This window comes from Streptomyces sp. NPDC057136 (genome assembly GCF_042670885.1).
GTDB lineage: Bacteria > Actinomycetota > Actinomycetes > Streptomycetales > Streptomycetaceae > Streptomyces.
The window spans coordinates 54,772-103,826 of the sequence record NZ_JBHUUV010000028.1 but is presented as its reverse complement, the minus strand read 5'-3'; the positions used below and the strand labels follow the sequence as shown (position 1 = coordinate 103,826).

Annotated in this window: 46 protein-coding genes and 1 pseudogene; 19 read left to right on the top strand and 28 right to left on the bottom strand. The window is 68.9% G+C overall.

The features are described 5' to 3' along the window. Positions 1–89: 89 nt before the first annotated feature. The 5 genes from yjfF to ACFT7S_RS28070 form a co-directional block, all read right to left on the bottom strand. Positions 90–1,112, bottom strand: coding sequence for a galactofuranose ABC transporter, permease protein YjfF (gene yjfF, locus ACFT7S_RS28090; RefSeq protein WP_382736554.1), 1,023 nt, complete (start codon positions 1,110–1,112; stop codon positions 90–92). Next, complete coding sequence (locus tag ACFT7S_RS28085; protein ID WP_382736552.1) at positions 1,109–2,194, bottom strand: ABC transporter permease; 1,086 nt, start codon at positions 2,192–2,194, stop codon at positions 1,109–1,111. The genes yjfF and ACFT7S_RS28085 overlap by 4 nt, the downstream gene beginning before the upstream one ends. Beyond that, positions 2,191–3,729 (bottom strand): sugar ABC transporter ATP-binding protein, encoded by a 1,539-nt coding sequence (locus ACFT7S_RS28080; RefSeq protein ID WP_382736550.1) that lies wholly within the window; start codon positions 3,727–3,729, stop codon positions 2,191–2,193. The genes ACFT7S_RS28085 and ACFT7S_RS28080 overlap by 4 nt, the downstream gene beginning before the upstream one ends. 106 nt (positions 3,730–3,835) lie before the next feature. Next, positions 3,836–4,852: an ABC transporter substrate-binding protein gene (locus ACFT7S_RS28075; RefSeq protein ID WP_382736548.1), complete on the bottom strand. Its 1,017-nt coding sequence runs from the start codon at positions 4,850–4,852 to the stop codon at positions 3,836–3,838. Positions 4,853–4,970: 118 nt separating this feature from the next. Continuing rightward, entirely contained in the window at positions 4,971–6,008 is a 1,038-nt protein-coding gene (locus tag ACFT7S_RS28070; protein WP_382736546.1) for a LacI family DNA-binding transcriptional regulator, read from the bottom strand. A gap of 26 nt (positions 6,009–6,034) precedes the next feature. On the opposite strand from ACFT7S_RS28070, the gene ACFT7S_RS28065 reads away from it, so the two are divergent. Next, complete coding sequence (locus ACFT7S_RS28065) at positions 6,035–7,012, top strand: NAD(P)-dependent oxidoreductase (RefSeq protein ID WP_382736544.1); 978 nt, start codon at positions 6,035–6,037, stop codon at positions 7,010–7,012. Between the two features lie 388 nt (positions 7,013–7,400). Here the strand turns inward: ACFT7S_RS28065 and ACFT7S_RS28060 are convergent, their stop codons facing one another. Further along, positions 7,401–8,033, bottom strand: a complete 633-nt coding sequence (locus ACFT7S_RS28060) for a TetR/AcrR family transcriptional regulator (protein ID WP_382736542.1) — start codon at positions 8,031–8,033, stop codon at positions 7,401–7,403. A 53-nt stretch (positions 8,034–8,086) separates the two neighbouring features. On the opposite strand from ACFT7S_RS28060, the gene ACFT7S_RS28055 reads away from it, so the two are divergent. Beyond that, entirely contained in the window at positions 8,087–9,034 is a 948-nt protein-coding gene (locus ACFT7S_RS28055) for a GNAT family N-acetyltransferase (protein WP_382736541.1), read from the top strand. 164 nt (positions 9,035–9,198) lie between these two features. Here the strand turns inward: ACFT7S_RS28055 and ACFT7S_RS28050 are convergent, their stop codons facing one another. The 3 genes from ACFT7S_RS28050 to ACFT7S_RS28040 all read right to left on the bottom strand — a co-directional run bounded on the left by ACFT7S_RS28050 (position 9,199) and on the right by ACFT7S_RS28040 (position 12,739). Next, positions 9,199–9,816 carry a TOPRIM nucleotidyl transferase/hydrolase domain-containing protein gene (locus tag ACFT7S_RS28050; RefSeq protein WP_382736539.1) on the bottom strand — a complete coding sequence of 206 codons (618 nt, stop codon included), beginning with the start codon at positions 9,814–9,816 and terminating at the stop codon, positions 9,199–9,201. Between the two features lie 303 nt (positions 9,817–10,119). Then, positions 10,120–12,093 (bottom strand): protein kinase, encoded by a 1,974-nt coding sequence (locus tag ACFT7S_RS28045; RefSeq protein ID WP_382736537.1) that lies wholly within the window; start codon positions 12,091–12,093, stop codon positions 10,120–10,122. Between the two features lie 283 nt (positions 12,094–12,376). Next, complete coding sequence (locus tag ACFT7S_RS28040; protein ID WP_382736536.1) at positions 12,377–12,739, bottom strand: DUF1304 domain-containing protein; 363 nt, start codon at positions 12,737–12,739, stop codon at positions 12,377–12,379. A gap of 74 nt (positions 12,740–12,813) precedes the next feature. Here ACFT7S_RS28040 and ACFT7S_RS28035 point away from each other — a divergent pair, with 74 nt between their 5' ends. Both ACFT7S_RS28035 and ACFT7S_RS28030 read left to right on the top strand, forming a co-directional pair. Next, positions 12,814–13,266: an MMPL family transporter gene (locus tag ACFT7S_RS28035; RefSeq protein WP_382736534.1), complete on the top strand. Its 453-nt coding sequence runs from the start codon at positions 12,814–12,816 to the stop codon at positions 13,264–13,266. 418 nt (positions 13,267–13,684) lie between these two features. Beyond that, entirely contained in the window at positions 13,685–14,809 is a 1,125-nt protein-coding gene (locus ACFT7S_RS28030; RefSeq protein ID WP_382736532.1) for an endonuclease/exonuclease/phosphatase family protein, read from the top strand. 75 nt (positions 14,810–14,884) lie between these two features. Here the strand turns inward: ACFT7S_RS28030 and ACFT7S_RS28025 are convergent, their stop codons facing one another. Then, positions 14,885–15,283, bottom strand: a complete 399-nt coding sequence (locus ACFT7S_RS28025) for a TetR family transcriptional regulator C-terminal domain-containing protein (RefSeq protein ID WP_382736530.1) — start codon at positions 15,281–15,283, stop codon at positions 14,885–14,887. A gap of 151 nt (positions 15,284–15,434) precedes the next feature. Here ACFT7S_RS28025 and ACFT7S_RS28020 point away from each other — a divergent pair, with 151 nt between their 5' ends. Next, the gene (locus ACFT7S_RS28020) at positions 15,435–15,680 is read left to right on the top strand and encodes a DUF3237 family protein (RefSeq protein WP_382736528.1); all 246 of its coding nucleotides are present in this window, start codon (positions 15,435–15,437) and stop codon (positions 15,678–15,680) included. A 112-nt stretch (positions 15,681–15,792) separates the two neighbouring features. Here ACFT7S_RS28020 and ACFT7S_RS28015 read toward each other — a convergent pair whose 3' ends face one another. Continuing rightward, positions 15,793–16,380, bottom strand: coding sequence for a TetR/AcrR family transcriptional regulator (locus ACFT7S_RS28015; RefSeq protein WP_382736526.1), 588 nt, complete (start codon positions 16,378–16,380; stop codon positions 15,793–15,795). A gap of 100 nt (positions 16,381–16,480) precedes the next feature. On the opposite strand from ACFT7S_RS28015, the gene ACFT7S_RS28010 reads away from it, so the two are divergent. Next, entirely contained in the window at positions 16,481–17,101 is a 621-nt protein-coding gene (locus tag ACFT7S_RS28010; RefSeq protein ID WP_382736524.1) for a DUF2867 domain-containing protein, read from the top strand. 80 nt (positions 17,102–17,181) lie between these two features. On the opposite strand, the gene ACFT7S_RS28005 is transcribed toward ACFT7S_RS28010, so the two are convergent. After that, positions 17,182–17,838 (bottom strand): hypothetical protein, encoded by a 657-nt coding sequence (locus ACFT7S_RS28005; protein WP_382736522.1) that lies wholly within the window; start codon positions 17,836–17,838, stop codon positions 17,182–17,184. 366 nt (positions 17,839–18,204) lie between these two features. Between ACFT7S_RS28005 and ACFT7S_RS28000 the strand changes: the two genes are divergently transcribed. Together ACFT7S_RS28000 and ACFT7S_RS27995 are read left to right on the top strand one after the other, a co-directional pair. Continuing rightward, positions 18,205–19,398 carry a serine hydrolase domain-containing protein gene (locus ACFT7S_RS28000; RefSeq protein ID WP_382736520.1) on the top strand — a complete coding sequence of 398 codons (1,194 nt, stop codon included), beginning with the start codon at positions 18,205–18,207 and terminating at the stop codon, positions 19,396–19,398. A 166-nt stretch (positions 19,399–19,564) separates the two neighbouring features. Beyond that, complete coding sequence (locus ACFT7S_RS27995) at positions 19,565–20,713, top strand: serine hydrolase domain-containing protein (protein ID WP_382736518.1); 1,149 nt, start codon at positions 19,565–19,567, stop codon at positions 20,711–20,713. Between the two features lie 37 nt (positions 20,714–20,750). Here the strand turns inward: ACFT7S_RS27995 and ACFT7S_RS27990 are convergent, their stop codons facing one another. Continuing rightward, complete coding sequence (locus ACFT7S_RS27990; protein ID WP_382736516.1) at positions 20,751–21,971, bottom strand: MFS transporter; 1,221 nt, start codon at positions 21,969–21,971, stop codon at positions 20,751–20,753. Between the two features lie 5 nt (positions 21,972–21,976). Then, positions 21,977–23,329 (bottom strand): FAD-dependent oxidoreductase, encoded by a 1,353-nt coding sequence (locus ACFT7S_RS27985; RefSeq protein ID WP_382736514.1) that lies wholly within the window; start codon positions 23,327–23,329, stop codon positions 21,977–21,979. A 165-nt stretch (positions 23,330–23,494) separates the two neighbouring features. On the opposite strand from ACFT7S_RS27985, the gene ACFT7S_RS27980 reads away from it, so the two are divergent. The 4 genes from ACFT7S_RS27980 (at position 23,495) to ACFT7S_RS27965 (ending at position 27,052) form a co-directional block, all read left to right on the top strand. Next, positions 23,495–23,872 (top strand): ArsR/SmtB family transcription factor, encoded by a 378-nt coding sequence (locus ACFT7S_RS27980; protein WP_382736512.1) that lies wholly within the window; start codon positions 23,495–23,497, stop codon positions 23,870–23,872. A gap of 1,100 nt (positions 23,873–24,972) precedes the next feature. Continuing rightward, complete coding sequence (locus ACFT7S_RS27975) at positions 24,973–25,380, top strand: DUF5133 domain-containing protein (protein ID WP_382736510.1); 408 nt, start codon at positions 24,973–24,975, stop codon at positions 25,378–25,380. 245 nt (positions 25,381–25,625) lie between these two features. Continuing rightward, a complete protein-coding gene (locus tag ACFT7S_RS27970; protein WP_382736508.1) occupies positions 25,626–26,072 on the top strand; it encodes a Crp/Fnr family transcriptional regulator in 447 nt (148 codons plus the stop codon). Positions 26,073–26,140: 68 nt separating this feature from the next. Beyond that, on the top strand, positions 26,141–27,052 hold the full coding sequence (locus tag ACFT7S_RS27965) for a hypothetical protein (RefSeq protein ID WP_382736506.1): 912 nt from the start codon (positions 26,141–26,143) through the stop codon (positions 27,050–27,052). Between the two features lie 19 nt (positions 27,053–27,071). On the opposite strand, the gene ACFT7S_RS27960 is transcribed toward ACFT7S_RS27965, so the two are convergent. After that, complete coding sequence (locus ACFT7S_RS27960) at positions 27,072–27,719, bottom strand: peptidoglycan recognition family protein (RefSeq protein ID WP_382736504.1); 648 nt, start codon at positions 27,717–27,719, stop codon at positions 27,072–27,074. 156 nt (positions 27,720–27,875) lie between these two features. After that, positions 27,876–28,757 (bottom strand): lysozyme, encoded by an 882-nt coding sequence (locus ACFT7S_RS27955; protein ID WP_382736502.1) that lies wholly within the window; start codon positions 28,755–28,757, stop codon positions 27,876–27,878. 471 nt (positions 28,758–29,228) lie between these two features. On the opposite strand from ACFT7S_RS27955, the gene ACFT7S_RS27950 reads away from it, so the two are divergent. Next, positions 29,229–31,088, top strand: a complete 1,860-nt coding sequence (locus ACFT7S_RS27950; RefSeq protein ID WP_382736500.1) for a protein kinase — start codon at positions 29,229–29,231, stop codon at positions 31,086–31,088. Positions 31,089–31,099: 11 nt separating this feature from the next. Here the strand turns inward: ACFT7S_RS27950 and ACFT7S_RS27945 are convergent, their stop codons facing one another. The 4 genes from ACFT7S_RS27945 to ACFT7S_RS27930 form a co-directional block, all read right to left on the bottom strand. Continuing rightward, a complete protein-coding gene (locus ACFT7S_RS27945) occupies positions 31,100–31,627 on the bottom strand; it encodes a GNAT family N-acetyltransferase (RefSeq protein WP_382736498.1) in 528 nt (175 codons plus the stop codon). Between the two features lie 202 nt (positions 31,628–31,829). Beyond that, the gene (locus ACFT7S_RS27940; RefSeq protein ID WP_382736496.1) at positions 31,830–32,597 is read right to left on the bottom strand and encodes an NPP1 family protein; all 768 of its coding nucleotides are present in this window, start codon (positions 32,595–32,597) and stop codon (positions 31,830–31,832) included. A 179-nt stretch (positions 32,598–32,776) separates the two neighbouring features. Beyond that, positions 32,777–33,916: a winged helix DNA-binding domain-containing protein gene (locus ACFT7S_RS27935; protein WP_382736494.1), complete on the bottom strand. Its 1,140-nt coding sequence runs from the start codon at positions 33,914–33,916 to the stop codon at positions 32,777–32,779. Between the two features lie 111 nt (positions 33,917–34,027). Further along, entirely contained in the window at positions 34,028–34,570 is a 543-nt protein-coding gene (locus tag ACFT7S_RS27930) for an MOSC domain-containing protein (RefSeq protein WP_382736492.1), read from the bottom strand. Positions 34,571–34,735: 165 nt separating this feature from the next. On the opposite strand from ACFT7S_RS27930, the gene cpt reads away from it, so the two are divergent. Continuing rightward, the gene (gene cpt / locus ACFT7S_RS27925; protein WP_382736560.1) at positions 34,736–35,257 is read left to right on the top strand and encodes a chloramphenicol phosphotransferase CPT; all 522 of its coding nucleotides are present in this window, start codon (positions 34,736–34,738) and stop codon (positions 35,255–35,257) included. Positions 35,258–35,273: 16 nt separating this feature from the next. On the opposite strand, the gene ACFT7S_RS27920 is transcribed toward cpt, so the two are convergent. Both ACFT7S_RS27920 and ACFT7S_RS27915 read right to left on the bottom strand, forming a co-directional pair. Beyond that, entirely contained in the window at positions 35,274–35,834 is a 561-nt protein-coding gene (locus ACFT7S_RS27920) for a GNAT family N-acetyltransferase (protein WP_382736490.1), read from the bottom strand. A gap of 150 nt (positions 35,835–35,984) precedes the next feature. Then, the gene (locus ACFT7S_RS27915) at positions 35,985–36,479 is read right to left on the bottom strand and encodes a hypothetical protein (protein ID WP_382736488.1); all 495 of its coding nucleotides are present in this window, start codon (positions 36,477–36,479) and stop codon (positions 35,985–35,987) included. Between the two features lie 94 nt (positions 36,480–36,573). Between ACFT7S_RS27915 and ACFT7S_RS27910 the strand changes: the two genes are divergently transcribed. Beyond that, a complete protein-coding gene (locus ACFT7S_RS27910) occupies positions 36,574–37,431 on the top strand; it encodes a GNAT family N-acetyltransferase (protein ID WP_382736486.1) in 858 nt (285 codons plus the stop codon). A 141-nt stretch (positions 37,432–37,572) separates the two neighbouring features. Here the strand turns inward: ACFT7S_RS27910 and ACFT7S_RS27905 are convergent. Further along, positions 37,573–38,193, bottom strand: a pseudogene (locus tag ACFT7S_RS27905) (hypothetical protein); the annotation flags it as partial. A 201-nt stretch (positions 38,194–38,394) separates the two neighbouring features. Here ACFT7S_RS27905 and ACFT7S_RS27900 point away from each other — a divergent pair. Next, a complete protein-coding gene (locus ACFT7S_RS27900; protein WP_382736484.1) occupies positions 38,395–38,766 on the top strand; it encodes a VOC family protein in 372 nt (123 codons plus the stop codon). Positions 38,767–38,945: 179 nt separating this feature from the next. On the opposite strand, the gene ACFT7S_RS27895 is transcribed toward ACFT7S_RS27900, so the two are convergent. The 3 genes from ACFT7S_RS27895 to ACFT7S_RS27885 all read right to left on the bottom strand — a co-directional run bounded on the left by ACFT7S_RS27895 (position 38,946) and on the right by ACFT7S_RS27885 (position 40,983). Beyond that, positions 38,946–39,293, bottom strand: a complete 348-nt coding sequence (locus ACFT7S_RS27895) for a hypothetical protein (protein WP_382736482.1) — start codon at positions 39,291–39,293, stop codon at positions 38,946–38,948. Positions 39,294–39,424: 131 nt separating this feature from the next. Continuing rightward, complete coding sequence (locus tag ACFT7S_RS27890; protein WP_382736480.1) at positions 39,425–40,543, bottom strand: AI-2E family transporter; 1,119 nt, start codon at positions 40,541–40,543, stop codon at positions 39,425–39,427. Between the two features lie 137 nt (positions 40,544–40,680). Next, positions 40,681–40,983: a DUF6355 family natural product biosynthesis protein gene (locus ACFT7S_RS27885; protein WP_382736479.1), complete on the bottom strand. Its 303-nt coding sequence runs from the start codon at positions 40,981–40,983 to the stop codon at positions 40,681–40,683. Positions 40,984–41,307: 324 nt separating this feature from the next. Here ACFT7S_RS27885 and ACFT7S_RS27880 point away from each other — a divergent pair, with 324 nt between their 5' ends. Both ACFT7S_RS27880 and ACFT7S_RS27875 read left to right on the top strand, forming a co-directional pair. After that, positions 41,308–42,060 (top strand): DUF4232 domain-containing protein, encoded by a 753-nt coding sequence (locus tag ACFT7S_RS27880; RefSeq protein WP_382736477.1) that lies wholly within the window; start codon positions 41,308–41,310, stop codon positions 42,058–42,060. Between the two features lie 296 nt (positions 42,061–42,356). Continuing rightward, positions 42,357–43,160: an endonuclease I family protein gene (locus ACFT7S_RS27875; RefSeq protein WP_382736476.1), complete on the top strand. Its 804-nt coding sequence runs from the start codon at positions 42,357–42,359 to the stop codon at positions 43,158–43,160. Between the two features lie 72 nt (positions 43,161–43,232). On the opposite strand, the gene ACFT7S_RS27870 is transcribed toward ACFT7S_RS27875, so the two are convergent. After that, on the bottom strand, positions 43,233–46,220 hold the full coding sequence (locus tag ACFT7S_RS27870) for a tetratricopeptide repeat protein (protein ID WP_382736475.1): 2,988 nt from the start codon (positions 46,218–46,220) through the stop codon (positions 43,233–43,235). Further along, positions 46,217–48,070 (bottom strand): HSP90 family protein, encoded by a 1,854-nt coding sequence (locus ACFT7S_RS27865; protein ID WP_382736473.1) that lies wholly within the window; start codon positions 48,068–48,070, stop codon positions 46,217–46,219. The genes ACFT7S_RS27870 and ACFT7S_RS27865 overlap by 4 nt, the downstream gene beginning before the upstream one ends. 190 nt (positions 48,071–48,260) lie before the next feature. On the opposite strand from ACFT7S_RS27865, the gene ACFT7S_RS27860 reads away from it, so the two are divergent. Beyond that, positions 48,261–48,701: a DUF6086 family protein gene (locus ACFT7S_RS27860; RefSeq protein WP_382736471.1), complete on the top strand. Its 441-nt coding sequence runs from the start codon at positions 48,261–48,263 to the stop codon at positions 48,699–48,701. The last annotated feature ends 354 nt before the right edge of the window (positions 48,702–49,055 follow it).

Below are 49,055 nucleotides of genomic sequence, written 5' to 3'. Positions count from 1 at the left end.
CTCGGGGGCTGGTTTTTGTGTATAACCCCCAGCGGGGGGCCTGCTCGACATGCGCGTCGAGCAGGCCACAGTCGCTCCCTCCCGGACCGTCAGGTCTTCCCGCGCGCCGTCATCGCGCGTTGGATCAGGATGAAGGCGCAGAGCAGCACGCCCGTGGCGATCTTCGTCCACCAGGAGCTGAGCGTGCCCTCGAACTGGATGATGCTCTTGATCAGGCCGAGGACGAGCACGCCGAACAGGGTGCCCACCACATAGCCGGAGCCGCCCGTGAGCAGCGTGCCGCCGATGACGACCGCGGCGATCGCGTCGAGCTCCATGCCGGTGGCGTGCAGGGGGTCGCCGGACTGGATGTACAGGGTGAAGAGGAGGCCGGCCAGCGCCGAGCAGAAGCCGCTCACCGTGTAGACGGCGATCTTCGTGCCGCCCTGGGGAAGGCCCATCAGCATGGCCGACTGCTCGTTGCCGCCGATGGCGTACACCCGGCGTCCGAAGCGGGTGTAGTGCAGGACGTAGAAGGCCACGGCCAGGACGACCAGCGCGACGACCGCTCCGACCGACAGGAAGGCGCCGCCCAGTGACACATGGGTCTGCGCCATGCTGCTGACCGAGGCGTCGCTGATGGAGATCGACTCCTTGCTGATGACCAGGCAGAGGCCCCGGAAGAGGAAGAGCCCTGCGAGGGTCACGATGAAGGGCTGGATCTCGAAGTTGTGGATCACATAGCCCATCAGGAAGCCGCCGAAGGCGCCCACGGCCAGGGCCAGGGGGATCACGACCAGGATCGGCAGCCCCTGCCGCTCCACCATCCATGCCGTGAACATCGTCGTGAAGCCGATCACGGAGCCGACGGAGAGGTCGATGCCACCGGAGAGGATGACGAAGGTGGCTCCGGCGGCGGCGACCAGCAGGTAGCCGTTGTCGATGAACAGGTTGAGGAAGACCTGCGTTTCGGCGAAGCCGTAGTTCTGGTACCGGCTCAGACCGGTGACGTACATCGCGAGGAAGAGCACGGCCGTGACCAGGACGGGCAGCCGCCGGTCGCCGAGCAGACGCGCGGTCTTGGACACGGTACGACTGTCCGGGGCCGTACGGGCTTGGGTGGTCGCGCTCATCGCGACACCTCCATCTTGGGAGCGGCCTCGGTCACCGTGGCGGTCTCCGCCGGGCTCGCCGCCCGCGCGCGGCCCTTCGTGCCGAACACCTTGGCGCGGAACTTCGGGGACTGCAGCAGGCAGACGACGATGACGACGGCGGCCTTGAAGACCAGGTTGGTCTGGGTAGGTACGCCGATGGTGTAGATCGTGGTGGTCAGGGTCTGGATGACGAGCGCGCCGACCACCGTGCCGCCGATGGAGAACCGGCCGCCGAGGAGCGAGGTGCCGCCGATCACCACGGCGAGGATCGCGTCCAGCTCGATCCACAGACCGGCGTTGTTGCCGTCGGCGGCCGAGGTGTTGGAGCTGATCATCAGCCCCGCGATGCCCGCGCAGACCGCGCAGAACACATAGACCATGATCTTGATACGCCGGGACCTGATGCCCACGAGACGGCTTGCCTCCGCGTTGCCGCCGACCGACTCGACGAGCAGCCCGAGGGCCGTGCAGCGGGTCAGCGCGACAGTGACGGCCACGACGGCGGCCACCACGAAGATGGAGAAGGGGAGCGTCAGCCAGTAGCCGCCGCCGATCAGTTTGTACGGCTCGCTGTTGACGGTGATGATCTGGCCGTCGGCGATCAGCTGGGCGACACCGCGCCCGGCGACCATGATGATCAGCGTGGCGATGATCGGCTGGATGCCCATCCGGGCGACCAGGAAGCCGTTCCAGAGCCCGCAGACGACCGCGGCCACCAGGCCCAGGGCCAGGGCGAGCAGGACGCCGGAGAGTGCGCTCTGGTCGGCCTGGCCGCTTATGTACGAACAGGCCAGCGCGCCGCTGATCGCGACGACGGCCCCCACGGAGAGGTCGATGCCGCCGGTGGCGATGACCAGGGTCATACCGACCGCGACCAGGATGAGGGGCGAGCCGAAGAGCACGATCGAGACGAGGCTGCCGTAGAGATGGCCGTCCGTCATCCTGATCGAGAAGAAGTCCGGGGTGAAGGGGACGTTGACGAGCAGCAGGACGACCAGGGCCGTGACCGGCCAGAAGAGGTGATGGTGCGTCAGCGCCCGCCGTCGGGCAGGGGTGGTCACTGGTGTTCTCCGCTCGCGATGGTCTCCAGGATGCGACTGGGGGTGATCTCGGGCCCGTTGGCGAACCGCGCCACGAGCTTGCGGTCGCGCAGCACTCCGATGGTGTGACTGATCCGGAGCACCTCCTCCAGTTCGGCCGCGATGTACAGCACGGACATGCCTTCCTCGGAGAGCGAGACCACGAGTTTCTGGATCTCCGCTTTCGCGCCGATGTCGATGCCGCGGGTCGGTTCGTCGAGGATCAGCAGTTTCGGCTGGGTGATGAGCCAGCGCGCGAGCAGCACCTTCTGCTGGTTTCCGCCGCTGAGCCGGCCGACGCGTGCCTCCGGATCGGCGGGGCGGATGTCCAGCGCCTTGATGTATTTGGCGACGAGTTCGTCGCGCTGGGCGGCCGGGACGGGCCGGGCCCAGCCGCGCGAAGCCTGCAGGGCGAGGATGATGTTCTCCCGCACCGTCAGATCCGGTACGAGTCCCTCGGCCTTGCGGTTCTCCGAGCAGAACGCGACGCCGGCGCCGATCGCGTCGTTCGGCGCGCTCATCGGGACCGGCTTCCCGCCGATGGTGACCTTGCCGCTGTCGGGCCGGTCGGCGCCGAAGAGCAGCCGGGCGAGTTCCGTACGGCCCGAGCCGAGCAGTCCGGCGAGACCGACGACCTCGCCCTTCTTGATCTCCAGGTCGAAGGGGGCGATGGCGCCGGTCCTGCCGAGGCCGTCGGCCCGGAGCAGCGGCTCGCCCACCTCCGCGTGGAGTTGGTGGTCGTGGAGCTGCTCCAGCTGTTCCACGTCCTTGCCGATCATCAGCTGGACGAGCCCGACCTGGTCGAGGTCCCGGACCAGGTGCTCGCCGACCAGGGTGCCGTTGCGCAGCACGGTCATCCTGTCGCAGACCTCGTAGATCTGGTCGAGGAAGTGCGAGACGAAGAGAATCGCGACGCCGTGGTCCTTCAACCGCCGCATCAGGCCGAAGAGTTCGAGGACCTCGTCGCGGTCGAGGCTGGAGGTCGGCTCGTCCAGGATCAGCACCTTGGCGCCGGATCCCTCGCCGTCACTGTCGCCGGTTCCCACCGACCGTACGATCGCGACCAGTTGCTGCACGGCGAGCGGGTACGAGGACAGGGGCGCGGTCACGTCGATGTCGAGGCCGAGCCGGTCGACGAGCTCCGCAGCCTCCCGGCGCAGCCGCTTCCACTGGATGCGGCCGCCGCGGGTGGGTTCGCGTCCGATGAAGATGTTCTCCGCCACCGAGAGGTTGGGGCAGAGGTTGACCTCCTGGTAGACCGTGCTGATGCCGGCCTGCTGCGCCTGCAGCGGGCTGGCGAACTGTACCGACGTGCCATCGAGGGTGATCGTGCCGCCGTCGAGGGAGTGGACCCCGGTCAGCACCTTGATGAGCGTGGACTTCCCGGCACCGTTCTCGCCGAGCAGGGCGTGGATCTCGCCGGGGAAGAGCCGGAAGTCGACACCCGACAGAGCCCGTACCCCCGGAAACTCTTTGACTATGCCCGTCATCTCCAGGACGGGCAGCGGCTCTGCCATGGCAGCGCTCCTCATGGATCTCGTTCAGTCCCGCGGGGAGCCCCCTGGACCCCGGACCGAGAAGTTCGGTCGGTCGGGGGGGCTCCCTGCCGGTGGGGGCGGTCGGTCAGTACTTGCGGTTCGGGAGCGCGTCCTTGGCCTGGTCCTGCGTGTAGTCGCTCTCCTCGGTCTTGATCCAGCGGTCGACCTTCTCGCCGGCGTGGACCTTCTTCACGACGTCCATCAGCTGGGGGCCGAGGAGCGGGTTGCACTCGACGATGGCGTTGATCTTGCCCTCGGACATCGCGACGAAGCCGTCCTTCACGCCGTCGATCGAGACGATGAGGATGTCCTTGCCGGGCTTCTTGCCGGCCGCCTCGATCGCCTGGATGGCACCGATGGCCATGTCGTCGTTGTGCGCGAAGAGCACGTTGATGTCGGGGTCGGACTGGAGGAAGGCGGCCATGACCTGCTTGCCGCCGGCCCGGGTGAAGTCACCGGTCTGGCTGACGACGATCTTCCAGTCGTCCTTGTGCTGCCGGTCCATGACGGTCTTGAAGCCCTTGGCGCGCTCGATGGCCGGGGCGGCGCCGGTGGTTCCCTCCAGCTGGGCGATCTTCACCTCGCCCTTGTGACCGGCCTTGGCGAGCACCTTCTCCAGGATCACGGCCGCGCGCTCCCCCTCGGCGGTGAAGTCGGAGCCGACCAGTGTGACGTACAGGGACTCGTCGGAGGTCTCCACCGAGCGGTCGGTGAGGACGACCGGGATCTTCGCGGCCTTGGCCTCCTTCAGCACCGCGTCCCATCCGGTGACGACGACCGGCGAGAAGGCGATGACGTCGACCTTCTGGGCGATGTAGCTGCGGATCGCGGAGATCTGGTTCTCCTGCTTCTGCTGCGCGTCGGAGAACTTGAGGGTGTAACCCGCCTCCTTGCCCGCCTCCTTGACCGAGTCGCTGTTGGCGGTGCGCCAGCCGCTCTCCGAACCGACCTGGGAGAAGCCGAGGCTGATCGCCTTGCCGCCGCTGTCTCCGCTGCCGCCGGAGGAGGCGGACGACCCCGCGTCGTTCTTGGCGCAGGCTGTCAGGGCGCCCGCGGCCGCCACGCCGACTGCGGCGGTGAGGAAGTTACGTCTGTTGAGCATGTTCTTCTCCTTGTACTCAAGCGGACAGGCGATGAACGTCCAGCCTGCCGATCATTGTTCGAAATCTCGGACATACGGGGGTACGGGATGGGCAAGTACGGTGAGGGCGCCGCCCTCGTCAGGGTGGGTACGGGGAACTGCTGGCGCGGACGACGAGTTGGGGCTCGATGACGATCCGGGTCGCCCCGGAGGGAGCCCGACCCTCGATCAGGTCCAGCAGCAGGGTGATGCTGCGGGTGCCCACCGCCGAGAAGTCCTGGCGGACGGTGGTGAGCGGTGGGGCGAAGAACTCCGACTCCGGGATGTCGTCGAAGCCGACGACCGCCACGTCCTGAGGAGTTCGTATCCCGGCTTCGCGCAGCGCCCGCAACACCCCCAGCGCCATCTGGTCGTTGGCCACGAAGACCGCGGTCAGCCCCCTGCCCACCAGGCCGGCCAGCTCCTGGCCGGCCCGGTAGCCCGACAGCGGGCTCCAGTCCCCGCTCAGCGGGGGCGGCGCCTCGACGCCCGCCGCTTCCAGGGTCGCCCGCCACCCGGCGACCCGGTCGACCGCCTCCTGCCAGTCCCCCGGCCCGGCCAGGTGCCAGACATTGCGGTGGCCGGCGGCCAGCAGATGCCCGGTGACCAGCCGTGCGCCCAGACGCTGGTCCACGTTGACGCCGGGAATCCCCAGACCGTGTTCGCTCCCGACGGTCACCACCGGGAAGGGGTGGCGGAGTTCGGCGAGGGCGGCGACCGCCGGCTGCCCCGGGGCGATGGCGACCACCCCCTCGACCCCGCCGTCCCTGAGGTGGTCGAGGGCCTCGGAGAACGTACCGACGGTCATCTCGCGCAGACTCACGGTCGAGACGAGGTACCCCTCTGCCCGCGCCGCCTCCTCCAGCGCGAACAACGTGCTCGCCGGGCCGTAGAGCGTCGTGTTGGAGGCGATCACACCCAGCGTGCGGGTGCGCCGGGTGGCCAGCGCCCGTGCGGAGGAGTTGCGGCGGTAGCCCATCTCCTCGATCGCCCGCAGCACCTTCGCCCGCGTCTCGTCCCGCACGTTGGGGTGGCCCCCCAGCACCCGCGAAACGGTCTGGTGCGACACGCCCGCCCGTCGGGCGACATCGGCCATGGTGGGCGGCCGAACCGGGGACTGCACCTGCATCTGCACCATGGCCGCACCTCCTTGGACATCGATATGTGAACGCGGAGGTCATTGTGAGCGCTAACAATTCATGGCGGTCAAGGGGTCCTACCGAAGTGAGGGCGTCACGTTTGGGTAACGTGACGGAAGCGTGGCGGCATCTTCCGTCCTCCTCGACACGGATCCGGGCGAAGGTATTGACGCGCCCGGGGCGCGGCCCTAATTTCAGCACCGACACTTCGAACTGCGTACGAAATACCGGACGTAGGAGACGACCGACCCCAATCCCCGCCCGGGCTCGCCCCGCGTCCGGCCCACCGGTGTCAGAGACCGCCTGTGTCGCCCGCCGCTTCGATCAGCCCGTGGCGCAGCACGGCGAGCGCGAGGTTGGCCGGCGCTCCCCGACGCGTCGCCGGATAAAGGGTGTTGAGGGGCGAAACCTCGGGCCGGTGGAGCTGGACTCCGGACACCACACCACCGCTTACGTCCGGACCCCCGCCAAACTCGCCCTCGCCGACGAGAACCTGACCGTGGCCACCGGCCGGCTCTACGACAACAAGGCGATCCGCAAGGCCGTGGCAGGCGCGGACGCGGTGATCAGCGCGCTCGGACCGTCGTTGAAGCGGTCCGTGAAAGGCACCGCCATCACGGACGGCACCCGCACCATCGTCGAGGCGATGCAGGCCGAGGGCGTCACGAGGTTCATCGGCCTGGCCACTCCTTCCCTGGCCGACCCGCACGACAGGCCGCACTGGAAGCCCAAGGTCCTGCCCGTCATGGCCAAGCTCGCCTTCCCCAACGCGCTGGCCGAGCTGAAGGGCATGACCGAGGCGGTCACCTCCTCCCCGCTCGACTACACCATCGCCCGGATCACCAACCCGCTCGACAAGCCCGCCACCGGCCGCATCAAGTGCGGCTTCCTGGGCCACGACAAGGTCGGCTCGGCGATGACCCGCGCCGACATCGCCGCCTTCCTCGTCTCCCAGCTCATCGACACCCGCTACAGCCGGGCCATGCCCGCCATCAGCAACTGAAGCTGGGTTCTCAGAAACGACCCTTTCCCGGAGCGCGATCAAGAACGGTCGGCGGGAGCGGTCCGGATCGCGGATTCACTGTCACAACTTGTTCTCACTCAAAAGTGGAACCGGGCGCGTTCTGGGAAATGGTTGTGACAGTCCGGGGTCGTGACGGTCCCTCAAACCGCACTCGCGTCCGAAGCGGACGACGTCGAGCGCCACCCCTGCCCACGCTGTAACGCATCGCCAGGTTCACCCGGGCCGCTCGCGCTCCGGCGCGGTCGCCTGGACTTACCACACCGGCGCCGCCCGTGCCACCAGCGCGACCTGGTCGGTGCGAACAAGCCCTGCGGCCGCCCTCGGGCGCTGCCGCGCACCGATCCACCAGGCAAGCCCCACGCCGGGCCTACTTGCCAGGGACCGGCTTGGCGACACCGGCGTCAGGCACGGTCAAGGCGATCGAGGAGAGGAAGCCGTCGAGCATGGCGGTCTGTACGTCCTCCGGGAACCGGCCGGGGTCGAAGAGGGCCTGGACGACGAGTCCGTGGGTGAACGCGACTGCGGTGGCGGCGAGTTGTTCCGGGTCGGCGGTTGCGGGCAACTCGCCAAGCCTGCGGGCGCTTTCGAGGTGCGGGCGGATCGCGGAACGCAATCGGGTGTAGCGGTCGGCTTGTTCCGCGCCCAGCCCGTCGTCGGCGAGGGCCAGGTCCCAGGAACTGACCCAGATGCGGTTGCGGGCGGTGTCGTCCGCGGTCAGCGGCAGGATGTCCAGCAGCATGACCCGTACGGTGGCAAGGCCCTCGGTGGGGCGTTCACGGCGGGGACGTTCCGCGGTGTGCTTCTCCAGCAGGTCCAGGGCATGCGTGACCAAGGCCCGCTTGGTCGGGAAGTAGTGCATGACCATCCCGGTCGAGACGCCCATCGCGGCGGCGACGGCACGCAGAGTCAGCCCGCCGAACCCCTTGTCGGCGAGTACGTGCCACACCGCCTGGGACACGTCCTCGCGGCGGGCTTCACGGTCTCCACGTGCTGGGGGCATGCTGTTACCTTACATACCGAACGCTCGTTACGTACTGGGGATTTGAGGTATCCGTGTTCACACTGCCGCTCGGCGACCATGCTCAGCTCCGCCCCCTGGAGCCCTGGCGCGCGCAGGAGTTCCTTGCTCATATCGACCGCGCACGGCCCTACGTGGACCCTTGGATACCCTGGGCGACGTTCAGCACCGACCTCATCTCCGCAACGGCTGTCCTTCAGCGGTATGCCGACAAGCAGGCCAAGGACGCCGCTCGGATCTATGGGATCTGGCTGGAGGGCGCGCTGGTCGGCGGCGTCATGTTCACGAAGTTCGACGCCACTTCCGGGGTGTGCGAGATCGGCTGCTGGCTGGAGGCGGACGGGGAAGGACGCGGGCTGGTGACCCGGGCATGCCGGGCGCTGATCGACTGGGCCTTCAAGGAACGCGGGATGAGTCGGGTCGAATGGGTGGTCGCGGCGGGCAACACCCGCAGCATCCACGTCGCGCGCCGACTCGGGATGACCCGCGATGGTGTGCTGCGGCAGAGCTCTGTGTACCGGGGCAAGCGGCACGACAGCGAGATCTGGTCGATCCTCTCCGAGGAGTGGGGAGTACCCGTATCCGACGTCAAGGCCGAACTCGACCAGCTGATGCACACCTTCCTCGGTGCGTTCACCAACACCGGCGGCAGCAGGCCGAACGTCGGTGTTGTCCGTGACGTATTCATTCCTCACGGAATGATCATCGCGAACGTCGGGGACGAGCCCGTGATCTACGACCTCGACGCGTTCGTCGAGCCCCGGGAGAAAATCCTCACCGCCGGGACGCTGACGGAGTTCTCCGAATGGGAGGTCGCCGAGCGGACCGAAATTGCCGGGTCGATCGCGCAACGGTTCAGCGAATACCGCAAGTCCGGTTTCCTCGACGGCGAGTGGTTCGAGAGCTCCGGCCGCAAGACCACCCAGTTCGTCCGGACGCCTGCCGGCTGGAAGATGAGCTCGATGGCCTGGAATGACGTGTAAGAGGCTCCCGAACCCGCCCCGACGACCGGGCCCGCGTTGCCCGCCATTGCCCGGTCGGCCGCGCGGATCAGGACCGCCGTCATGCCGACCATGTCGCGTGTCACAGCCGGAGCTACGCACCCACAACGCTCTCACCGACCGACGTGGGCATCGCCCCCCAGCTGTCAGAGGCTGGTGAGCAGGCCGTCGAGTGGGGCTGGTACGCGGATGGGGTCGAGGGCCTCGACGAGGACGCGGCCGTAGCGGATCTTGCGCCCTTTCTTCGTGCCGAGGAAGCGCCGCAACTGCTGCTGTGATGTGCGGCCCCGCTGTGCGGGCTGACGCAGGAAGGTCTGCAGGGCGCGCAGGTCGCCCTCTGCCCGGACCAACTCCTCCACCCGTGTCACGCCCAGTGCGCGGATGAGCTCGTCCTCCAGATCCGACGCGCAGACGAAGAACGCTTGTTCTGCTGCACTGGCCCGCTCCAGGCCACGGGCGTAGAAGCGACGCTCCGCCTCGTCGCACAGTCCCGTGAGGCGGAGGCCCAGGCCGGGTGGCCCGAGGAGGCGGGCGAAACGCCCGACGCTCATCGCACCGCCCATCGGCAGGACGCAGACTCCTTCGGCCGCCAGGTTCCGGCCGCGGCTCGCGGCCAGCGCGCTGACCGCTGCGACGTCGCTCGGCCCTTCGAGCAGGACGGCTGCCCGGACGGGCAGCCGCGCGGCCAGCTCGCGCGCGGGCTCACCGGGGCCGCCGGCCGCCCACGCGGTGACCGCTTCCCGGAACGACTCCATGTCAGTCATGAGACGAGTCTCCGCCCTTCCCGCCCAGCACGGTAGGGAATTTCCGCCGTCGCACCGACGGCGGTGAGCAGTCGGGCCCGACGGTCCGAACGGGAGGAAGCTCGATCATCGCGAACGCTTGAGTGACGTCGTCCCTGCCTCTGCCGTGGACGAACGCACAAGTGTGGGGTCGCCGTGACCTGTCAGCCGATAGTCGTAGGTGCCTGTGGGCGCCGGGCACACGCCCCTGCTGTCGTAGCGAGGCTGCGCGCCGGTGGTGCGGAGCAGTCCGTCCTCGGTCCAGGCGGTGGTGGTGGCTCCGGGTCAGCCGCTCACCGGGTCCACCGCGTTACGCCAGACCCGGACGTCCACCGTGATGTAGTCGGTCGCGTCGGGTGAGGGCGCCGTACCGCGGAAGGTGACGAGACCGACGTGGCCGGTTCCGCTGATCACGCAGAGCCGGTCGCCGACGGCGAGGTCCCTGACCCATACGTACTTCTCACTGCCGGTCTGCGCCAGGCACGAATCCAGTGTCCCGGCCGCACGGGGAGCCAGGCGGGTCAGCTGGCTCCGGCTGGTGGAGCCGGGGGCCACGACGGCGCCGGAGGAGTACACGGCGTACGTGAGGTCCTCGTCGCTGGAGCCCGTGTCGGCCTTGGGCCCTACGGGGCTGTCACCCAGGTAGAGGTCGTGACTGGCCGTCATACGAAGGCCCGAGTAGCCGACGGGCACCGGCTGAGCGGGGGCGGTCGCGGTCGGCTTGCGGGAGGTGGCCGACGGCTGCGGCGCGGCAGGCTCGGCGGAGGCGGGAGGGGTGCTGCGGGACGGCGATGCGGAGGGGTGCGGCTTCCTCTCCGCCGCAGGCTTCTTCGACGCCGATGCCGAGGGCTGATCGGAGCCCGTCGGGTGCTGCTCCGCCGTCGGGCTCGCGTCAGGGCCCGGCTGTCCGCTCGCGGTGTCCTGCCCGCCGGGGCGCAGGACACCGGAGAGATAGAGGGCCCCGGTCACCGTGGCCGCCGTGAGGACGACCGCTCCACCTGCGATCAGTCCTGTACGCCTGGCGCGGCGCCGCGTCGCGGTCACGACGGGACCGGTCGGTGCGGAGTGCGCCGCGACGCCGGCACCAGAGGTGGCCGCGTACGGAGCCGACGTCGGTGCGTACTCGCCGGGGGCCCCGTACGCACCGCCGGGGAAGCCGGTCGAACCCGGTGCCGCGGGACCGGGCACTGCCGGTGTGCCGTACATGCCGCCGGGGAAGCCGCCGGCGGCCGGGGGGCCGAACACGCCGCCGGTGGCGCCTTGCCGTGGCGGTGCGACCCCCTGCCCCAAGGCACCGGGCGGGGTGACGCGCAGGGCCATCGTGTCCGGCCGGGGTGGTTCCGGCTCGCCCGCCGCGTGCTGCGCGAGCTGTCCCGCCACCGATGCCGGCAGCCAGCTGTCCGCGCGGCGCAGATCCCCCTCGGGATCGGCGGCGGCGCACAGCCGAACGACCTCGGCGGGGGTCAGTCGCCGCTGCGGCTCCTTGTGCAGGCACCCGGCAACCAACTCGGCCAGATAGTCGGGCAGTTCACCCAGCTGCGGGTCCTCGTGCACGATGCGGTACAGCACCCCGTGCGAGGGCCCGTCACCGAAGGCGCCCGAGCCCGTCGCGGCAAATGCGGCAATCTGGCCGAGCGCGAACACATCGGTCGCCCCGGTGATCTCCCCGCCGAGAGCCTGCTCAGGAGCCATGAACGCGGGAGTCCCAATGGCGGACCCACTGCGGGTGAGAGAGGTCGCGTCCACTGCGCGCGCCACCCCGAAATCGATGACACGGGGCCCGTCGACAGCGAGCAGCACGTTCGACGGCTTGAGGTCGCGGTGCACGACCCCCGCGCGGTGGATGTCCTGGAGCGCCTCGGCCACGCCCGCCGTCAGCAGCAGCACCGTCTCCCTGGGCAGCGGGCCGTGCTGCTTGACCGCGTCCGCGAGGGAGGGACCCGAAACGTATGCGGTGGCGAGCCAGGGCACGAGCCCTTCGGTGTCACTGTCGAGGACGGGTGCCGTGCACACGCCCTGCACTCGGCGCGCATTGGCGACCTCCTGCCGGAACCGGTCGCGGAAGTCGGCGTCATCGGCGAGTTCGGGACGGATCACCTTCACCGCGACGGGGCGTCCGCCGGGGGTGTGGGAGAGATAGACCCGCCCCATGCCCCCGGAGCCGAGCCGCGCCATCAGACGGTACGGCCCCACCGTGCGCGGATCGTCGTCCTGTAGCGGCTCGAACGTTCCCGAACCCGTCCCCGTACCCGTCTGCACGTTCCCGACTCCCCGTAGTGCTCTGCTTTCGTCCCACAACTCGGCAAAACACTATCGGTGTTCGCGTCGCTCGGTCTCCCCGGGCCGCCCCTGCGCGGTACAGCCAGGGAAGGCCGTTACGGCGTGATCGTGTACGCCTCACCGCATATGCAGCCGTCGCCCGCCTCGTCGGCGTTCGTCGGGTCGAGACCGGCCGTGCTCCTGCTCATGCTCCCTGAGCAAGCAGCCTTCCGGCAGCCGCCAGAATCCCATCCGAGTCGCCTGCGTGAGCGTCCTCGACGTTTCAGCGGGCCAGGAGTACCAACGTCAGCACAGCCAGGGCCGGGATCGTCTGGACGAAGAGAATCTTGCGGGACGCCGTCGCGGCACCGTACAGCCCGGCGATTGCTACGCAGGCCACGAAGAAGACTCGCACCTGGAAACCAACCGGGTCGGAGGCGAAGGCGCCCCAGAGGAGCCCAGCCGCCAGAAAGCCGTTGTACAGGCCCTGGTTGGCGGCGAGCGCCTTGGTCGAAACCGCGAACTCCTCCGTCGTGCCGAAGGCTGCTCGTGCGCGCGGGCTGGTCCACAGGAACATCTCCAGGACCAGGATGTAGACGTGCAGCAGGGCGAGCGTGACGACAGCGACCACGGCGAAGGCGTTCATGACGGCACAGTACGTCACGTCATCACCGACCAACGCTCATGCCGTAACCAGCAGATCAGCGCGCAAACCCGAAGGTGGCGGCGAGTGGCGACCGACGGGCTGCACGAGCCCTGGAGGCCCTGCGCGAACAGGCTCTCCCCTCCACTCTCGGCACGGTGGAGGGCGTGGACTACGCGGTCGCGGGCAAAAGCGCCATGCCCTACGACTCCACGGAGCAGGTGAACAGCCGGACTCCGATCGTCTTCGCGTTCGTCCTTGGCCTCGCATTTCTCCTGCTCGCAGTGACGTTCCGTTCGTGGACCATCCCGCTGGTTCCATCGTGCTCAATGGTCTTCATGACGCTGTCCGCCATCGAATACAAGATGCTGGGCCTCGGAATGGCATGCGCCATCCTCATCGAAGCCACCGTCGTGCGCGGTGTGTTGCTCCCGGCCGCGATGAACTTGCTCGGAGACCCGGGCGTGCACACTGCCGGGTCGGCGCCAACGACTCCCGGGCGCGTCTGCTTCCCCACGATCGGGCCCTGACGCCGTCACCGATCCTGTCGCTCGCGGCTCGGGCGGCGACGTCTCGAACTGATCACTCTCCTCGTCCCGGATACATATGCCAATGCCTATGCCCTGGTGCTCGTTTTGCAGTTCGTCGCGAGGCTGTCGAACCGGCAGGCCGCCGATGCGGTGCGGGTGGCGGATCGTCTGGAGACGTGCCCTCAACCTGGAGCTGACCGGTCCCAAGTTCGGCCAGGACCAAGCCGGTCAGACGCCACCGCTCTCCTGGAACACCCATAAAGGTGCACCAAAAAAGCGCATGGCCCAGACGTGTGTTTGGCTACCGGTGTGCCCCTGGCACCGATGTGGCGACCCGCTCGGCCGCCCGACAGCATGTCCAACCCGCAGCGCCCCAATGCGGGCTGTCGCCTCCCCCGACCGAGAGGTTTGCCTTGCCATGCGCGCAACCACCCTGCCCGGCGGGCCGGCGTCCCGCCGCTCCCGGCGCAGTCCGAGCCGCACCTGGCTTACCTCACTCCTGGTCATCCTCTTCCTGGTGACACCCGGGTCGCTCACGGCGGCCCAGGCCGCTCAGCCGCCGACCACCCTCAAGGTCATGACCCGCAATCTGTACTGGGGAGCCGATCTCACGCCCGTCTTCACCGCCCCCTCCCAGGGGGAGCTGCTCACCCGCGTGGACGCGGCGTTCAAGAACGTCCAGGCCACGAACTTTCCCGAGCGGGCGGAGGCACTGGCGGACGAGATCGCCGGCACCGATCCCCACCTCGTGGGTCTGCAGGAGGTCGCACTGTGGCGCAGCGGGGCTTTCGACATGAGTACTACGCCGAACGCCGACCACGTCGAGTACGACTTTCTGCAGATCCTGCTCCGTGAGCTGGCCGAGCGGGGCACGCACTACGAGGCCGTGGTTTCCCTCACCACGGGGGACTACGAGGCCCCGCGGGTCACATCCAGCGGCTTGCAGGACATCCGCCTCACCGACCGTGAGGTACTCCTGGCCCGCACCGACCTGCCCGCGAACGTCTTCTCCGTCACCCACGCGGACAAGGCTCTGTTCGACGCCCATGTGAGCGTCCCCAACCCGGTGAATTCTCAGTTGCCCGGCATCAATGTTCTGCACGGCTGGGTCTCCGTCGATGCCACCGTGCGCGGCCGCACCACCCACGTGGTCAGCACGCACCTGGAAAACCTCAGCGTCGGCGTGCAGCAAGCGCAGGCGCGGGAACTGCTCGAAGGCCCGCTCGACACCGGACTGCCCAGCGTGCTGCTGGGCGACCTCAACGCGGCTCCCGACAGCAGCACCTACCGCATTCTGGTGCCCCCCTTCACCGACGCCTGGGCCGCCACACGTCGCAACAATCCCGGCCATACCTGCTGCCAGGACGCAAACCTGCGCAACACCGAGTCCCGTCTCACGCAGCGCCTCGACTACGTGCTCTTCCGCGGCGGGTTCACCGCCTCGGTGGCCAACCGGGTCGGGGAGGACCCGGCCGACCGCATTCCGTCGGGCCTGTGGCCCTCCGACCACGCCGGCGTCTGGAGCACGCTCCACCTGCGCTGAACGAGGCTCGGTGCCCACGAGTTCAACCTCAGCAGCTGCGGCGACCAGGGTGTAGGCGTGGACCGCTGCCGGCGGTCAATCCTTCGGCATGTCGATGGAGGCGGGCGGCGCCCTGACCAGCCACTCGACGACGCGGCGGACCTTGGAGGCGGCATCGACGTCACCCAGGCGCAGTGCGGTGTTGGCGGACATGAGCACCGCATCGATCTGAAAGGCCACCAGGTCCGGATCCAGCTCGGCGGTCTGCTCGGCGGCGACGGCGTGGCGCAACTCGTCGGTGAGCAGGGTGAGCCAGGTCCTGCGGTGTTCCGCCAGCGCGTCCCGGACCGCTCCGGGGCGGCTGTCGAAGTCGGGTAGCCCGGCGGCCCAGAAGCATCCGCCCGCGAAGAGCGGGGTCTGTGTGTAGGTGAGCCAATGTTCGGTCAGCGCCCACAGCCGGGGTGCGCCCGGCGCGGCGGCTCGGGCCGGGCGCACGACCGCCTCGGTGAACTCCTCGCGCGCTGTCTCGGCTGCGGCCAGTTGCAGGTTCTCCTTGGTCCCGAACAGCGTCTGGATTCCGCTCTTGCTCAGTCCCAGGTCGGTGGCGAGGCGGCCGATAGTGAGTCCTTCCAGGCCCTTACTTTACGTGCTGGTCAGGGCCACGGGCGGCACGTTCCACGGTCCGGGGCTGCACAGCGAGGTGCTGCCCGGTGGTGCCCTGTCCGACCCCGCCGAGCGGCTCCGGATCGACCCGGCCCGCTACTACTTCCGTACGACGCCCGTCTTCGAGACGGGGGCCGAGACGTACGCATGGCTCAACGGCATCATCTGCATCGGGTCCGGCTACCTGGTCGAGGGCGGGATCGCCTACAAGGTCTCACGGGTATTGTGAGCGCCGGCCCAACCCCGGTCCTGGACCTCAGCAAGCGCCGGATGAGCGCGGTGGCAGGGCCGGTGATGGACGTGGTGCGGGGCAGGGGGACAGAGGCGAACGCAGCCCGGATCTAGGGCCTCTCGCTTGGATCATGCAGGGCTCGCGGCTGGGGTCGCAGGAGAAATTCTCCGGCGAGGTGGATTGCTTCGCGTGTGGTGCGTCCGGCGTGGTCCGCCGCGATGAAGTGGCGGCCGATCGCGAGCGCGAAGGCGAGCGTGCTTCGCGCCTCGACCTCGTCGGGGTCCGTGAGGAAGCTCCCGTACATGGCACGGAGGAAGTCCATCCGGGCGTTGTCGATCCGCCGCAGCCGTGCCGCGACCGATGGGTCGTGCCGAGCCCACTCACGGACCGCGAGATCAATCCGGTGCAGATCGTCCGAGAAGGTCAGCTGACCGGCGCGCCGGACCCTCTCCGCAGGGTCCCCGCCCTCGGACTCGACCTGCTCGAGGATGGCATGGGTGCAGCGGTCTTCCCACGCGTCGAGTATCTCGGCGAGCAGCGCGGGACGGCCGTCGAAGTACCCGTAGAAGCCGCCCTTCGTCACTCCGATTTCGGCGGCCAGAGCCTCTACTCGGACAGCATCGGGGCCGCCCCGGGCGAGGGCGTCGAGTCCCGCTTCGATCCAGCGGCCACGTGGCGTACGAGCGATGGGAGGCACCTGCTCACCTGCTCTCAGGGGTGTCGTGTCGAGCGTCTGTACGGTACCGTACAGACGCAATATATACGGTGCCGTACAGAACGAATCGAGAGGTCGAGACGTGGCACGCATCGCGAAGTCCGCCCACACCGAGCGCCCATGGCGCATCCACGAACTCACTCCTGATTTCGGAGTCGAGGACGTCTGGGCGTTCCGCACGCCCGGAGCGGGGCCCGACGACTTCCCCGCCATGCTCAAAGCGATGCAGACGTCCGGCGGGTTCGCGAGACAGACCCGGCCGGTACGGTTCTTGTTCGCCGTTCGATGGAAGCTCGGCGCACTCCTCGGCTGGGACAAACCGACGGCGGGTGTCGGTGCGCGGATCACCTCGCTCCGCGATCGCCTGCCCAGTGACCTCCGCGATGCCCGCCGGGGCCAGGACACCGACGCCATGCCCCTCAAAGCGGTCTACGAGATCGGCACGGAGTCCGCTCGCGAACTGGCGAACAAGACCGTGCACACCGTGATGCACCTCGGTTGGGTGCGGGGAGCGAACGGTGACTACGAGCTACGGATGGCCGTCCTCGTCAAGCACAACGGATGGTTCGGGCGGCTCTACATGGCCGCCATCGCGCCCTTCCGGCACCTCATCATCTATCCGGCCCTGGCCCGGCAGTGGGAGCAAGCCTGGCGTGACCGCAACGACCTTGCGGAGCAACAAGGCGAACAGAGCCGACGATGATCGCCCCGTAGGCAACTGCCGCGCCGGGCAAGCGTCCACGACGTAGCCGCTTCCCTGCCCTCCCGGTCACAGCACGAGCATCACGACGAGGGTGTCGACGACGGTGCGGACGCGTCGTGAGTCCGCAGTCCGTCTTCCATCAGCTCCGCCGCTTTCTCCACGATCTGACCCAGCGTCTCCTGGACCTCGTGCTCCTTGCTGCCGTACGGCCCATACGCAGACACGGTGAGCAGCAGATTGCCGTCCCGCATCAACAAGGTGCGACCCGGCAGTCCGCCGTCCTCGGCCGCGATCCAGTACGTCGAGTCGTCGAGCTGGGACTGCTTGTGGTTGCGGACCCGGTCCAGATCCTCCTTGACCCGGAACGCATGGAGGGCCGGCTCGACCTCCTCGTACACCCAGGCCGTCGTGCTGAGCTTCCAGTGCCGCCCGTCGGGATCGGTCACAGCGGTGAGGCAGCCCGCGTCCTGGTAGCGGGGGCGGGCCCCGTTCTCGCCGACGTCCTCCTTCGCGTCGGACTCGGCGGAGTCGGTGGTGCTCCCCACCTCGAAACCCTCGGCCAGCGGCTTCCGCTTGAGGAGATCGCAGGGCTCGCTGGTCCACTGATGAACGCCATGGACGCGACCTTCGGCCTTGCCCTTGTCTTTACCGTCTTCGTCTCCGGCGCCGGAACATCCGACGGCCCCCGCCACCAGCAGCGCCACTGCCACCGGCCCCCACCCCTGCGATCTGCCCATCGCACACCCCTTCGGTCACGGCGGGCTCATTATCGCGTGGTCGGAACCAGCGGGTAAAGATACGGCAGCAGTCAGAGCAGATCCGGAGGCATCGCCCGTGCAGTCCTCGACCCCCGCAACTGGCCCTGATGTTCCTCGCGTTGACAGTCGACGGCACACCCCTCCCCGAGTCCTGACCGACCGGGTGGGCGAAGCCCGGTGACGCGGGGCGCATGGGCAAGGGGGGCCAGGCTCCCTCGGTGGGGCGGGGGTTGTCCCTACGGTGCATGGGCGTGCTGCCGGGCTGGCTCGGCTGATCTTGAACGAGCAGGCTGGACTCATCCGGTTCGCCGGTGCAACCAGCAGGTTCTTCGAGGGAGTTCAGCCATGTCGGATCGTTCTCAGCAGCGCGCTCGTGCTCTTTCGCCGTCCGGGCGACGGCGAGGGATCGCGGCGGTGGCGGTGATCGCGGCCGCGCTGGCGGTCGGCGGCACACTGCCCTCGTCGGCGGCGCAGCCTCACGGCCCGCGTGATTCCGTACGCCAGGGGATGGAGCGGCTGGTGACCGACGGCAAGTTCCCCGCCGCACTGGCCGCCACGGTGGACCGCGAGGGGCGCACCCGCAACTACACCGCCGGAGTCGCCGACTTGACGACCAAGGCGAAGGTACCGGTCGACGGGCAAGTAAGGGCGGGCAGCAACACCAAGACCTTCACCGCCACAGTCGTCCTGCAACTGGTCGGCGAAGGCAAAATCGACCTCGACTCCCCCATCGAGACCTACCTCCCCCACCTGATACGAGGCGAAGGCATCGACGGCCGCACCATCACCGTCCGCCAACTGCTCCAGCACACAAGTGGGCTGCCCAATTACACCGACTCCATTGTCGACGCCGTCTTCGGCAAGGACCGTCACACGTACTACCAGCCCCGCACCTTGCTCGACCTGGCACAGGCCCAGAAGGCCCAGTTCGCTCCCGGCACCAGCGTGGCGTACAGCAACACCAACTACCTTGTTGCCGGGCTGCTCATCGAGAGGGTCACCGGCCGACCGCTGGCCGAACAGATCACCGAGCGCGTCATCAACCGCATCGGACTGCGCCACACCTACTTCCCCGAAGTCGGCGACGAGGGCATCCGTGAAGCCCACCCCCGCGGCTACCACGCGACGAAGCCCGGCGCACCGCTGGACGACATCACCGAGGTAGACCCCTCCTGGGGATGGGCCGCAGGGCAGCTGATCTCCACCCCCAGCGACCTGAACCGCTTCTTCTCCGCTCTCATCGACGGCAAGCTCCTCGAGCCCGCCCAACTCGCCGAGATGCGCACCACCGTCAAGGTCCCCGACGGACTGGGCTACGACCCGGGTACCCGGTTCGGACTGGGGCTGAACAGCATTCCGCTGAGCTGCGGCGGCCTCATGTGGGGCCACGGCGGTGACACCCCCGGCTACCACACGTCTCCCGGCGTCACCGATGACGGCCGCGCCGCCACGATTGCCGTCACCGCCGACCTGCCGCCGACCGAGCAGGGCTTCGCCCTTGCCGATGCCCTGCTCGACACCGCCCTCTGCAAGAAGTGACGGCCCGGCACACCGTAGCGACAGCAGACCAGTGATCTCGCACTATCCATGCGGCCGACAGGTCGCACCAGAAGGGTTTCCCATGTCCGATCGCCTTGATCAGCGCACTCGCATCACATCATCATCCAGGCCGCGGCGGGGGCGGTCGATCGCGACGGTGGCCTTCATGGCCGGCGTCCTGGCCGTGGGCAGCACGCTGCCCGCGTCCTCTGCTGCATCCGCGTCCACATCCGCTTCCGAGTCCACGTCTGCGGCGCAGGCACACGGCTCCGGTGCCGAGGCCATACGCAAGGGGATGAAGCGGCTGGTGACAGACGACAAGTACCCCGCCGCGCTGGCCGCCACGGTGGACCGCGAGGGACGCACCCGCAACTACACCGCCGGGGTCGCCGACCTCAAGACCAAGTCGAAGGTGCCGGTCGACGGACAGGTCCGGGCAGGCAGCAACACCAAACCCTTCACCGCCACAGTCGTCCTGCAACTGGTCGGCGAAGGCAAAATCGACCTCGACTCCCCCATCGAGACCTACCTCCCCCACCTCGTACGAGGCGAAGGCATCAACGGCCGCGACATCACCGTCCGCCAACTGCTCCAGCACACCAGCGGACTGCCCGAGTACAGCGACAGCATCGGCGACCTCACAGGCGAGAAGGAGCGCCACGTCTACCACCAGCCCCGCACCTTGCTCGACGTGGCGCTGACGCACAAGGCGAACTTCGCCCCCGGGACCAGTTGGTCGTACAGCAACACCAACTACGTACTGGCCGGGCTGCTCATCGAGAAGGTCACCGGCCGCCCACTGGCCGAACAGATCACCGAGCGCATCATCAACCGCATCGGACTGCGCCACACCTACTTCCCCGAAGTCGGCGACGAGGGCATCCGTGAAGCCCACCCCCGCGGCTACCACGCGACGAAGCCCGGCGCACCGCTGGACGACATCACGGAGATAGACCCCTCCTGGGCATGGGCCGCAGGGCAGCTGATCTCCACCCCCAGCGACCTGAACCGCTTCTTCTCCGCCCTGATCGACGGCAAGCTCCTCGAGCCCGCCCAGCTCACACAGATGCGCACGACCGTGCCCGCCGACCTGCTCGGGTCCGGCGTCCGGTACGGACTCGGCGTGACCAGCACCCCGTTGAGCTGCGGCGGCCTCATGTGGGGCCACGGCGGTGACATCCCCGGCTACAAGACCCGCCCCGCTGTCACCGACGACGGCAGGGCCGCCACGATCGCCGTGACGGCCAACCGGGCACCCACCCAGCAGGGTCCGGCCGACGTGCAGGCTCTCCTCGACACCGCCTTGTGCGGGTGACGACCGGTAACTGACGGGTCGCACGAGGCGCCGCCGGTCAGAGCGGCGGCCGAGGTGACCGTACTCCCGTAGCCGTCGCCAGGGCGGCGGCTGCCAGGGAGCTTCCCGCCAGCGCCAGGAAGAGTGCGTCGTACCCGCCGAGGGGGCCGGAGAGGACGGCGCCGGCCCACGGAGCGAGCGCGGCGGCGAGGGAGGCGGGGGCGGTGAGGATGGCCGAGAGACGGCCGTAGTGCGTCGTGCCCCAGCGGTCCGTGACGGCAGTGGCCTGGAGGAGGGTGAGGTTGCCGCGTACGACTCCGGCGACAACAGAGAGCGCCACGAGCAGAGGTACCGGTCCGGGGACGAGGGCGAAGCCGGCCGTCGTGGCGCCGCCGAGGGTGATGAGGGTGGCGGTACGGGTCGTCACGGAGGTGCGGGCGGCGAAGCTCGCGTAGAGGGTACGGCCGAGGGTCTGACCCGCACCGCCGAGGCCGAGGGCCCAGGCTGCCGCGGTGGTGCTCGCACCGCGTTCGTGAAGGAGGGGGACGAGACTGATGACGACCGCGTACATGGCGAAGCCGGACAGTGTGAAGACGGCGGCCAGCAGAAGGAACGGGCGGCTGCGGACCACCGGCGTACCATCCGTGACGGCCGGTACCGGCTCTGCCGGGGGCCATGGTGCGCGCAGGGCGAGTGCGTGGGCCGGGATCGTGACGGCGGCGAGGATCATGGCGAGAACAAGATAGGTGGCGCGCCAGCTGAGGTGTTCGGCGAGGGCGGCGGTCAGCGGGGCGAAGACGGTGCTGGCAAGACCGCCGGCGAGAGTGACGACGGTCAGGGCGCGGACGCGGTCGGGTCCCCACCAGCGGGTCAGGGCGGCGAACGCGGGCGGGTAGAAAGTGGTGGCCATCGCGACCCCTGCGAGCAGCCAGCCAGCCGTGAAGCACGCCAGGTTGGGAGCTGCGGCAAGGAGCAGGAGTGCCAGGGTTGCGAGCACCGAACCCGTGGTCATCACGGCGCGCGGACCTCGGCGGTCCAGGATGCGTCCGACGGGAATACCGAACGCCGCGGAGACGAGCAGAGCGGCGGAGAAGGCCGCGGTGGTGGCGGCCGGGGACCAGCCGGTGTCGGCGGTGATACGGGAGTTGAGGACGGGGAAGGCGTAATAGATGACGCCCCAGCTGGTGACCTGAGTGGCACAGAGGGCAGGAAGGGCGCCGCGCGGCCGCGACCGGACCCCCGTGCTGGTCGCGGCCGCACCGGCCCGGGTCTGTGTCATGTACGTCAGCAGCCACCGGAGGAGACGGGAGCGCCGCCGATGCCGATCTGGATCGTGGCAGGGCTGGCGCAGCAGCCGCCGCCGCTCGGGGCGGCCTCGGGCTCGTCGAAGAGGCCGGCACCGCCGCAGACTCCCGTCTCGGGCAGGACGAGTTCGACGCGCTCGGCGGCCTCCTGATCTCCGGCGAGTGCCGCGGCGACGGAACGGACCTGCTCGTAGCCGGTCATGGCCAGGAACGTCGGCGCGCGGCCGTAGGACTTCATGCCGACCAGATAGACGTCCTCCTCCGGATGGGAGAGCTCGTTGACGCCGTGCGGGTAGACGGTGCCGCACGAGTGCTGGTTCGGGTCGATCAGTGGGGCGAGCTCGGTGGGCGCCTGGAGGCGCTCGTCGAGGCCGAGGCGCAGTTCGGAGAGGAACGAGAGGTCGGGGCGAAGGCCCGTGAGGACGATGATCTCGTCGACCGGGTCCAGGCGGCGGCCGTCCTCGGCGACCAGGACCAGCTGCTCGCCCGCCTTCTCCACGGCGCCGCTACGGAAGCCGGTGACGGCATCGGCGTAGCCGTCGTCGACAGCCGCCTTGGCGGCGAGACCGAGGGCGCCGCGTGCGGGCAGCTGGTCGGCGGTGCCGCCGCCGAACGTGGAACCGGTGACGCCGCGGCGCAGAATCCACACCGCGTGTGTGTCACCCTCCTTCTTGGCGAGGTCGGCCAGGGCGGCGAGGGCGGTGAAGGCCGAGGCGCCGGAGCCGATGACCGCGGTGCGCCTGCCTGCGTAACGAGCGCGGACGGCCGGGTCCTTGAGGTCCGGGACCCTGTACGAGATCCGGTCGGCCGCCGGCTTCTCGCCGAGTGCCGGGAGGCCGTCGCCGCCGATGGGACTGGGGGTCGACCAGGTGCCGGACGCGTCGATGACGGCGCGGGCGGTGATCCGCTCCTCGGAGCCGTCAGCCAGTTCGACGTGCACGGTGAAGGGCTGCTGCTCGCGGTCGGCGTCCACGACCCGGTCGCGGCCGAGTCGGGAGACACCGGTCACGGTGGCGCCGTAGCGGACCTTGTCGCCCAGGACGTCGGCGAGCGGCTGGAGGTACTGCTCGGCCCAGTCCGCCCCGGAGGGGTAGGTCGTACCGTCGGGAGCGGACCATCCGGTGGGCGCCAGCAGCTTCTCGGCGGCCGGGTCCACCACCTCGGACCAGGTGGAGAACAGCCGCACATGCCCCCACTCACGCACCGCACTGCCGGCGGCGGGCCCGGCTTCCAGGACCAGCGGCTCGATGCCGCGCTCGGTGAGGTGCGCGGCGGCGGCAAGGCCGACCGGGCCGGCACCGATGACCACAACAGGAAGCTGCTTCTCGCCCATGGCGGGTGTTCTCCTCGACGCGGGGTGTTGTCAGGCGGAATGGAACGAAGCCGGATCGGCAGGTACGTGACCGTGCCGGAGCACACCAACCCTGCTTCGACGTTTGTCGATATCTCTCAATGCCTGGAGCATGCCACTTACATCGACGAGTGTCAACATAGACGTATGTCGAATTCAAGGGTGGTGGAACTCCCGGTCCTGCCGACCGAACCAGTCACCCCGTGCTGCCCGCCGATCACCTCGGCCGAGCTCTCGCCGACGGACGCGGAGAAGATGGCTGCCATGTTCAAGGCGCTCTCGGACCCCGTGCGGCTGCGACTGTTCCCCAAGGTCGCCTCCCACCCCGCCGGGGAGGCATGCGTATGCGACATCGCCGAATGCGGCGTCTCGCAGCCCACCGTCTCGCATCATCCGAGGAAGCTGCGCGAAGCCGGCCTGCTCACCTCGGAACGGCGCGGCACCTGGGTCTACTACCGGGGCGAGCCGTCGGTGGTGGCTGCGATGTCGCCCCTGCTCGGCACGTCCGCACCAGGCGCCTTCTGAGCGCGTGGAATTCCGGGCTCGCGACGTAGTGGCGGAAGCCGCTCGTGGCGTCCCTGGGCTTGACCCCTCTCCGAGACGCGACCCGGACTGTCACAGTAAAGATCAAGCGTGCCGATCGGGATGCCCGCACCGATCGGCAGCGAGAACACCGCCAGGACACCCAGTTCCACGGCTTGCCGAGCAAAGACGGGCCAGTGCCGCGGGTCCGGTCCCGACGTCAGATCGGCGGCCAGAACTGGCGATGCCAGGGCCGTCGCCGCCTGACACGGGCCGCCTCCGAGGGTGTACTGGGCCTCGGCCAGCCGTCCGGCGACCGGATCACTCGACCACCAATGGCGCGCGCGCCTCCATCGCCGTGCAGGGAGATCGAGGCGCCCGACAGGTCGAGGAGGTCGACACAGGCCTGGACCCGGTCCGGCTGAAGCCACGTGCCGGACCCCGTCCAGGAGCCGGTGGTTCGCCGAAGCCTCGCAGCGACGGACCCAGGCTGTTCCATCTCCTCCAGCCTCCGACACGAACGTCCGGCGGTGTGGGGGTGAATGCGTGGCAGCGGGGTCGTACGACGGCTCCACCCCGCCCGACCGGCCCGATCGGCGCCAATAGCACTGATCGGGTACGAAGTCCCGGATTGTTGATATCGCATGCAGAGCCGATCATCACAGTAATAAGTTCCATTCACTCGCTGCACTCCCGTTCCGCGCACTCCTCATGGCAGGGAACTCCCATTCTCCGGATCTACCGATCTCCGGATCAGCACATTATGCGCGCCGTGATCGTGCCGCCCGGAAGAGGGATCAAGGAATGGGAAATCCGTCGAACCGGCGCGGTTGATTCGTTGTCCGCTCGGACGGGCAATAATCCAATGGCCCAGAGGGAGTTGCGCGAGGGTGAGCCGACCTTCCGTACGGCGGGCATGATTTCCACACTGCTCACAGAAGCACCATTACCCGCCGCTCGAAGGGATGGCCTCCACTATGTCCACGTACGCCGAAGAGCGTTCCGAATCCGGTCCCTCCCCTTCACCGAGAGCAACGGAGCCCGCATGGAAGCCGCTCCTGGATGAGCCCCCCACACCATGGGCGGTCGGAATGATCATGGCAATGACACCGTGTTCGAGACGGGACGCGAAGCGGGTCCTGGCCATGGCTGCCGAGACCGCGCACCTCACTCCTGCGGCCATGGCCGCCGCGATGGTGGCCGGCTCGCGCGGCGTACCGATTCCGGCGCACGTGGAACGGGCGCTCCGGGGAGCGATGGAGACGGCCCGCACTCCTGCGCCACCCCCCGAAGCCGTGCGGGGCGTGGCCCTGCTGCCCAGCCGCCCACGGACCGAGCAGGTGCTGTCCGAGTTCCGGAAGCGCCAGGCACTGCTGGCGGCTTCCCCCTCCGACAGGAGCGCGAGACAAGCATTGGACGACGCGGCCTACACCCTGTGCGTACTGCTCGGCCGAACGACTGTGCACGATGCGGTGGACGCCGCAGAACAGCACCTCGCCGCGTCGACGTAGCGGCTGACACCGGGTGCACGAGCAGGCGAGATCCGCCGCGGTGAGGGACCGGCGCCGCGGCGGATGCCGCACCCTGGGCGACATCTCACCCGAGCACCGTCTCGCCTCCGCCTCACATCTCCGATTCGTCGCGTACTTCTGTCGCGTACTTCTTGCGTGGCGGGGAAGAACGTTTCTACGAGAGGTCGGCAGAATCTTGTGTTCCCCGCCCTCCATAGAGCGCCGCTCCTCGGAGGAGTACTCCGATGACCACCACAATGAAGATCACTTCCCTGCCCGCCCTGCACCGTGAACATCTTCTGAGCCTTGGGAAGGATGTCCGGTTCCCAGCAGCTCAACGGCTTTTCGAGGAACACACCGTCGCCGACCGCTTCTGGATTCTGAAGACCGGCGCAGTGACTCTCGACGCACGGCTCCCTCAGCGGCGTCACACGGAAATAGAGACCCTGGGGTCCGGAGAGCTGATCGGCCTGTCCTGGCTCTTCCCGCCCTTCGAGTGGGAACTGGGCGCCGAAACGCTCAGCCCGGTCCGCGCCTATGAATTCGACGCGTCCCAGGTGCGGTCACTGTGCCAGTCCGATCCCGAGTTCGGATTCGCGATCAGCCAATGGGTGGGCATGGTGCTCACCCGGCGACTGCACGCGACGCGTGGCCGACTGCTCGATCTCTACGAATTCGCCGCACGGGCCTGAGCCGGCTCGCGAGCCCGGGGGCAGCACACGCCTGCCCGCTTTTGCCCGGTATGCAGCACTGTGAACGTATGGATGAAGCAGACCTGCCCGCCTACGACGTCCAGCGCCTGGCGGATGCGGTGGAACAGCTGTACCGCCGGGACCCGGATGAAGACCCGCTGCGCTCTGCCGTCCTGCTCCGGTACACCGGCGAGCAGAGCGATGCCGTACGCCAGGCGCTGGGGGTGCTCGTCCCTCGGATGGGCGTACCGACCCTGTACGGCGGAGACTCCCGCGGGCCGAACATCCGTTGGCGGGATGGTGCGCGCTGCCTGCTGCTGGACAGCAACGAGAGCGACAGCAGAGAAAGCTCCTTGCGCATGACGAGTCACACCACAGCCGCACTGGAGCAGCGCGAGCGGGCGTTCTTCGAGCGCGGGGTGGGCGACAGGGACGGACAGGTCCACACCTATGCCGACCTTCCACTCCTGTGGCAACTGCACCGTGACGGAGCAGCCGGCCCTCCGCCACTGCCACCGTGCGTGGCACCCGACTGGGAGCGGCTGGAGGAGTCGCTGCGCAGCCTGATGCTGGCGTGGGCCACCCAGCTGCCGTCCCAGATCGGCGACGGCTCGGCGGCATTCGACCTCGTCAATCACGCCGACGGCGACCGTCCCCTGACCTTCCTCTTCGGCCCCGAGGACGGCCTGGTCGTGATGGTCGACGACGAGGACGCCGCCATGGACGACACGGTGCACGAGCAGGCGATGACCACCAGGGGTTGGCACGATCGTGCGATCCCTGTCGCGCAGTGGTGGGTGAGCAGCTTCGACCCCGACGCGTCGGGCGCTGCGGCTACAGCCCGTCTGGCCGTGGCGGAGCTACGAGCGCGCGGCGCCCGCCGGCCCTCGGATCTCGGGGTGGCCGACGTCACCTGCACCGACGCAGCCGGTGAGGACATTGGCCGGCTGACCCTGCCCGGGCTCGGCCTGAGCAGCTGAACCGGCCCCGCGGTGGCGCTCAGCCCATACTCGCCGCCACCTCGCTGCGCAGTCGAGGCAGCATGTCGTGCAGCACGCCGGGGCAGAGCGTGGTGCCGAAATCCATGTGCCCGTAGATGCGGCTCGGCGCTATGCCGTACTGCTGGCAGGTGTACGCGCAGAGCACCACCAGGACGTCCCACTGCGCCTGCGGCGGCTGAGCACCATCGTGGTAGGCACCCTCGTTGGCGATGCCGATCGCCTGGTCGTTCTGTCCGGACGTATGGGCGGCCAGTACGAAGTTGCTGCCGCCCTGCAACGTACTGAGGCTGCGGTGCCGCCCCTCGGTGATCCAGCCGCCCCGGCTGACGAGGAAGTGGTAGCCGCTGTCGATCCACCCGTTCTTGTCCATGTGCAGGTCCTGGACCCAGTGGGCATGAGCGTGGGCCTGGGCGCGGGAGAAGTCGGTGGTGTTGGCGCTGACGGTGTGATGCACGATGATCTTGTTCGGCCGCTTCCCTACCAGGCTCACCGGGCTCCGGGGCGGGCGTGCGTTCCACTGCAGGGTGCTGTCGATATCCGGTTCGATGGCACTCGATGCGTGGGCGGCACTCGGTAACGCGGCGGCGGCCAGTCCGCCGGTGCCGGCGAGCAGGATGCGGCGACGGGTCAGCTTCGGACGATTCACGGCGGACTCCTGGTCTGCGGTCGTTCCGGCCGGCTGTTCAGCGGCAGCGGCCAGTGGGGTGGCCAGTGGAGGTGGCGGCGGTACGGGCGGGACCGCACCGATGCGGTCGGGCGAGCCCCGTACGAACTCACCCGGCCGCCGCAGGAGCGAGCCCGGCTACGCCGTGTTGTTGGCGAGGGCCAGGAGCCGGGTCATGGTGCCGTTGAACTTGTTGCGGTCCACGTCACCGGCGACACCACCGACCCGGCCGGTGGCCGAGTACTGCCAGATCGTCCATGTGGGGAATCCACTGGGAATGGTGGGACTGCTGGTGCCCCAATGGGCCACCCAGAGCGGGGACTTGGTGGACATTCCGGTCCAGTTGCCCGTGCAGGTGTTCCACCAGCTGGCCGTCGTGTAGATGACGACGTCCCGGGTCGTACGGGCCTTGTACGTGTTGTAGAAGTCGTTGACCCACGTACGCATTTGCGTCGTGGAGAGGCCGTAGCACATGGCGCCCGACGGGTTGTGCTCGATATCCAGCACACCGGGGAGGGTCTTGCCGTCCTTGGACCATCCTCCGCCACTCCCGGCGAAGTAGGCGGCCTGCGTAGCCCCGTTGGAGGCGTTCGGGCGGGCGAAGTGGTACGCGCCCCGGATCAGGCCGGCGTTGTACGAGCCGGTGTAGTTCGCACTGAAGCGAGTGTCCTTGTAGCTCGTACCCTCGGTGGCCTTCACGTAGGCGAAGTCGATGCCCGCGGCCTTCACCGAGCCCCAGTTGATCGCGCCCTGCCAGTGGGAGACGTCGATGCCCTGGACACCGCTGGTGTCCATCGTGGACATGCCCCCGTCCGCCGAGGACCCGGGGCCCTGCTCGATACGGGTCCCCGCGCCCATCCACGCCTGTCCGGACTGCACCGGCTCGTCGGGGCCCGGGGGCGCGGCGGCGGCCGGTCCGGCGGTCGTCACGAGCAGTGTGGCGACGCTGCCGAGGACGCCGGCCAGCAGGGCGCCTCTGGATCTGATGAGTCGTCGGGTCGGAGAACTGTACGCGGGCATAGCTGCCTCCGGGCACGTTGGTGGGGACGAAGCGCATGGCATCCGATAATCGGATGCCATGGACACGACATGAGTAACGCACGAGTAATGAGGGGCGTAAAGAGGCCGCTCGGCCTAGACCTGTGACGCCGCGCGCCAGCTGCACCAACGCTCCGAATTGGCAGAAACTTTCAGCGCTGAAGAACTCCGGGCGCCCGATTGCGGAGTTCCGGCGCGGGCGGGGCAGCGCATCAGGGGCCGTCTCGCCGGTACCCGCGCGGGCGGTCCGCCACGTACGGCAGTGCGTACGAGATCTCGGCGTACTGCCGGGAGGCCGCCGGTCCGGAACGAGGGACCATGCCCCGCAACGTTCCAGCGCAAGGGACCTCCCCTCCGCGCGACTTGAAGGGGGCGGATATTCGATACGCTCTCGATCGGCTTCGGGGCGCCGACGAGCTCCGAATCGCCGCTAGCAGGGGGATGGTTCCTTAAATGAGCAGTGCACCTTCGGCCGACCTTTTCCAGCCACTCAAGGAGGACGACCCGGCCGTTGTGGGCGGCTATCACCTCGCGGCAGTGCTCGGCACGGGCGGCATGGGCAAGGTGTATCTCTCGTACACGCCGGGCGGCAGGCCCATCGCACTCAAGGTGATCCGGCCCGAGTTCAGCGGCGACCCCGAGTTCCGGCGCCGCTTCCAGCAGGAGGTGAAGGCCGCGCAGCGGGTACAGGGCCTGTACACCGCACCCGTCATCGATTCGGACACCGAGGGCTCGCAGCCCTGGCTGGCCACCGCCTACGTGCCGGGCCCCTCCCTCGCACACGCCGTTGCCCAGCACGGCGGACTGCCGCTGCGCAGTGTGCTGCTGCTGACCGTGGGGGTCGCCGAGGCGCTCCACGTCATCCACGGCGCGGGCATCGTCCACCGCGACCTGAAGCCCGCCAACGTCCTCCTGGCCTCCGACGGCCCTCGCGTGATCGACTTCGGCATCGCCCGCGCGGCCGACGCCACCGCCCTGACCAGCACCGGCGTCAGCGTCGGCACTCCCGCGTTCATGGCGCCCGAACAGGCGGCGGCCGGCACGATCACACCCGCCACCGACATCTTCGCCCTCGGCCAGATCGCGGCCTACGCGGCGATCGGCGCCCCAGCCTTCGGTGACGGTCCGTCACATGCAGTGCTGTACCGCATCGTTCACGAGGACCCGGACCTCAGCAGGCTGCCCGCGGACCTGCGCCCCCTGGTGACGCGCTGCCTCAGCCGCGACCCGGCGGATCGCCCTTCCCTGGCCGAAGTCATCGCGCTGTGCCACGCCGTCTCGTCCGTCCCGCTGCGCCAGGGCGAGGACTGGTTGCCTCGGACAATCGCCGGTTCGATCACCGAGCGGCTGCACCTGCCCGAACCGGTGCGGCCCCCGACGGTGGCACCCCCCGTCACCCCCACCCCGACCGAACGCTCCCCGCAGCCTCCGGCACCGGGTGCCGCTCCCCCGCACCCGCCCACCGGATTCCCCATGGCCGCCGCTCCGACCCAGGCCGCTACGGGCGGCCCCGGCACGACACCGGCCGGAACACCGGTCGCTCCTGGCATGCCGCCCGGGGCCCCGGGCGCCTTTGGCCCGCCGCCCGGAGCTCCGGGTGCACACGGCATGCCGGCCGGGGCCCCGACCCCTCCCCCCGGCTACCGGACGCCGCTCGGGTACGGGCCGGGGTACGCCACGCCGCCCCCGTTCCATACCGTCGGCTTCCCGCCCGCCCACCCGAGGCCCAAGCCGAAGCCGAAGGGGCTGATCATCGCCGGGTCCGTGGCGGCCACGATCGCCGTCCTGACGGTCATCGGTGCCCTGCTGCCCGACGAGCCCGACGGCAAGAAGTCCCCCAGCGCCGGCTCGACCGCGAGCGGTTCCCCGGACACGGCACAGCCGCGTACCGATCCCAAGCCGGTCTCGTACAAGAACGTCGATGTGACGGCCAACTACAACGTCATGCTCGCCGACAACCCGCCGCGCCCGATCGAGGACACCTCAGGGGGAGTTTTCTACGGCGACGGGGACCTCTACTACTACTACGACTCGATGTTCGGGGACGAGCAACTGGGCACCGCCAACGGGAAACTGGTCCTGTTGAACAACTCGCAGAAGGGCTCCCTGAAGACCTGCCGCGACGAGACCCGGTACACCGAGAAGATCGGTCTCGACCAGCTCACCAACGGCTCGCAGATCTGCGTGCTCAGCGATGCGGGGCACATCGCCGTCGCGACCTACCGCGGCAAGTCGGCGGCCAAGGACCCGAGCAGGTACTTCACCCTCGACCTCACGATCTGGCGCAACGCCGAGAAGCCGAAGGAGAGTTGAGCGACAGGCGGTCAACCCCGGCCGACGGACCGCACGGGCTTCTCGAGCAGCGTGAACGACTTGGGCGCACCGCCCGCCTGCGGCTTGCCCGCCTTGTGGCCGACCACCCTGTATCCCTCGGCCACGTAATAGGCGTTCAGGCGCGTATTGCCGGCCAGGCAGTCCAGACGTACACGCACTCGCCCGTGCTCCGCCACGCGGTGCTCCGCAGCTCGCAGCAGCAGTCGCCCCGTGCCCGGCCGGGCACGGCTGCGGTCCACCATCAACCGGTGCACATAGCCGGCCACCGGTGGCTGCGGTCCCCAGGCGTCCTCGTCCGCCCACCACAGCTCCCAGCCCCCGACCACACGCCCATCGGTCTCGGCGAGCCACACCTCGCCATCCGCCATGATCCGGCGGAAGTGGACCTCGTCCAGCTCGCCCGGCTGCCACTGGCCGGCAATGCCCTGGGCGAGCATCCAGCGGGCAGCGTCGTCGCGCAGGCGGACAAGAGTGGCGAGGTCGGTGTCGGCGGCGAGGCGGAGGCGCAGATCGTTCACGCCGAGATCCTCGCATGCGGGGTCCGACCGTTGGGGCGACGGTAGGCGTACGGGCAAGGGAGCTGAGAGCGAACGCACGCCGCACTCATCCCCTTCCGCAACACGACGTGGACCCCGGCCGGCGAACGGGCCGGGGTCGCCGTCTTTTGGGTTACGGCTCCTCTCCGGCCCTTGGCCGGTGCGACACGGAGGTCGCTGCTCGTCAGGCGTTGGGGTCGAACGCGATGCCGGCCGGCTTGGCCTTCTCGAGGTGGTAGTTGAAGTTGCCGTCCTTGAGACCGAAGACGGCACTTCCGAAGTCGGCCTGGCTCAGCTTGTCGCGAAGACCTGCGGGATAGCCGTTCCAGCCGACAAGGCTGGGGAACTGCCAGCTGTGGTGGTGATTCTCCGGCGGCTCGTCGTTGGTGTTCGCCGGACGGAAGCAGTGCGTGCTCACGCCGTCCTTGTGGTACACGATCTTGGGATGCGTGCCGTCCCAGCGGACCCGGTCACGGCTGTAGACGTCGAAGTTGCCGTGGGCGGAGGTGGAGACGTACTGGGCCTGGTTGTTCTGCACCCAGACCACCACGTGCTCCCAGTCGTGGCGGTGCCCGCCGAGGCTGCTGCCGGCCAGGGCCTGGTCCTTCTCGAAGTACAGCCCGTACATGATCGCGCACCAGCCGTTGTTGCACTTGTACCGCGCGTATCCATTGGTGTTGTCGAGGTCCCACGCGTCACGGCACTGACCGTTGAGCGCGCCGCTCGGGTTGAGGCCGGTGGCGACGGTGCCATCCGGTCCGATGGCGGACGTGGGGTAGCAGCCGTCCGTGTCGTAGTCGTAGGCCGGCTGGAACGTCTGCTCCAGTCCGTCCGCGGCAGCGGGCAACGCCGAGGGCGGAGCAGCGTAGGCACCACCCGGGAAGGCGATGACCAGTGCGACGGCGCTGCCAAGGGTCAGCGACACTCTTCGAATCCGCGAGCTCTTCTTCAACTGCGTCCTCCTGGTTGACCGCGGTGTGGGGCGCGCGACGTGATTGGCATGCCCATATCAGGCTCCGCGAACCTCATTGCGGAGCCGATCCCTGGGGGTGTCAACACGGTGAAGCGGCGGCCAACACATGCGGGGACGCGCACAATCCAACACACCGCACCGCCCTCGGCCCGTCCGGGCTATGCGGGCAGTACGCGTGCCTCGGCATCGGGCAGCTTGGTCCACCAGTGGTTGTAGCGGCTGTACACCTGGGGGTCCCGATCGGCCAACACCGCTGTCAGGGACCGCGCTTCCGCGGCAAGTGCGTCCCACACCGTCGGCGGAAGGTCGTGGAAGGCCATGGCTTCGATGCCGCCGTCGACCGGGCGCCACACACCGGCGACGTAACCGTCGACCAGCAGCGTCGGCAACACATCGCCGTTGTTACGGATCACCAGTCGGCGATAGTCCGGAGGGATCATGCGGCTGCGGTCGGCGTAGGCGAGCAGGGTGCTGTCCCACATGGCCATGAGCCGAGGTGGGGCCGGGATGTCCGCGGGCGGGCGCGGTGCGCCGGGGATGTCGAACAGGACGGTGCCCTCGGGTCCTTCGAACTGCTCGACGGAGTCACCGAGTGCGTTCAACGCCTCGCGGATCGGCGCGCGCTGCACCATGGCGAACTGGGCCACGTCCGCCACCGAGGCCGGACCGAATCCATCCAAGTAACGCAGGACCAGGGCCTGCAGGGCCTGCGTCACCGTCTCCCGCCCCCTGGGCACAGGGCCGGTCCGCGCCGCGACGAACGACGACCGGGTAGTGAACGACCACGGCCCGCCCGTCGGTGCATGGTGCAGCGGTGCGTAGGCCCGCAGCCCCCACCACGCCCCCGGCTGCTTGTCCGTACCGAGCCGCTCCTCGAGCCATGCCTTCATCTCCGCGGTCGTCCGGGGCCGGTCGGCGAAGGCCAGCAGCTCCGGCACCAGTTCATCGCCGTCCGCGGGCGTAAGCCCCGAAACCGCGAAGCGGAAGCCCAGGCGCGAGCCGTACAACGTCGGCTGCATCGCCTCGCGGAACACCTGGTAGTCATCGGCATGCACCGTGTGCAGCGTGATCCGCATCAGCGTCGCCTTGACGACTGCGCGGCCGGTGAAGCCGGCATCCAGATCGGCCGCGTCGAAGTCGGTCACCCGATTCCACAAGGCGACGTAGGGCGAGGGTGCGTGCTGCGCCTGGACCGCGACAACGCGACGGACCGCGTCGACGACGCTCAGGGCCTCCCGTTCCAGCAGAAGTTGGCGACTCAGGGTGGCCCGGTTGAGCTCGCGCGCAGTGATCTTCACACCGAGGATTCTGCCGTGCATCGACCGGCACACGCCAGAATGTTTCGCACACCGTTTCGATGGATCGGCCGAGGATTTCCCAGCGCGCCCGCAGGGCCCCGAACCAGATACCTATACGCGCTCCAGCGGATGGTGCGGGCCGATGGGCAGTTCGACGCCGATCGCGTCACCGGGACGAACGTCACCTCCGTGCCGGACCACACCCATGATCCCGGACTTGAAGACGAACTCCCCTGTGGTGGCGTCGAGTTCGAAGACCTCCTGGAGCAGGCCCTTCTGAAAATCGTTGATCTTCGAGCACGGGTTACGGAGCCCTGTCACCTCTACGACCGCCTCCTCGCCGAGTCGCAGCAGGGTCCCGGTGGGCAGTCCGAGCAGGTCGATCCCACGTGTGGACACGTTCTCGCCGAGTCGGCCGGCAGCGACGGTGAAGCCCTTCGCGGCGAGTTCGTCGAAGAGTTCCTCATGGATGAGGTGCACCTGGCGCAGGTTGGGCAGGTCCGGCTCATACGTCATGCGGAACTGGTGCTTGATGGTCTCCCCCGCGTGGACGTCGCCCTCCACGCCCAGCCCGGCGAGCAGCGTGATGCTCGTACGGTTCGGTTTGCTGAACGAGTACGTCCCATTGCTGCTCACAGCCGTAACCCGTGCCATTCCGCTGCCCACTTCTCCTCGCCGTACATCCTCGAACCCGGCCAGCGTAAGCGGACCGACCCTCACGAGGCGGGGAGCCCGCCCCTACGGGTCCGCTTCGGGGACTGCCGGAATTCGTTTCGTGTCCTGGGGCGGCGCCCCTACTGTGGCGCAGTGACGACTCAGATGATCATTCTCAATGGCGGTTCCAGCTCGGGGAAGTCCGGGATCGTACGGTGCCTGCAGGCCGTACTACCGGATCCGTGGCTGGCGTTCGGGGTCGATTCGTTCGTCGACGCGATGCCCGCGAAGATGCAGGCGTCGGACGCGGGGATCGAGATCTCGGAGGACGGCCGAGTCAGCGTCGGGGAGGACTTCCGGGCGTTGGAGGCGGCCTGGATGGAAGGCATCGTGGCGATGGCCGGTGCAGGCGCCCGGATCATCGTCGACGACGTCTTCCTCGGCGGAGCCGCGTCCCAGCAACGGTGGCAGAAGGCTCTCGGCGGACTGGATGTGCTGTGGGTCGCCGTCAGGTGTGAGGGTGCGGTGGCCGCGGGCCGTGAGGCCGCACGGGGAGATCGGGTCCAGGGAATGGCCGCGTTGCAGGCGGATGTGGTTCACCAAGGGGTGATCTATGACCTGGAGGTCGACACGACGCGTACCGAATCCCTGGCGTGTGCGCGAACCATCGCCGCCCACGTGGGCTGATCGACGGATCATTGGGTCAGCCCGCGGGGCCGGGGCTTGCATCGGCAGGTCTGTCGATGCGGTAGACATAGTGGTTGCGGTCGTCATCCGGGTTGTCCGGGTCCAGGTCGGCGGTACCGATCCTGCGCAGCCCGGCCTTCTCCAGTGCCCGCCATGACGCGCGGTTGTCCGCGTGGACCGGGACAACGACGGCGGACACGTCCGCATAGTCGGTCCAGGTGGCCTCCACGATCGCCCGGATGATGCGCGGACCCAGCCCCTGCCCCACCCTCGCGGAGTCCCCGAGCAGGTAGTCGATCGTGACCGCAGTGTCGGGCAGTTCGACCTGATCGGCCAACTCCGCGCGAGATTCGGGGTAGTCCGCGAACCGGCACCGTTGGACCAAGCCAACCGGGGTGCCGTCCAGCATGACCAACAGGTCCTCGGACGGCTCCTCACCACGCGCCGCAGGCCCGAAGTCCCGTGCGACCGCCTCCGTGGACGTGTCGTGGTGCCACCAACGGGCTACGTGCGGTTGCGCGAGCCATTCCTGCAACAGCCCGAAGTCCCCCTCGGCCAACCGCCGCCACGTGATCACGCTGCCTCCTCGCAACTGCCCAAGGTCACACCGAACTCTATTGGCTCGAACACCGCTTGGCCTGGTGTCCCGCACCGCAGTTCCACGAGGTGCGTGGTGTCCGCCGGCAGGGGCCTTCGGGACTCCGGTCCGCGAACCGGATCTCACATGTCACCGGTTCAAGGCTCTGTCTTCTTGGTCCTCTGCAGGCAGGAGTGCATGCACGTCGTCCGTGGTCGTGCCGTCCGGCCTCCGCCCGAAAGCGGCCGCAAGGACGGTGGGGAGGTCAGCCTCTGGAACGGTGGTGCGTACCTCCGTCAGGACGTGGCCAAACTCGTTGTCATCGATGGCGCCCAGGTACTCCTGGCGCAACCCGACGATGACCTCGACGAGCTCGGGCCGCAGCCGCATCCAAGCGCGCGACGTGCGAATCTCCTCCTCGACCTGGTCCATGAACCAGCGCATGACCTCGTACGGGATGTCCACGTGCCGGCCACAGGGGTCGAAGCACACGGTCGGCTCCCGCGCCGGGTCCTCGTCGGGGACGATCGCGATCACGAGGGTTCGTTGATCGGCGACGAGGTCCAGCTCCAGGTACCAGGCGTCGTCCGGTACGGAGTACATCGCGGTGACCGCATAGTCGCCGTTGGGGTGGGGCAGAGGCATAGCAGCATGCTGTCAGGCCCGTGTCCGGCAGGAAAGCGGATACTTCGGTCCTGCACCGTAATACGGTGGCGGTGCTCGGCGACCTGGTGCTTGGATGCTCCGCGTGACTTCTGTGGATCTTGGTGATCGTCCTGAGCAGGCACTGCTGGACCGACTTGAGTGGTACTACGACGCGGTGCCACGTCAGGGTGCCCGGGTCGAGGACTTCGGGCCGCTGACCCTGTTCGTGCGGGAAGGTCAGGGATGGCCGTTCTACGCACGTCCCGCTCGGGGATGGTCCGGAGCGGTGAGCGCCGCCGCTGTGGCCCGGGTCCGCGCGCGGCAGCGTGAACTCAAGATTCCGGAGAGTTTCGAGTGGATCGCCGAGACCACGCCCGCGCTGCGGGCCGCGGTCGAGGACTCGGGGCTTGTAGTTCACGAACACCCCTTGATGGCGCTTGACCCGGGTGCCCCGGTGTCCGCTGTGGACGAGTTGTTCGGCGGATCGTCGGTGCGGACCCTGGGGCCGGACGATCCGGCGCTGGCCAGCGCGCTGGCCGTGCCGCATCTCGCTTTCGCGGAGCCCGGAACCGGCATCGGCCTTGCGGGAGTCACCGAGCTGGCGGAAGCCGTGCAGGCCCGAGCAGGCGACGGGTCGGTGGAACGCGTGGTGGCGCGGATCAGGGCGGGTCTGACTTCGGTTGCCGCAGCGGTGGACGATGGGACGGCACTGTGCGCGGGCCAGCACCAGCCGGTCGGAGCCGTCAGCGAGATCGTCGGTGTCGGAACGCTGCCCGCCGCGCGCCGTCGTGGTCTCGGGCTCGCGGTCACTGTGGCACTGGTGGCCGACGCCCGATCGCGAGGAGTGGAGACCGTCTTCTTGTCGGCAGGCGACGATCACGTCGCCCGGATTTATGCCCGCCTCGGCTTCCGACGTATCGCCACCGCGCTGATCGCCGAACCTCCCGAGTAGCGAGTCGGTCCGCCGGGCACCCGGACCGCCGCGGCTTGACAACGGCCGACGGCCCGTTGCGAGTCCGCCCGCCACGAGCCCGGCCCCGTACCCCGGCGCCGACCCGGACCCTCAGCACACCGCCAGGAGTCCTCAGGCGAATGGATTACCGTGCCCGGGAAGCTGCCCGCCCGGCGGCACATACCGCAGCCGCCCGCCCTGGTCGGTCACCGGCGTGAACCCGGCGGCCTGCAGCAGGCCGGCGTACTTTGCTCCGTAGCGCCGGTTGACGACGAGCCCGATAGGCACGAGTGCCATCAGCGTGGCCCAGATGCTGCCGACGACGACTACGGCAGTGGTGTCAGCGCCGAACTTGAAGCCGACGCCCACGGCCAGGATCGTAAACGTGACACCTGCGATTACCACCAGCTGCTTCTCGGTGTACCTGGTGGCGAGGTCGAACTTGATGCGGGCCTTGAGAAGCTCGACTGCATCGGACACGAGGGGTGGCAGCGCGCCACCGTCACCGGCGTTCGGGTACTGCGCCCAGTTCTGCGCGGCCCGCGCGCGGGCCTGCGGGTTCGGGTCAGGCACGATCAGCATCACAAGGCCGTTGCCCTGTGGCCCGCCCCCCTGTTGTACGTCCGCGTACTCGTACCCGAACTGCCGGGCGACGCAGGCGAGTCGGGCGAGCTTCTTCATGGAGGCCATGACGCTGACGACCTGAACGGGCTCCCCGCCGGCCATCTGCCGCAGCATCTTCCGCACTTGTCGCTTACCCACGGCGCCCCCGCCATTGACAACCCAGACAGTCTTTCACAGGGCATGTTCATGGGGAGTATGGGCCGAACCGGATTGATACGGCCTTGACTCTCACACGCATGTATACGATCCGCAGTTCCGAAACTTTCTCTTCCCTCCCGGCTTTGCCGCTCTGCCGCGTCCAGGGGTCTGTCCGGGCGATCTCCGGGCACACTGGCCGACATGCCTCTTTCGCTGCATCACATCGTCATCGACGCCCGCGATCTGCCCGCCCTGGCCCGGTTCTGGGCTGAGGTGCTGGGCTGGCGGATCCTGTCCGAGCGGGAGCGGGAGGTCGTGATCGGGCCGGACGAGACCGCGCCAGTGGGAATCTGCTTCATGCCGGTGACGGACCGTAAGGTCGTCAAGAACCGTCTGCACCTCGATCTGACGTCCGCTGCGGAGGACCGGGAGGCCGAGATCGCGCGCATCCTCGCACTCGGCGCCCGCAGGGCGGACGTCGGCCAGAGCGGCAACGAGTCCTGGACAGTGCTGGCCGATCCTGAGGGGAACGAGTTCTGCGTAGTCCGCCCGAAGGAAACCCTCATCGGCTAGGCGTTGTATGCCGAGTCGGCCGCGAACTCCCCACACCCCGGTTGGCCGCAATGAGCGGCCCCTGGGTGCCGCCGTCGATGTGCTTCCATCCAGCCGCGTACAGCCAGGGCCGAGTGCCCCGTGGAGGGGAGGCTGCTGTGCCGTCACCATGGCCCGGTCAGCCACTGACCACGCAGTGATCAGCCGCCCGCTTCCAGAGCGTTTGCCCGTTCCTTGAGATCTGCTGCGATGTCGTCCCAGTCCGGACCGTGCAACCACAAATTCTCTGCGGCATCTCGCATCAACGCCGGTTCGTCCGGTCGTTGCAGGAGCACCAGCCGATACGACAGGTTGCGGATCCAGACAGGCAGAAGCCCGTCGACCAGGTTCGGGCTCAGTTCCCGCAGCATGGCCAGGATCGAATCCGCGTCGGCGAAGGTCAGTTCCTCGACGAAGTAGTGCTCTCGGTGTTGGGAGTCGCACTCCGGCGTGGGTCGGTACTCGTCTCCGTAGACACACCGCGCATGCTCCGTCAGGGTGCTGTGCATGCCTTGGAGCCTACGGCGCACGCACCGCCGACGGCGCCCGGGGTGCTCCGCCGAGGCCGGCGCCGATCTCGCCTCTCAGTCGGTGTCTACCCCAAGCCAGGCGACGCCTTGGCGTCCTGGTCCGTGCGTGGCTACGAAGGGACGGCTGCACCAGCGGCGTACGAGTCGTCGGGCTCCGGCTCCGCCGGCGGGTCGCTGAGCTGCTCGCGCAGGTAGTTCCAGACCACTGCGACCAGCGCGGCTGCCGGTACGGCGAGCAGGCTGCCCACAATGCCTGCCAGGCTGCCGCCCAAGGTCACCGCCAGCAGGACCACCGCCGCGTGCAGACCGAGTCCGCGGCTCTGGATCATGGGCTGGAACACGTTGCCCTCAAGTTGCTGCACCACAAGGATGATGGCCAGCACAATCAGCGCGTCCGTCAGGCCGTTCGACACCAACGCGATGAGCACCGCCACCAGACCGGCGAACAGGGCGCCCACGATCGGGACGAACGCCGAAATGAAGGTCAGCACGGCCAGCGGAAGCGCCAGGGGCACCCCCAGGATCCACAGACCGAGGCCGATGAAGACTGCGTCGAGCAGGCCGACGAATGCCTGGGAGCGCACGAACGCGCCGAGAGTCTCCCAGCCGCGCGCGGCCACGATCGCCACGTCGGTGGCGAGCCGCCCGGGGAGCTGACGGGTAAGCCACGGGAGGAACCGCGGGCCGTCCTTGAGGAAGAAGAACATCAGGAACAGCGACAGGAAGGCAGTGACCACACCGTTCAGCACGGTGCTCAGGCCGGTGGCGACGGCGGTGACCATGCTCCCGATGCTGTCCTGGACGCGCGCGATCGCTGTGTCGAAGGCGCCACTGATCTGGTCGTCGCCGATGTTCAGCGGCGGCCCTGCGGCCCACTCGCGCAGCTTCTGGATGCCTTCGACCACGCCGTCGGTCAGCTCGCCGGACTGGGATGCCACCGGCACCACGATCAGCGCCAGGATGGCCGTGAGGACGAGGAGGAACAGGACGGTCACGACCGACGCCGCGAGGGCGGGGTGCCAGCCGTGCCGGCGCAGGAAGCGGGTGGGGGGCCAGGTCAGGGTGGTGAGGAACAGGCCGACGACGATCGGCCAGACGACCGGCCACATCCAGCCCAGCATCCACACGGCCGCGGCGGCCGCGACGAGGACCAGCAGCAACTCGACGGAGACGCGCGCCGTTGTTCGGAGCGCGGCGGCCGTCTTTATGGAGCTCAATGTGGCAGACATGGGGCCACCCTATTGATACTCGGGTCGCACTCCGAAATGGCCGCCGTACGAACGTGGTGGGGCCGGGCCGGTCTCCGTCGGTGGGGCGGAGCCCAACTCGTCGGAGACCGGTGGCTTCCCGCCGCGTGATCTGTTGGTCAGCAGGTGCGGCCGACGTAGTGCGCTCCCTGGATCCTGCTCGCCGATCCCAGCCAGGTGTCGCCGGGGCCCACACAGCGTTCGTAGTTGGGGCCGAAGACCTCGACTTCGATGATGACGTTCGACCCGTCCGATGTGCAGTGGTTGTAGCGGGCGTCGGAGCCGGTTTCGTAGAACCCGCAAGGGTTCATCACTGACGCGGCGTGCCCCGCGGCAGTGGCCGTGCCAGTCGCAGCCGGCGCGAGCCCCAGGATGAGTGCGGCTGCGGCACCGGCGGACAGCAGCGAATGACGAATACGCATCGCGATCTCCTCATTGATCATCTGCATTGGTCATCTGCCCGAGCGCTGATCACTCGGGCACTCGATGATCACCGGGCTGCGTACCGAGTGGCTGCCACATTGCCCCGTACGGAGCAGTAAGTGCAGCCGATCGGGACGCACATGACCAACAGGATCCGCATCCGATACCGCGGACGTCAGCGGGACGTGAGGGAGGCGTTAGCAGAACATGAGCGGCGGGCGGGAAGCTTCAGGTGTCAGAAGGTCAGGAGGGGGAGCGGTTCGCCGCAAGTTCCGGGCCTTGTCTTCACCGTCGCACTCGACCGTCACACTCGGGGAATCCTCATGCGTACGATCCGTAACCGCAAGCGCACAGCCACGCTCGGCGCCGCTGTCACCGCTGTACTCGCTCTGGCGCTCACCGCCTGCGGCGGGGACGACGGCGGCGCGAAGTCCGCCGACACGGCGAACAGCTCCGCACCGGCCGCCGCCTCGGCGGACGCTTCCCAGCCCGCCGACACCGCCAAGACCACGGACACCGTAAAGACCGGCGGCTCCGCCGAGGCAGTCACTTCCAGCACGGGCAAGTCCAAGGGCAGCACCGCGAAGGCCGGCGGCAACACCGGCGACAGCTACGCCTACACGCACCCGTGCAAGAGCGACGACCTGTCGGTGCGTGTCTACGCCCGTGAGGGTTCGGCCACCCAGCACGTGATCGAGGTCAACAACACCGGCGCGAACGCCTGCGGCCTGAGCTACTTCCCGCTGGTCAGCCTGGGCAGCGCGAGCGCCAAGGACCACAGTGGCGACGTCAGGCCGCTGATTCCGAGCGGCCTGGGCGGCGCTCCTGCGTACCCGGTCAAGCCCAAGACCGCCGCCATCGCGGTGATCGACCTCAACCCGAGCGGTGCGAGCGGGGCCCTGACCTGGATCAACGAACTGAACGTGCTGGCCGACGGCGACCACATGCCCAACGCGGACTCGCTCAACTTCCCGCTCGGCCCGGACGTGAAGGTGCTCGACCCGAAGCTGGGCCTGTACCGCAGCACGATCGCCGAAGCGGTGAGCTCCATGGCCCAGGCGGACACTCAGTCCTGACCGGTCGACTCGGTTGATCCCCCTGACGGACCACGACGGCCCGTCAGGGGATTTTGCTGCCCGGCACGGCGACCGGCGAGCAGCGTCTCGTACGTCTTGGGGCAGTCGCCCGTAGTGAGGAAGATCCTGACGCCCCGTATGCGAGAACGTCATGGAATCGCCTTCTCGCGGTTACGCAGGCAGCGGCCACCCCGTGCCATGCTCCCGGTGACAAAAATCAACACGCGTAGAACGCAGCGCCGTTGAGGCAGAAGCCGCGTTCCGACGCGTGCCGTCCCCCGGGAAAGGGCACCCCCATGTCCGTTGCGCAGATAGGCAGATGGAAGGTGTTGGCGGCAGCCATATCCACCGTCCTCCTCGGCCTCACCCTTCCGACGGTCGCCGCGAGTCCCGCGAGCGCCACGACCACCGCGTACGACAGCACGTACTACAAGAGCGCGATCGGCAAGACCGGCACGAGCCTCAAGTCCTCTCTGCACACGATCATCAGCCCCCAGACCAAGATCTCGTACGACGCGGTGTGGACCGCCCTGAAGGTCACCGACCAGGACCCGAGCAACACCAGCAACGTGATCCTGCTGTACAGCGGCACTTCACGCAGCAAGGCTCTCAACGGCGGCGACGTCGGCGACTGGAACCGTGAGCACGTGTGGGCCCAGTCGCACGGCAGCTTCGGCACCTCGTCCGGCCCCGGCACGGACCTCCACCACCTGCGCCCCGCGGACGTACAGGTCAACAGCATCCGCGGCAACAAGGACTTCGACAACGGCGGCAGCGCGGTCAGCGGCGCGGCCGGGAGCTATACGGACTCCAACTCCTTCGAGCCGCGCAACGCGGACAAGGGAGACGTGGCCCGCATGATCCTCTACATGGCCGTCCGCTACGAGGGGGACGACGCCTGGGCCGATCTGGAGCCCAACGATTCGGTATCCAACGGCAGTGTCCCGTACCACGGCCGCCTCTCCGTGCTGAAGCAGTGGAACGCGCAGGACCCGCCCAGCGCCTTCGAGGAGCGGCGCAACCAGGTCATCTTCGACACCTACCAGAAAAACCGCAACCCTTTCATCGACCACCCGGAGTGGGTCGAGGCGATCTGGTAGACCGCCTGTGAGGTGGGCTCATCTCCCCGTCCCCAGCGGGGAGATGAGCCGTCGGGCGGCCCGGGCCCGGCCCTATCCCAGCTGGTCGAGCAGTCTCTCCGCGCGGTTCTTCAGGTCGGTTGCCCGGTCCCCTTCCAACGCGGCGAGTTCAGTGATGAGAGCAGTCACTCGGGCGATTGCGCTGTCGGCACGGCCCAGCTCCTCTTCCGTCCACGCCGCGTAGGCCACGCACTGGAATCGCTCGTCGAGTGCGTCGTCTGCGAACTCCGTGTAAAGCGCGGCTGCCTGGTCGAAGAGGCCCACCATCTGCTCCCGGGTGGCGCGCGACGCCTCAGGCGAGGAATCGTCCTCGCCCTCCGGAAGCGTGCCCTGGAGCAGCCGGGCGAGCTGCTGCCGGGTCTGCGCCAGCTCGTACCGCATCCCGGGTTCTTCGGACCCGTCGACGACGGCCAGCGCCTGCTCCATCAGCCCACGCGCGCGTACGATCCCGGCGCCGGACTCCTCGTCCTCCACCTCCTCCGCAGCCAGCCACGCCAGCGACCGCAGCACCCGCACCTCCGCCACCGGACTGCCGCCCGCTCCCCGCCACAGCTCCAGGGTCCGCCCGTAGGCGACCTCGGCCTCGCCGTGCAGGCGCGCGGCGGCGAGTGCCTCCGCGGCCGAGTGGGCGAGACCGGCCTCGAACCGGGGCTCGTCCCATCCCTTGGCGGTCTCCGCGGCCAGCAGATACTGCTCCGCCGCGGCGCGCGGGTCGTGCAGCTCCCGGAGCAGCCCGCCGAGCAGTTCCCTGGCCTGTACGCCTTCCCCCTCGCCGTGCTCCAGCAGGTCGGGCAGAGCCGACTGGAGCACCTCCGCCGCCTCGGCGGGGCGCTCGGCCGCCGCGTACGCCCGCGCCAGGAGCAGTCTGGCCCCGGCCCCCGACGTTGCCGCGAGCCCTGCCTGGTCGAGCCAGTGGGTCGCTTCGAGTGCGTGCAGCACCGCTTCCTCGGCCCGTTCGCCCCGGCGGAGCAGGATGTCCGCGAGAGTCAGCCGTACGCCGGCCTGGTCCGCGCCCTCCGTCAACTCGGCGGCGTGGCCGAGCGCGGTACGCGCGATGGACTCCGCGGCCTCCAGCTCACCGCGCGCGGCCAGCACGCTCGCCTGGATGGACAGCGGTTCCACCGCGTCCCAGGGCTGCTCCGCCGCCAGGAGGCGCCGTGCGGCCGAGCTGAGCAGCGGAACCGAGCGGTCGAGGTCGTCGATCGTCAGAGCCAGCTTTGCCAGGAGCAGTTCGCTGTTCGCGACCAGGTCGGCCACACTCCGCGGACCGGCCGTCAGGGCCGCCGGCTCGTTGCCGTACGCGGCGACGAAGCCTTCCAGCTCGCCCACCAGACGGTGGTCCACGGGCGATTCCGGCTCGTCCGTCGCTCGCTCGCGCAGGTGCGACTCAATGCGGAGGGTGGTGAGTTCGGCGCCGAGGATCCGGCGGAGGCGTTCCGGGTCGGTCTCGTCCAGTACCTGCGCCGACCGCATGGCAGCGGCGAGCAGGTCCCGTATCTCTGCGGGTTCGGCGTCGAACTGGGTGGCGCATCCCGCGATCGCCAGCTGCGCATGGGACGCCCGGCTGTGCTGCCCGGCGGCCCGGTAGGACACGGCCGCCTCGGCGTACAGGGAACGCGCCGCCGGGTCGCCGGTGCTCGCCGCGGTCGCGGCCCGGTGCACGAGCAGATCCCCGGCCACGGCGGGGTCGGAGAGGTCGGCGTCGCCCGTGCCTACCCCGCCTGTCTCGGCGAGCCGGGCCACCTCCGCCCATAGTCCGTCGGCGGACGGGTGCCCCTGCTGCCGGGCTGCACGGGCACGGTCGACGAGTTCGGCGAAGTCCGGCTCCGTACGGCCGCCCTCTGCGGTGCCCCGTTCCGTAGCCGTGGGCCCTCCAGTGGCCTGGGCTGGGAGGGGCGCGGACGGCAGCTGCGCGCTGCGTACGCCCAGGGGAAGCACCCCCACCAGGGGTTGCTGTCCGATCCGGTCGACCAGTCGCTGGGAGACGAGCGCCGTTCCGTTGCGCGCGTCGAAGCGGGCGGCGATGTCCGTGGCCGCGGCGAACAGCAGCTCGTACAGCTCCTTCACGCTGCGGTTCCTGCCCTGGTATGCGACGGTGGGGCCGTCCCCGTGTCCCAGGTCGGTGAGTCGGCGCAGGAGGACGAGGACTCCCCCGGCGAACTCCATCTGCGATTCGACGTCCGCGAGCGGGCCGAGGTGGCCGGCGTGTTCGGCGAGGATCTCGAGACCGCGTGACTCGTTCCCGGTCAGGGCGCAGAACTCGATGTGCTCGCCGACGGAGCGGAGCAGGCTCTCCTTGCCGCGGACCATGCGGTGGCCGCGAAGGTGGTACGTACGGGCCTCGTCGGTGCGGCCGAGGCGGACCAGCGGGAGCAGGGCGTGGGCGAGCACCCGGTGGGGCTCCTCCATGCAGCCCAGGCCGTCGGTGAGGACCGGCTGCCAGACCTCGATCGCCCTCGCGTCGTTGCCCTTGCGTGCCCAGTACCAGCCCTGGGTGTTGATCTCGCAGGCATGGCAGTCGCTCATCGCGTCCCGCTCGGCCGCCGCCCAGCCGGTGATGGCACGCTCCATCCGGGCGTGGTCGCCGGTCGCGTCGGCCAAGTAGAACTCGGCCTGCCGCACGGCCCGTTCGCTGTAGCCGGCCAGTCGGTAGCGGCGTTCCATGTCGGTCAGCCAGCCGTCGACCGCCGTGAGCGGGATCTCCGGGGACTCGACGATCCGGCCGGCCACCCACTTGAAGCGCCAGAACAGCCGGTGTACTTCGTGGGAGGCGAAGGCGCCCGGGTCGCGGTCGTACTCCTGGAGCAGCCGGGCGAAGGGGACCACCATCTTGGTGCGCTCGGCGCTGTATTCGTAGGCCTCGATCATGACGACGAGCGCACGGCGGAACAGCACTCGGTCTCCGGTGGCCTCGGCGGCCGCGCCGAGTGCCTCGGCATGCGCGTTGCGCGCCGTCCCGTGGGGAGCGCGAGCGTTCTCGCCCAGCTCGCGACGGATCTCGTCGGGGGTCATGGTGGTCACTTCTGGTTCTCCTGGGGGTTCGAATGGGTCGCCCATTCCAGAAGCCCGAGGAAGGCCCGGTTGAGCAGGGTGGAGTCGGCGGGGCGCAGGGGCCGCTGCGACATCAGCAGGGCCTGGCCGTACAACGACTCGACGGCGGTGCCGGTGAGTTCATCGTCGGGCAGACCGGCGATCCGGCGGATGAGCGGGTTGTTGTGGTTCAGGACCAGCCGTGCCCGGGGTGCCGAGCCGCGCAGGGAGCCGAGGATGTCGTTCCACAGCGAGTCTGCGTTCTCCTGGGCGGTGACGCGGTCCCGCTCGTGCCGTGCTTGACGGTCGTCCAGGAACAGCGCGGGCACGCTCACCGGCTGGAACGCGCGCAGCGCCACATCGCAGCCGTGCGGGTCCAGCCGTGTGCGGGCGGTGGCGAGGAACGACGCGAGGGCCAGCTCAGCGGTGGTGGAGACCGGGTCGAGCCGGTCGGTGACGGCTCCGGCGTCGAGTTCGCTGACCTTCAGACCTGGCCTGATGCCAGGCAGCAGGGCGAGCAGCTCGGCATCGTAGGTGTAGCCGGCGTTGACCACACCCAGGCCGTGGGCGGCGGCGATCGGGGCGATCTGCCGGAACTCCTCCACGGTCCGGGTGAAGTGGATCTCGTCGTGCGCCGCGGCGAACTCCTCAAGACCGAGGTTCCCGTCGCTGGTCTCGAAGGGCAGCCACGGCAGCATGAGCTCGAAGAGCTCCGCGTCGTGGCGCGCCAGTGACTTCACACCCAGGTGGTGGACGCGCAGGAAGTCCGCGAGTCGCTGCGGGTCGCCTGCGGCGAGCTCGGTCAGCCACTGCCGGACGCGGGCGCCGAGCGCGTCACGTACGGCGGCGAGCGTCTCGTCGTCGTACAGGTTCTCGCGCGAGGCGGTCGGCCGCAGCGAGTCCGTGTCCACGACGGCCCGTACGAAGAAGGCCCAGTCGGGCAGCAGGTTGCTCGCGTGATCGGTGAGCAGCATGCCCTTGAGGTAGGTGCGGTGCCCGGCCTTGTGCGCAGGGCTGGTCGGCTCCGGGAGTACGTACGCCACTCCACGTACTCCGGCGACCGGCAGGTCGAGGTCGATCGTGTCGAGCGGGGTGAATCCGAAGACGCGCGAGCAGTGCCCGGCGAGCGCCACGCGGCGGGAGGCCGGGGTGGGGTAGGTACGGTCCCAGACTGCGGGGCGGTCGGTGACCGGGCGCTCGGTGCCGTCGTCGCCGGCGAACGTGATGTCGTACGGAAGCAGCGAGCCGAAGTCGCGGGCCAGCGCCTCGACGCGGGTGGGCTCCATCCACTCCCCCGCACCGGGGCGCGCCTCCAGGTACACGGTGGTGCCGGGCTCGGGACGTGCCTCGTCGGGCAGCGCCCGGACCGTATACGAGCCGTCGTCGGACGCGAGCCATTCCACCGGGGCGGCACCGGGGGTGCGCGCGGAACGGGTGACCACTCTGATCCGTCGCGCCACCACGAAGCAGGCGAGCAGGCCGATACCGAACTGGCCGAGGAACTCCCGCCGGGCGGACTCCAGTCCGTGCTCACCACCGCGCTTGGAGCTGCGGCCGATGGTGGCGAGCAGGGTATGGACCTCGTCGGACGTCAGACCGATGCCGCTGTCCTCGATGGACACCGTGCCGTCGGCTGCGCGGAGCCGGATGGTGGCGCGCGCGGCGGGGTCGAGGGCTTGGCGGGCGGTGACGGCGTCCACGGCGTTCTGCAACAGCTCGCGGACGTATACCCGGGGGCTGGAGTAGAGATGGTGGGACAGCAGGTCGACCAGCCCCCGCAGATCGACCTGGAAACTGTTGACGTCCAGCGCCGTCTCTTGGTCCGGGAGGGCAGAAGTCATGGTGCATCACCTCGTGTACGCATGGGTAAACAGACGACCTCGAGGTACCCCCCTCATAGATCGCGAAGTTGAGACACAGCGTAAGGGGGACCGCTGACAGCCGCCCCTGAGATATGGCCGCCCGGGTCGTGGTGGGTATCCGTACGCCGACCTCCCACCACAGAACCGTGATCAAGGAAAATGAGTCGCGATGAGTCAGTACTTCAACCTGGGCAACGAGGCCCTGTGGAATCCGTCGAATGGTGCGTCCGGACTGTTTCTGCGCCAAGTGGCGGTCTTCGAGGCGGAGCTGGGACTTTCGTCGGGCTTCGGACCGATGGAGAACGACGACTGTCAGATCGACCCGGTCGTCTTCGAGATCTTCACCCATGCTCTGCTGGCGCAGCACCGGCGAACGAGCCACACGATTGTGCTGGCCCTTTCCGAAGGCTTCGTCGCCACCGTGCTGGCTCTTGCGGAGCGCGCCGGGCTGGCGGTGGACCTGTCATCGCATGCCGCAACACCGGACGGTCCGCTCAAGGACGTTCAGGTCTCGGTCCGTGCGGGGATGTCCTCGCCGGCGGAAGGCAAAGCCTGGAAGTCGGGACTGCGTGCCAGGGCACAGGAGTTGAGACGATCCATGGCCCGCTGAGCAGGCGGACCGGTGCGGCGCCGGTCGCTCGTGGCTACGCGAGCGAACCCACAACGTCCGATGCCTCGACGAGGCGTACGTCGGCCGTGGCGAGGCCGGCCGGGTGCAGGGCGAAGACCTCGCACCGTTCGGGCAGGGTGACGTCGCCGCGCAGCAGGTAGGCGAGCGAAGCCTGCGCGATGTCCAGGTCCGGTGCTACGTCGGTCGCAGGGGTTCCGATTCGGACGGCGAAGGCGTGGGTGGTCTCCTCCGCGCGCCGTCGGTAGGTGCTGTGCGAACCCGTCCGTATGGCGCACGATCACGGCGTCGGCGCGGGCTGCGGCCTGCCAGGTGGCGAGTTCGCCGACGCTGACG

What these genes read in the sequence shown, in the direction of transcription:
- yjfF (WP_382736554.1), bottom strand. Translation starts at nt 1,112, where the DNA reads ATGAGCGCGACCACCCAAGCCCGTACGGCCCCGGACAGTCGTACCGTG.
- ACFT7S_RS28080 (WP_382736550.1), bottom strand. Translation starts at nt 3,729, where the DNA reads ATGGCAGAGCCGCTGCCCGTCCTGGAGATGACGGGCATAGTCAAAGAG.
- ACFT7S_RS28075 (WP_382736548.1), bottom strand. Translation starts at nt 4,852, where the DNA reads ATGCTCAACAGACGTAACTTCCTCACCGCCGCAGTCGGCGTGGCGGCC.
- ACFT7S_RS28070 (WP_382736546.1), bottom strand. Translation starts at nt 6,008, where the DNA reads ATGGTGCAGATGCAGGTGCAGTCCCCGGTTCGGCCGCCCACCATGGCC.
- ACFT7S_RS28060 (WP_382736542.1), bottom strand. Translation starts at nt 8,033, where the DNA reads ATGCCCCCAGCACGTGGAGACCGTGAAGCCCGCCGCGAGGACGTGTCC.
- ACFT7S_RS28050 (WP_382736539.1), bottom strand. Translation starts at nt 9,816, where the DNA reads ATGACTGACATGGAGTCGTTCCGGGAAGCGGTCACCGCGTGGGCGGCC.
- ACFT7S_RS28040 (WP_382736536.1), bottom strand. Translation starts at nt 12,739, where the DNA reads ATGAACGCCTTCGCCGTGGTCGCTGTCGTCACGCTCGCCCTGCTGCAC.
- ACFT7S_RS28030 (WP_382736532.1), top strand. Translation starts at nt 13,685, where the DNA reads ATGCGCGCAACCACCCTGCCCGGCGGGCCGGCGTCCCGCCGCTCCCGG.
- ACFT7S_RS28005 (WP_382736522.1), bottom strand. Translation starts at nt 17,838, where the DNA reads ATGGGCAGATCGCAGGGGTGGGGGCCGGTGGCAGTGGCGCTGCTGGTG.
- ACFT7S_RS28000 (WP_382736520.1), top strand. Translation starts at nt 18,205, where the DNA reads ATGTCGGATCGTTCTCAGCAGCGCGCTCGTGCTCTTTCGCCGTCCGGG.
- ACFT7S_RS27995 (WP_382736518.1), top strand. Translation starts at nt 19,565, where the DNA reads ATGGCCGGCGTCCTGGCCGTGGGCAGCACGCTGCCCGCGTCCTCTGCT.
- ACFT7S_RS27990 (WP_382736516.1), bottom strand. Translation starts at nt 21,971, where the DNA reads ATGACACAGACCCGGGCCGGTGCGGCCGCGACCAGCACGGGGGTCCGG.
- ACFT7S_RS27985 (WP_382736514.1), bottom strand. Translation starts at nt 23,329, where the DNA reads ATGGGCGAGAAGCAGCTTCCTGTTGTGGTCATCGGTGCCGGCCCGGTC.
- ACFT7S_RS27980 (WP_382736512.1), top strand. Translation starts at nt 23,495, where the DNA reads ATGTCGAATTCAAGGGTGGTGGAACTCCCGGTCCTGCCGACCGAACCA.
- ACFT7S_RS27975 (WP_382736510.1), top strand. Translation starts at nt 24,973, where the DNA reads ATGACACCGTGTTCGAGACGGGACGCGAAGCGGGTCCTGGCCATGGCT.
- ACFT7S_RS27970 (WP_382736508.1), top strand. Translation starts at nt 25,626, where the DNA reads ATGACCACCACAATGAAGATCACTTCCCTGCCCGCCCTGCACCGTGAA.
- ACFT7S_RS27965 (WP_382736506.1), top strand. Translation starts at nt 26,141, where the DNA reads ATGGATGAAGCAGACCTGCCCGCCTACGACGTCCAGCGCCTGGCGGAT.
- ACFT7S_RS27955 (WP_382736502.1), bottom strand. Translation starts at nt 28,757, where the DNA reads ATGCCCGCGTACAGTTCTCCGACCCGACGACTCATCAGATCCAGAGGC.
- ACFT7S_RS27950 (WP_382736500.1), top strand. Translation starts at nt 29,229, where the DNA reads ATGAGCAGTGCACCTTCGGCCGACCTTTTCCAGCCACTCAAGGAGGAC.
- ACFT7S_RS27930 (WP_382736492.1), bottom strand. Translation starts at nt 34,570, where the DNA reads ATGGCACGGGTTACGGCTGTGAGCAGCAATGGGACGTACTCGTTCAGC.
- cpt (WP_382736560.1), top strand. Translation starts at nt 34,736, where the DNA reads ATGATCATTCTCAATGGCGGTTCCAGCTCGGGGAAGTCCGGGATCGTA.
- ACFT7S_RS27915 (WP_382736488.1), bottom strand. Translation starts at nt 36,479, where the DNA reads ATGCCTCTGCCCCACCCCAACGGCGACTATGCGGTCACCGCGATGTAC.
- ACFT7S_RS27910 (WP_382736486.1), top strand. Translation starts at nt 36,574, where the DNA reads ATGCTCCGCGTGACTTCTGTGGATCTTGGTGATCGTCCTGAGCAGGCA.
- ACFT7S_RS27900 (WP_382736484.1), top strand. Translation starts at nt 38,395, where the DNA reads ATGCCTCTTTCGCTGCATCACATCGTCATCGACGCCCGCGATCTGCCC.
- ACFT7S_RS27895 (WP_382736482.1), bottom strand. Translation starts at nt 39,293, where the DNA reads ATGCACAGCACCCTGACGGAGCATGCGCGGTGTGTCTACGGAGACGAG.
- ACFT7S_RS27890 (WP_382736480.1), bottom strand. Translation starts at nt 40,543, where the DNA reads ATGTCTGCCACATTGAGCTCCATAAAGACGGCCGCCGCGCTCCGAACA.
- ACFT7S_RS27885 (WP_382736479.1), bottom strand. Translation starts at nt 40,983, where the DNA reads ATGCGTATTCGTCATTCGCTGCTGTCCGCCGGTGCCGCAGCCGCACTC.
- ACFT7S_RS27880 (WP_382736477.1), top strand. Translation starts at nt 41,308, where the DNA reads ATGCGTACGATCCGTAACCGCAAGCGCACAGCCACGCTCGGCGCCGCT.
- ACFT7S_RS27875 (WP_382736476.1), top strand. Translation starts at nt 42,357, where the DNA reads ATGTCCGTTGCGCAGATAGGCAGATGGAAGGTGTTGGCGGCAGCCATA.
- ACFT7S_RS27865 (WP_382736473.1), bottom strand. Translation starts at nt 48,070, where the DNA reads ATGACTTCTGCCCTCCCGGACCAAGAGACGGCGCTGGACGTCAACAGT.
- ACFT7S_RS27860 (WP_382736471.1), top strand. Translation starts at nt 48,261, where the DNA reads ATGAGTCAGTACTTCAACCTGGGCAACGAGGCCCTGTGGAATCCGTCG.